Genomic DNA, 57,671 nt, shown 5'->3' on the forward strand with positions numbered 1-57,671 from the left:
CAGTTGGAACATCTGAAGCAGATGCCAAAGAAAAAATCGCCCATATCGAAGCAGAAATCAATGCTTTTGTAGGGTAAAATAAACAAGTAGAGTCATTGGATAGAGCTATCTGGTGGCTCTATTTGTTTGAAACGGGAGTTGGGTCCCCTGATTTTCAATCAAAAAGTGTTTGTTTTAAACAAAAAATGTGGATTTGAAAAGAGAAAAGAGGTATAATAGAAAAAGGAATACAAACAAAACATGTGAAATAGGTACAAAATATGAAAAAACACCAACGCATGGTCGAGATCGAAAAATTAGTGAATCGTAGAGGTGTGATAACGGTTACTGAAATCGTGGAAATGATGAAGGTATCTGATATGACGATCCGCAGAGATTTGGCCGAGTTAGAAGAACAAGGCTTGATTACAAGAATTCACGGAGGTGCTCGCAGTAATCAACAATTAAAATACAGAGAAATCCCTCATGAAGAGAAGTTGTATCAACATATTGCGGCCAAAAGACAGGTTGCCTCAAAAGCTGCAAAGTTGATTCAGGATGGAGAGACGATCTTCCTAGGGCCTGGGACCTCTGTTGAAATTTTGGCAGAAGAAATTCAAAATGAAGAGTTACGTGTCATCACCAATTGTCTCCCTATTTTCAATGAACTCTACAAGAAAAGTTCAGACACCTTTAAAGTGATCCTTTTGGGTGGAGAGATGAGAGACTTGACACAGGCTTTTGTGGGGGAGATCACCAATGCCCTATTAGAACGGATGTATTACAATAAAATGTTCTTTAGTGGAAACGGCATCAAAGATGGTCAAGTGATGACCTCCTCATTCGAAGAAGCCTTCACACAGCGCTTAGCAATTGAAAAGTCTTCTGAAAGTTACCTTTTAATGGACTCATCAAAAATTGGCAAGGAAGATTTTACCTCGATCTGTTCGCTCAGTGATGTGACAGCTGTGATTACAGATGTCTCTACCGACAATGCTCACGAAGAGTTAGAAGTTTATACTCAAGTGATCGTTTAAAAAATAAAATAATCGTAGCTAGAGTACAAGGGTCCCCTTATCCTTGTACTGGTGAGTTGCTTGTAGTGTGGAATTAGAAGCGATTTTTTAAATCGTTCTGTTTCACACTATTTTTGTTCACAAACGAACAAATGAAACCGCTGTCTAAAAACTAAACAATTCGTTTATGACCAATTAAAGATAAAATCAAACAAAAAATGTTGACTTTTTGTTTATAATGGTGTATATTATAGGTGTATGTAAAAAGTAACTTAACATGCTTTGCATCTGAGGTGCTTTTTTAACTGATCGAGCAATCGATCAATCATAAATAAATTTTTGGAGGCATAGTAATGGCTATTGTAATTGGTGCAGATGCATCTGGAAAACGTTTAAAAGAACTTGTAAAAGACTTTTTAAACACTGAAGGATTTGAAGTAGTTGATGTAACTGCAGATGGTCAAGATTTTGTTGACGTCACTTTGGCAGTTGCAAAAGAAGTGAACGCAGCTGATGGCAATTTGGGTATTGTGATCGATGCCTATGGAGCTGGTCCATTCATGGTTGCTACTAAGATCAAAGGAATGGTTGCTGCTGAAGTTTCTGATGAACGTTCTGCATATATGACTCGTGGACACAACAACGCTCGTATGATTACTATGGGTGCTGAAATCGTTGGGGATGAATTAGCAAAAAACATCGTTAAAGGTTTCGTAAATGGTAAATACGATGGTGGTCGTCACCAAATTCGTGTAGATATGCTTAATAAAATGTGCTAGGAAAGAGGAAAGAAAAAAATGAAAATTGCAATTGGTTGTGACCATATCGTTACAAATGAAAAAATGGCTGTTTCAGAATTTTTGAAATCAAAAGGTTATGAAGTACTTGACTTTGGTACATATGACCATGTCCGCACACACTACCCAATCTTTGGTAAAAAAGTTGGTGAAGCTGTAGCTAGCGGTCAAGCAGATCTTGGTGTATGTATCTGTGGTACTGGTGTTGGTATCAACAATGCGGTAAACAAAGTTCCTGGTATCCGTTCTGCATTGGTTCGTGATATGACAACTGCTCTTTACGCTAAAGAACAATTGAACGCGAACGTCATCGGTTTCGGTGGTAAAATCACTGGTGAATTATTGATGTGCGATATCATCGAAGCATTCATCCATGCTGAATACAAACCAACTGAAGAAAACAAAAAATTGATTGCAAAAATCCAACATGTTGAAACCCATAATGCTCACCAAGCAGATGCAGACTTCTTTACTGAATTTCTTGAAAAATGGGATCGCGGTGAATATCACGACTAAGGGGTAGAATATGATTCTAACGGTAACTTTGAATCCATCTATTGATATTTCTTATCCACTAGAAAAATTGAACTTGGATACCGTCAATCGCGTATCTGAAGTTTCTAAAACAGCTGGTGGGAAAGGTCTTAATGTTACACGTGTCCTTTCAGAAAGTGGAGATCAAGTAGTAGCGACAGGTTTTGTCGGTGGTACAAATGGTCTGTTTTTGAAAGAGCATTTGCCAGCAGGAGTTCAGGCAGCATTCTTTGATATCGATGGGGATACACGGAATTGTATCGCGATTCTACATGAAGGGAATCAGACAGAAATCCTGGAAGCAGGACCTGAAATTAGCAACTCTGAGTCAGAAGGATTCTTAAGCCATTTTGAAGAATTGATGAAGGATTCAAATGTTATTGCTATTTCTGGTAGTCTCCCAGCTGGCCTGTCTACAGATTATTATGCAAAACTCATTGAGATCTCTCAAAAGTATCAACGCAAGGTTGTACTGGATTCGTCAGGAAAATCTCTAGAAGCAGTTTTGAAATCTAGCTTCAAACCAACTGTTATCAAGCCAAACAATGAAGAACTTTCTCAACTTTTGGGGAAAGAAGTAACAGAAGATCTTTCAGATTTGAAAGAAGTGTTAACAGATCCATTGTTTGATGGTATTGAATGGATTATCGTCTCACTTGGAGGAGATGGTGCATTTGCCAAGCATCAAAACACCTTCTACAAAGTTGATATTCCTGAGATTGAAGTAGTCAATCCGGTTGGTTCTGGAGATTCTACGGTTGCGGGAATTTCATCAGCTCTCAATAGTCAAAAAAATGACGAAGAATTGTTGAAACACGCAATGGTATTGGGAATGCTCAATGCACAAGAAAAAATGACTGGCCATGTGAATATGGACAACTACGATCAACTATATAAAGAAATTAAAGTAAAAGAGGTATAAAAATGGCACTTACAGCACAAAAACGTAAATCATTAGAAAAACTTTCAGACGAAAATGGAATCATCTCAGCTTTGGCATTCGACCAACGTGGTGCATTGAAACGTTTGATGGGTCAATACCAAGACGCTGAACCAACTGTAGCTCAAATGGAAGAATTGAAAGTTCTTGTAGCAGATGAATTGACAAAATATGCTTCATCTATGCTTCTTGACCCTGAATATGGACTTCCTGCTACTAAAGCTTTGGACAAAAATGCTGGACTTCTTCTTGCCTATGAAAAAACAGGATACGATACTTCAAGCACAAAACGTTTGCCTGACTGCTTGGATGTATGGTCTGCAAAACGTATCAAAGAACAAGGTGCAGATGCCGTTAAATTCTTGCTTTACTATGATGTAGATAGTGCAGATGAATTGAACCAACAAAAACAAGCTTACATCGAACGCGTAGGTTCTGAATGTGTGGCTGAAGATATCCCATTCTTCTTGGAAATCTTGGCTTACGATGAAAAAAATGCTGACACAGGTTCTGTTGAATTTGCTAAAGAAAAACCTCGTAAAGTTATTGAAGCAATGAAAGTATTCTCAAACCCACGCTTCAATATCGATGTATTGAAAGTTGAAGTTCCTGTAAACATGAAATATGTTGAAGGATTTGCTGAAGGTGAAGTGGTTTACAGCCGTGAAGAAGCTGCTGGTTACTTCAAAGCTCAAGACGAAGCTACAAACCTTCCATACATCTACTTGAGTGCTGGTGTATCAGCTAAATTGTTCCAAGAAACTCTTGAATTTGCACACAATTCAGGTGCTAACTTCAACGGTGTACTTTGCGGACGTGCAACTTGGGCTGGTTCAGTTCAATCTTACATTGAAAAAGGTGAAGAAGCAGCGCGCGAATGGTTGCGTACAACAGGATTCCAAAACATTGATGAATTGAACAAAGTTCTTCAAAAAACTGCTACTTCTTGGAAAGAAAGAGTTTAATCAACGAACTTACTGAAACAAGTACCTCCTGATGAAGTCCGATCTCATTAAACTAGATTGGACTTCAATTGAGATGAAATTGAATAGGAACCCTTGGTAGATAGACGTCATCGTCTGTTTTCCAAGGGTTTTTGTTTATTCAAAAAAAGGGACTTATTCCTAGTTTTAGAGGATATTCGTATGCTCTTCTAGATAAAGTATAAAAGAGAGTCGTCCTCGAAATAATTTCTCCCATTTACTTTGGCTAATAGTAGTCGATGGAGAAAACTGAATAGGGGCTGAGGTTGTTCTTGCTATATTTCTATTATTTTTTATCGTGTAGCCCCTTCATTACAAAACCCTGAATGTAGACATGTAAACAAGAATCGTGTTTGAAATAAACAAAATTTTAGAAAAAATAGCAAAAAAAGAATCAGAAAGGGTTTACAAAAACATTTTTAAATGTTATAATGAAAACATAGTTTGAATAGGGTGGATCGTAACTGAGTCATATTAGGCGAGACTGCAAATGAATTCGGGAGTAGTAGTATTCTGTTTTCCCAGCTCGTTTGTGGTCTTTTTGCAGTTTTTTCTGTGTTCTGCCATTCTACCAGTTCGGTTCATAATAAAGTGGAAAGGGGGAGTTGCAGTGTATCGGATCGTAAGCCCGATTAATAATAATATAGCTCTGGTGAAAGATGAAAGTCAAAGAGAGTTAATTGTTACAGGTAAAGGGATTGTCTTCCAAAAGAAAAAAGGGGACATTATTGCTTCAAGCCTGGTGGACAAGGTCTTTCGTTTAAATACGGAAGAGTCCAAAGAAAACTTTTTAGCTCTTTTAAAAGACGTACCACTGGACTTTATTACGGTAACTTATGATGTGATAGACACATTAACCCTGAAGTACAACTATCCGGTGCAGGATTATTTATATGTAACTCTAACTGATCACATTTATTGTACCTACCAGTCTATTCAAACAGGTAACTACCAAAGCAGTAAGTTACCAGATGTTTCAAGAGAGTATCCAATTGAATACAAAATTGGTGCTGAGGCTCTGTCCATTTTCAAATCGAAACTACTCGATCGTTTTCCAGATGAAGAACTTGGAAGGATTGCTATTCACTTTATAAATGCGAGACGTGATGGAGAAGTAGCTCCATCAGTTGAGATTAGCCGAACCAAGCATATTCTTGACTTAGTTAAGCAGGAGTTGGCTCGAAACCATATCGAACGAACGTCCCTAAATAGCAATTTTTATGACCGCTTTATGGTCCATCTAAGTTATTTTTTGGATTATATCGATCGATCCAGAAAGGACAATACCTCTTTACTTGGAATGGAAGAACATCTGAAGATTTCGTATCCTGAGGCTTTTGAAATAGGAAATCGAATCTATGATGTGATTGCAAGAGAAACGGGTGTGGATTTATTCCACAGTGAACGCATTTACATTGTGTTACACATTCAACGTCTCTTGTAAAAATTAGTTTGCTCTATCATTAAATTTATAAGGAGGAAATATTATGAATAGAGAAGAAGTCCAATTGTTGGGTTTTGAGATCGTGGCTTATGCTGGCGACGCTCGCTCAAAATTACTTGAAGCTTTAAAACAAGCTGAAGCTGGCGATTTTGCTAAAGCAGAAGCTCTTGTTGAAGAAGCAGGTGGTTGCATTGCTGAAGCTCACAAAGCGCAAACATCTATGCTTACTCAAGAAGCATCTGGAGCAGAAATTCCTTACAGCATCACCATGATGCATGGACAGGACCACTTGATGACAACCATCTTGTTAAAAGATGTGATTCATCATCTCATCGAATTATATAAAAGGGGAGCTAAATAATGAACAAACTCATTGAGCTTATTGAAAAAGGGAAACCATTCTTTGAGAAGATTTCTCGTAATAAATATTTGCGAGCGATTCGTGATGGTTTCATTGCAGGGATGCCTGTAATCTTATTCTCATCTATCTTCATCCTGATTGCGTATGTACCAAACGCATGGGGATTCCACTGGTCTAAAGATATTGAAACATTCTTGATGACTCCATATAACTATTCTATGGGCATCTTGGCCTTCTTCGTTGGTGGTACAACGGCCAAGGCTTTGACTGATTCAATGAACCGTGACCTCCCAGCAACCAACCAAATCAACTTCATTTCTACAATGTTGGCTTCTATGGTTGGCTTCTTGCTCATGGCTGCAGAACCTGCTAAAGATGGCGGATTCTTAACAGCATTCATGGGAACTAAAGGGTTGCTAACAGCCTTTATTGCTGCATTCGTTACTGTTAATGTTTACAAAGTCTGTGTGAAAAACAATGTGACCATCCGCATGCCGGACGAGGTTCCACCAAATATTTCACAAGTATTTAAAGACTTGATTCCATTTACATTGTCAGTTGTAATCTTGTATGCACTTGAATTAGTTGTGAAAGCAAGCCTTCATGTAACGGTTGCTGAATCAATCGGTACTCTTATTGCTCCACTCTTCTCAGCTGCAGACGGATACCTTGGTATTACCTTTATCTTTGGTGCTTATGCCTTCTTCTGGTTTGTAGGGATCCATGGTCCTTCAATCGTAGAACCAGCGATCGCTGCGATTACTTACGCAAATATTGATAACAACTTACATTTGATTCAAGCTGGACAACATGCCGATAAAGTCATCACATCTGGTACTCAAATGTTTATCGTTACCATGGGTGGTACTGGTGCAACCTTGATTGTTCCATTCCTCTTCATGTGGTTGTGTAAATCAGAACGGAACCGTGCAATCGGACGTGCTTCTGTTGTTCCTACATTCTTTGGTGTAAACGAACCAATCTTGTTTGGTGCTCCAATTGTATTGAACCCAATCTTCTTTGTTCCATTTATCTTTGCTCCAATTGCAAACGTATGGATCTTCAAATTCTTCGTTGATACTTTGGGAATGAACTCATTCTCTGCTAACCTTCCATGGGTAACTCCTGGACCTCTTGGTATTGTTCTTGGTACAAACTTCCAAGTACTTTCCTTCATCCTTGCTGCACTTCTTGTTGTAGTGGACATTGTTATTTACTATCCATTCGTTAAAGTTTACGATGAACAAATTCTTGAAGAAGAACGTTCAGGTAAATCAAACGATAGCTTGAAAGAAAAAGTTGCTGCAAACTTTAACACTGCTAAAGCAGATGCTATTCTTGAAAAAGCTGGTGTTGAAGATGAACCAGCTCAAAACAATATCACAAAAGAAACAAACGTATTGGTTCTTTGTGCAGGTGGTGGAACTAGTGGACTTCTTGCCAATGCTTTGAATAAAGCTGCTGCAGAATACAATGTTCCTGTGAAGGCTGCTGCTGGTGGCTACGGTGCTCACCGTGAAATGTTGCCAGAATTTGACCTTGTTATCCTTGCTCCTCAAGTAGCTTCAAACTATGAAGATATGAAGGCTGAAACAGATAAACTTGGAATCAAATTGGCTAAGACTGAAGGAGCTCAATACATCAAGTTGACTCGTGATGGTAAAGGCGCTCTTGCATTCGTTCAAGAACAATTTCAATAATAATAAGATTTACTGTTGATCGAAGTGAGATGGAGAAGGATTGCTCACTGACTCCTCTCCATCTTGCTTTGTTTTTATTTTATGATTGAGAAGGGGAAACTTATGTCAAAAACATTACCTAAAGATTTTATTTTTGGTGGCGCAACAGCAGCTTATCAAGCAGAAGGTGCAACACATACAGATGGTAAAGGACCAGTTGCATGGGATAAATATTTAGCAGACAACTATTGGTATACTGCTGAACCAGCGAGTGATTTCTACCATAAATATCCAGTAGACTTAAAATTAGCAGAAGAATATGGCGTAAATGGAATCCGTATTTCTATTGCTTGGTCACGTATTTTCCCAACTGGCTATGGTGAAGTCAATCCAAAAGGGGTAGAATTCTATCATAAGTTATTTGCAGAATGTCATAAACGTCATGTAGAACCATTCGTTACACTTCATCACTTCGATACACCAGAAGCGCTTCATTCAAACGGAGACTTCTTGAATCGTGAAAATATCGAACACTTTGTGGACTATGCTGCATTCTGCTTTGAAGAGTTTCCTGAAGTAAATTACTGGACAACTTTCAATGAAATTGGACCAATTGGTGACGGCCAATACTTAGTTGGTAAATTCCCACCAGGAATTAAATACGACCTTGCCAAAGTCTTCCAATCTCACCACAATATGATGGTTTCTCATGCTCGTGCTGTGAAATTGTACAAAGACAAAGGTTATAAAGGTGAAATCGGGGTTGTTCACGCCCTTCCAACTAAGTATCCATTGGATCCTAAAAATCCTGCAGACGTACGTGCTGCTGAGTTGGAAGATATCATCCACAACAAATTTATCTTGGATGCTACTTACCTCGGACACTACTCAGATGCAACCATGGAAGGGGTAAACCACATTCTTTCAGTTAATGGTGGTAGCTTGGATCTTCGTGACGAAGACTTTGCAGCGCTTGAAGCAGCTAAAGATTTGAACGACTTCCTTGGAATTAACTACTACATGAGTGACTGGATGGAAGCCTTTGATGGTGAAACTGAAATCATCCACAACGGTAAAGGTGAAAAAGGAAGCTCTAAGTACCAAATTAAAGGTGTTGGTCGTCGTGTGGCTCCGGACTATGTACCTCGTACTGACTGGGATTGGATTATCTATCCTCAAGGTTTGTATGACCAAATCATGCGTGTTAAGAAAGACTATCCAAACTACAAGAAGATCTACATCACTGAAAACGGACTTGGATACAAAGATGAATTTGTCGATAACACTGTTTACGATGATGGCCGTATTGATTATGTAAAACAACACTTGGAAGTATTGTCTGATGCAATTGCAGATGGTGCAAATGTCAAAGGATACTTCATCTGGTCATTGATGGACGTCTTCTCATGGTCTAATGGTTATGAAAAACGCTATGGTCTCTTCTATGTGGACTTTGAAACACAAGAACGCTATCCTAAGAAATCAGCTCATTGGTACAAGAAATTAGCTGAAACCCAAGTGATTGAATAACCTCACTTGAAGGTATCCTATTTTGTTATCAAATACTCTAGAAAAGGTCAAAGATTTTCATAAAATGGTCTTTGAAAAAGTCTGTATCGTTTGTTTCGATGTAGATTTTTTCCCTTTTCAATAACAAAAAGAAAGGAATTGATTGTGACGATTGAATTAAAAAATGATTACTTAACTGTCCAATTCCAAGAAGTCGGAGGAGCCCTTTCTTCCATTAAGGACAAAGACGGGGTTGAATACCTCTGGCAAGGGGATGCAACTTATTGGAGTGGCCAAGCACCAGTCTTATTCCCGAATTGCGGAAGTGTTCGTGACGATAAGGCTTTGTTTGGTCAAAAACTGGGTCAACTTCCAAGACATGGATTGGTCCGTAAAAAAACATTCCAGGCTCATCCTGTAAACGATCACCAAGTGAAGTTTACGATTGAAGATACTCCAGAGATGTTTGAGCAATATCCTTATCATTTTAAGTTGAGTATTTTATATACTTTGAAAGAAAAATCAATTGTAACGGAATACATTGTTGAAAATCTTTCAGATGAAGTGATGCCTTACTTTATTGGTGGTCACCCAGGTTTCAATTGCCCTCTTCTTGTGGATGAAGCTTATGAAGATTATTATTTGGAATTTGAAAATGAGGAAACTTGTACAGTTCCAAAACAATTTCCTGATACAGGGCTTTTAGATGTACAAGATCGTACGCCGTTCTTGCAAGGTCAAAAAACACTTGATTTGGACTTCAAGATTTTTGAAAAAGATGCGGTAACACTTGATCAATTGTCCTCAAGAAGTATCCGTCTGAAATCGAAAAAGCATGATAAGGGAATTCAGTTGCAATTTAAGGATTTCCCTCATCTGATCCTATGGTCTACAACCAATAAAGGTCCATTCATCGCTTTGGAACCTTGGAGTGGTCTATCTACCTCTTTAGAGGAATCTGACCAGTTTGATCAAAAACGGGATGTTTCATTTGTTGAACCAAAGCAAGCTGATCAAAAGAGCTTTGTCATTGAAGTGCTAGGAATCTAGCCTCTATCATTCTTGTTTATTAGCGATAGTCCAAGATCTCCCTCCTTTAAAATAATGTTCAATTGAGACAATTTTTGACTTGGACTATCGTTGATTGTAGATGATAGCGAGGGAAAGTTTGATTGAAAATAGAAGAACAAGACTGAATGAATGTTATTCAAAGATTTATTCAGTCTTGTTTTTTTATATGGTGATCATAACAAAAAATCAGCCACAGGATCAATAGCATTATCACTGACCCTGTGGCTGATTCGTTTATTGTGGTCGTCTTATTCGACCACTGATTTAATTTGCTCAATGATTTTATCGGCATTCATTGTACCGTAGTCCATCATATTAATGACTTCAACATGGATATTTTTATCTTTTACAAGGTCCAAGATTGTATCTTTTTGGAAAGCTACTTGAGGGCCTAAGAAGATACCGCTGATATCTTCTTTAGCAAGTTCTTCAGGTAATTCACTTGTTGGAACTGCATAAATGTGATAATCATATCCTTTTGTTTCTGCCGATTTGCGTAATTTAGTAACCAGCATACTAGTACTCATTCCAGCTGAACATGCTAATACAATTGTTTTTGTCATGATAGAAATCCTTCTTTCTTTTATAGTGAATAGAAATTATTTTCTTTAAACGAATATTCTTTATGGATATTATTCCAGTCGATCGTAACCGTTGTATCTCTTTCAGCAGAGATGCTTAGTTTAGTGACTGTTGAGTTTTCCCAGTAAATATCTAAGGTTAAACCAGATTTTGTTTTATACCCTTTGAGTGATCCTGTTTCGAAAGCTTTCGGTAAAGCAGGAAGCAAATGAATCGTAGTCCCAAAATCATGGACAATCATTTCTAGGATACCGTTGACAGCCCCAAAGTTCCCATCAATTTGAAATGGTGGGTGATTGTCTAATAAATTATCTAAAGTAGATTTGGCTAGTAACTTTTCAAAATTATTGAATGCTTCAGTAGGACGGTTTAACCGAGCAAAGAAGTTGATAATCCATGCACAGCTCCAGCCGGTATGACCTCCACCGTTAGCTAATCTTTTCTCAAGAGTATTGAAACTTGCTTGGAAGAGCTCTGGATTTTTTAATTCATTGATTTCATTTCCTGGGAATAAACCAAATAGATGAGAAATGTGTCTATGGCCTGGTTCGGATTCTTGATAATCCGTTTGCCATTCCATGATACATCCTTCAGAGTTGATCTTTGTAGCAGGAAGATGGTTCAAAATGTATTGATTTCTTTCCTTGATCTCTGATGGGATAATGGAATCTGGTAAGTGGCCAAACCTGGTGAGGAAGTCTCTGACAATCTGAATATCCATGGTTGGACTAATACAGAGTTGACCAGCTTGTCCATCGTTTGTAATATAGGTATTTTCAGGTGAAACCGAAGGCCCTGTATTGAGTGTACCGTTGTATTCAAATAAATAGGAGTTTAAGAACTTCCAATTTTCTAGCAATACTTCACCGTATTCTGAAAGGAATTGATCATCATGGCTGTACTCAAAGTGTTCGATAATATCGAGAGAAAGCCAGATGCCACCCATCGGCCAAATCGTTGCAGGCATGTAGAAATCAGAAGGCGCAGCATCACCAAAAATATCCGTGTTGTGATGGAGTACGGCCCCATCAGCTCCATACATGGATTGTGCAACTTTTTTCCCATTAGGAAGACTATTCTTTAAAAAGTCAAAGAGCGGGAAATGTAACTCGGAAAGGCCAAGCTTTTCACAAAACCAATAGTTCATCTGAGTATTGATGTTAATGGTGTAGCGACTACCCCAAGGAGGAGTAAAGTCTTTACTCCAAATTCCTTGTAGGTTGGCTGGGAAACTACCTTTTCTGCTTGATGAGATTAGTAAATATTTCCCAAAGTTAAAGTAAGCTAAGCTAAGAGATGGTGTTACATTTCCTTCTTTAGCATCGTTTAATGCATCCGGTAGGACGACCGTATCTTTTGCTTCATTTAGGTTTAATGTCGAACGGTTAAACAGCTGACTAAAATCAGTTATATGCTCAGTCTTTAAGGTATCGTATGGAACCTTCTTAGAGGCACTCAGCTGGTCCAGGCACCATTGCCGTGGGTCTTCTGATCGAATGCTTGTGCGTCCAGTCACTCCCATAACCAATTTTGTTGCATGTTTGATGACGATTCGAGAATCATAATATTCGACTGCTCCGTCACAGGAATGAACGTTCAAGCCCATTGCAAACTCGATGCCCTGAGTTTTATTGCCGTTGTATCCTGAAAGCACTAGTGTATCATCAATCAGTTCCAGTTCATCCAAATAGGATTCACTTTGTCCACTGGTTGGGCTCCGTCTCATCAAGTAAAGCTCGAGATTGAGATCGCTTCCTTCTATCTGATAGAATAATTCATTTGCAGGATAGGAAATGAAGCAGGTCCGACTTTCTTCTTGATTCAAACGGCTGTATGAGATGGAGCAAGTACCGCCATCCAATGTCAATTCTTTTGAATAGTCGGAATAATCCAGTGAATGAATGGCCTCAATATGAACCTGGCCCAGTGGCTCGTAGTGCCTTGGGTGAGGTGATTTTGCAAATAGATACCGTCTTGCCAAGAGATGGGCCTTCTCAATTTCTTGCTGTTGGAGGGCCTCTCTAATAGGAGCGATGGCATCGATAGCATGTTTATTTAAACGATCAATTTCCCAGCCAGAATACAATGAATCTTCATTCATGTAGAGGATATCATGGTTGGGGTTTCCTAAAACCATTGCCCCTAGAAAACCATTCCCCAAGGGAGAAGCGTCTTCCCATGAATTAGCTGGCTTTTTAAAAATAATCTTTGTCATAACCTTATAAACCTTGTTCTTCTTTTAAGAATTGTTTATCCATTGCTTTGACGAAAGGTAAATATCCGAAGAATCCAACAACGATCAACAAGATTTGAATGAGTGATCCCATGATATTGAAGTTAGTTGAAATAAATCCGCTCAAGATAATTGGTGTAGTCCATGGAACTGGAACAACAGGAATTGGTGCAATATGTAATACAGCAAGACCATAAACCAAGAAGAATTGAAGAAGGTATACGAAGATAAATGGAATGAACATGTAAACGTTCATAACGACTGGAAGTCCATACATGAATGGTTCATGTACCAAGAAGATAGACGGGATCCAAGAGAATTTACCCATAGATTTCGCACGTTCTGATTTACATCCAAAGATTAATGTCAATGGAATTGCAAAGTTGAAGACACCAGAGTAGACTTCCCAGAAAGTAAGGGAAACGATGTAAGGAAGTGCATGTCCTGCGTTATAGGCATCCAAGTTTGCAGCCATCATCGTCAATAGAATAGGTCTCCAAACAACTCCGACGACATTGGCGCCATGGATACCGAAGAACCAGAGTAATTGTTGGATCAGGATGAAGATGGCAATTGCCCAAATACTGTCACCCAAGGCAAGTAATGGTTGGGTAAACATTTGATACATGAAGTCAGAGAAATATCCATATGGAGTTAGAGAGAAGCCGAAGCGAACGACCAAGAAGAACAATAATACGACAAACATTGGAATGATAGATGTGAAACTCTTGGTAACATTTTCAGGAATGGCATCTGGTAACTTGATAGTGATATCTCGTTTAATAAAGTAATGATAAATTTTGAGAGAGATAATGGTAGTAATTAAGGCTGGGAAGATCCCTTGTGCACTAAAGAGCGCAGTTGGAATGACATTGGCTACAGAAAGCTTTTCAACAGCTTTTCCAGCGACTTCTCCGGCCCCTTTATAAGAAAAGTTTGAAATTACAAGGAAGGACAAGAAGCTTACAATAATCCCATATAATTTATTGATCTTTAATTGTTCACTATAGGAATTGGCAACAGCAATTAAGATCGTAACGGTCAACATTCCGATAGAAATGGTTCCCAGTTGAGAGAAGAAATTCACCAAAAAGGTATTGACATTTGGTGCAAACTTATCCAAGAATGGAAGATTGGCCATCAAGATTCCGACTGCACCGACGATTGTTACAGGTGTAGTGGCGATCATACCGTCACGAATAGCAACGAATTCTTTGGTGCTATTCAGTTTATTAGCAATTGGATTTGCAATTTTTTGCAATTTATCAATGAATTGATTAAACATAAAATTCCTCCGTTTTTCCATAAATAATATAGAAATTAGAATCCTAAACATACTTTTTACATTTAAGGACCAGTGTTAAACGCTTTGAAAATAAATGAAAAAAATAAGTCCTCCTCCAAAAAAATAAAAATGGTACCATTGCAATTTGCTACCTATATAATATCCTGTAATAGTTCTGAATTCAATAGATGACGAAAAGGTTGGTGTAAATTCAAAAATGATCCGTCATTTCTTCAAGAGTATTCAAAAGATGATCTAAATGGTATAATATAATAAAGGTTTTATAGGTAGAATAAAGAGGATAGTATATGACCAGATTAAGTAGAATAGAAGAAGTTGAAGCCATTATTCGGCGGAAACGCCGCATGGCCATAAAAGAGTTGGAGCAGCTAACCTATTCAAGTGCATCAACACTTAGAAGAGACTTGATTTACCTAGAAGAGCATGGACTCATACGGAGAGCACGTGGAGAAGTTTTTCTAAATTCCTCTAATACTAATGAAGAATCGTATTTTTTGAGGGAAAACAAAAATAAAAATGCCAAAAAAAAATAGCAACCCTATCTAGAGACTTCATAGGTCCAGGGATGTGTATTTATCTAGACGCTAGTACGACAGTTTTTGAACTATGCCCCTACGTATGTGAAGTGAATCATTTAATTATTTTGACCAATGATTTAAAATCAGCCCAATATTTGGCTGAACATACGAATCCGTCTAATAAAATTTTTGAGATTGGAGGCGAAGTGCGTCACCATTCTACCACCTCTATCTGTCAGGATTTTGAACATTCCTTTATTCAACATTTTAATATTGATCTTGCAATCTGTTCGGCCAGTGGCATTGATGATAGATTTGTGTATGAAAAGTCTTTGAATCAAGCTTTGGCGAAGAAAAACATTATCGAAAAGGCTAAAAATACGATTTTATTAGTCGATCAAACAAAATTTTTCCATACTGGATTTTATAAAATTAACCAACTGTCTGCCTACAAAACGATTATTTCAGATGCTGCCCCGGATTCTAAAATGTTAGTTGCAGCAGAGGAATGTGGAACGGAATGGATCTTCTAAACCTCTATGTGCTCGTTAAAAAGCAACATTTGCTAGACGATATTACAAAAAGAGATAGCTCAAAAAGAAAGTGCTTTCAACTTCTCAAAAAATTTGAGTTTCAAATAATATTTTCTTACTTTCGGTGTACAAAAAGGGAATTTCTTGATAAAATAGAATAATATTGAATAACTTCTTCAATATCATCTGTTTGACGCTGAAAACAGATTTTTTAAACTATTAAAAAGTACAGGTTTTGAAGGAAATCTGTCTAGAAATTGTGAGGAGACAAGATGACTGTCGATTATAACAGCAAAGCATACTTGGATAAAGTAGATGCTTGGTGGCGTGCAGCCAACTACATTTCAGCTGCTCAAATGTACTTGAAAGATAACCCATTGTTGAAGCGTGAAGTCGTTGAAAACGACATGAAGGCTCACCCAATCGGACACTGGGGTACAGTACCAGGGCAAAACTTTATCTATGCTCACTTGAACCGGACCATCAATAAATACGACTTGGATATGTTCTACATTGAAGGACCAGGTCATGGTGGGCAAGTAATGGTATCTAATTCTTACTTGGATGGTTCATACACTGAATTGAATCCAGGTATTCCTCAAAATGAAGAAGGTTTCAAACACTTGTGTAAGATCTTCTCATTCCCTGGAGGAATTGCTTCACACGCGGCGCCTGAAACACCAGGATCTATCCACGAAGGTGGAGAACTTGGTTACGCACTTTCACACGCTACTGGAGCTGTATTGGATAATCCAGATGTCATTGCTGCGACAGTAATTGGTGATGGTGAAGGGGAAACTGGACCATTGATGGCTGGTTGGTTGTCAAATACTTTCTTGAACCCTGTCAATGATGGTGCTGTTCTTCCAATCTTCTATCTCAATGGTGGGAAGATCCATAACCCAACAATCTTTGAGCGGAAGACAGATGAAGAATTGACTCTCTTCTTCGAAGGTCTTGGTTGGAAGCCAATCTTTGCCAATGTAACAGCAATCTCAGATGATCATGAGGCATCTCACGCTTTGTTCGCTGAAAAATTGGATGAAGCAATTGAAGAAATTAAAAAAGTCCAAGCAGAAGCTCGTAAGGGATCTGCTGAAGAAGCAACTCAAGCTGTTTATCCTGTCTTGATTGCCCGTATTCCTAAAGGATGGACTGGACCTAAAGCATGGGAAGGAACACCAATCGAGGGTGGTTTCCGTGCACACCAAGTTCCAATCCCAGTAGATGCGCATCATATGGAACATGTGGATGCCCTTCTTTCATGGTTGGAATCTTACCGCCCAGCTGAATTGTTCGATGAAAACGGTACATTACTCCCTGAAATTGCAGAAATCGCACCAAAAGGCGACCGTCGCATGGCGATGAATCCAATCACCAATGCAGGTGTCATTAAACCAATGAACACAGCTGATTGGAAGAAACATGCCTTCAAAATTGGAACACCAGGTGCCATCATGGCGCAGGATATGATCGAATTTGGTAAGTATGCAGCAGATCTTGTGGATGCGAACCCTGATAACTTCCGTATCTTTGGACCGGATGAAACCAAATCAAACCGTCTTCAAGAAGTCTTCACACGGACCAACCGTCAATGGTTAGGACGCATGAAACCAGATTATGATGAAGCATTGAGCCCTGCTGGTCGTGTCATCGACTCTCAATTGTCAGAACACCAAGCAGAAGGAATGCTTGAAGGATATGTCTTGACAGGGCGTCATGGATTCTTCGCTTCTTACGAATCATTCCTTCGTGTTGTTGACTCAATGATTACGCAGCACTTCAAATGGTTGCGTAAATCTAAGACTCACACAACATGGCGTAAAAACTACCCAGCCTTGAACTTGATTGCGACTTCAACCGTCTTCCAACAAGACCACAATGGTTATACTCACCAAGATCCAGGTATCTTGACGCATTTGGCGGAGAAAACACCTGAATATATTCGTGAGTACTTGCCAGCAGATACCAATAGCTTGCTTGCTGTAATGGATAAGGCCCTTAAAGCAGAAGATAAGATCAACTTGATCGTCGCTTCTAAACACCCTCGTCCTCAGTTCTACTCGACAGATGAAGCTGAAGAATTGGTACGCGAAGGTTACAAAGTGATCGATTGGGCTTCAACTGTTTCAGCAGATGAAGAACCAGATCTTGTCATTGCAGCAGCTGGTACAGAACCAAACTTGGAAGCTTTGGCTGCGATTACAATCTTGCACCAAGCCTTCCCAGAATTGAAGATCCGCTTTGTCAATGTTGTGGATATTTTGAAATTGCGTCACCCATCAGTAGATGCACGTGGACTTTCTGACGAAGAGTTCGATAAAGTCTTCACGACTGACAAACCTGTTATCTTTGCCTTCCATGGTTACGAAGGTATAATCCGTGACATCTTCTTCAACCGTCACAACCACAATCTTCGTGTACATGGTTACCGTGAAAACGGAGATATCACAACACCATTTGATATGCGTGTGATGTCTGAGTTGGACCGCTTCCACTTGGCACAAGATGCAGCTAATGCAGCTCTTGGAGAAGCAGCAAGTGAATTTGCTGCTCAAATGGATGAGACAGTAGCCTTCCACAACGCCTATATCCGTGAAAATGGAGACGACATTCCAGAAGTTCAAAACTGGAAATGGGAAAACGTGAATAAATAAGAAAAAAAGCCGGAGCAATCCGGCTTTTTTTCTTATTCAGACCGTCTTTTACATTTCCACTTGCTTTTTTTGAAACAGTTAAGCGCTGTTTCATCAGTTTGTGGAAGTCTTCTATCCACAGAGGGTGAAATCACCTTGTGGATTGCATTGATGATGCCAGCGGTAAAAGAATTTGATATTTTTTTAAAAATATTTGATTAGCCCATCAGTAGCTAGGTGAATGATTTCATAAAATAAAAAAGAATGCTGGAAAGTGGGATTGCTTGAGAAAGAAAATTACAAACGAATTCCAGTTTCTACAGTCAACCTTTTTTATATCTTGGTTGACTATTAAGAAGTTGTTTGTTATAATAGGTTAACCGTATTTGAAAGTGAGGTTAACTAAAAATGAAACAACATCATACTTTTTCAATTGTTCTTCCAGCCTTCGGAGCTGCTATCATTGCTTCCCTATCACAAATCATCATTCCGATAGGAGCGGTGCCCATCACCTTACAGACCTTTGCTGTAGGACTGGTGGCTGCCATTTTTAAACCGAGAGAAGCTACTCTTGCTGCTCTCCTCTATCTTATTCTCGGTGCAATTGGTCTACCCGTTTTCGCAGGAGGTAGCGGTGGTTTTCAAACCTTCTTTAGTCCAATAGCTGGTTATATACTTGCCTATCCCCTTTTCGCCTTTATCACTTCTAAACTGACCAATGCTGATACTCCCATTTGGAAAATCTTTTTGGCTTTTGTTTTAGGAGATGTCCCAGTATTTGTCGGTGGAATTCTCACCCTTCACTTCCTTGGAAATATGGGTTGGTCTACAGCCGTAGCTGTCGGTTTGACACCTTTTATCATTCCTGACCTGTTAAAAGGACTCATCGTCTCTTTGGTGACTAAGCCAGTTTTAAACGCACTAAAAAATCATAGCTACTTTAACTAAAAAAAGATTGAAGGCTCTGTTCACACGAACAATGTCTTCAATCTTTTTATTTTGCAAAATAAATGTCATAGTGCTTTGAACAAGCTGGATTAAACCGACTGTGACAATGAGGGCAAGAGACAGATTTTTGATAGTTTTCAATAGTCATCTCATGTAGACAAACACCACAGATAACTACCTTATCCTGCCTTAAGTGGCAAGGATAAGCCCGATATTTATGATCCTCTATATGATCATGACATTGATAACAGGCATAATATTTTTGACAGTCATAGCATTTTAGAGCAACAATATCTAGTGGAGAATGATAGTGTTGGCACCTACTTTCCTTATCTACCAGGAGGCCATGAATTTGTGCTACTGGTAGACAAGGAGTAGAAGCAATTGTCTTGCCCAGGACATCAGGTTCCTGCTTTCTGAAAGTTTTTCTAGTGATTGTACTTTTACTATTTTCCATTAACCACATTATAGCACAAATGATTTGTATTTTTAGGAGAAAAGTATAGTCATTCACATGATTCATTGTGTCTATCTTATGCTTCTACGTAACAATAGTTTTCAGTTCTTATTTGATGAACCTTTAGGGACTGATTTTTTAACAATTTACAGATCTAGGAACTAAAAAAAAGACAGCTGGATATAAGTTCGGAAATCAAGCGTTTTCTATATAAAAATGAAAGAGTTTATAAAGAAATATTGAAGAAAATCCGAAAAAATAGTAAAATGGAATAGCTGATTGCAGCAAATCAACTGTTCTGCATTCTCCTCTTTGGAGAAGCGTCCGACATTAGAAAATGGAGTATTCAATGAAGAAAAAAGTGATCTTGAAAAGCAGTATCCTAGCGATCGCTGCAGGTCTTAGTGTTTTTGCGATCAATAGCGTTTTCGCAGACGAATTGCCAGTGCAGTTCATGGGAGTCAATGACTTCCACGGTGCCTTGGAACAAACGGGAACAGCCCGCTTGGAAAATGAAACAGTGAAAAATGCTGGGACAGCCCCACTGCTAGCGACGTACATGAATGATTCGCAAAAGGAATTTGAAACAGAAAATGCAGGAACTCCAAATGCCAGCATTCGTGTGCAAGCTGGTGATATGGTTGGTGCTAGTCCTGCCAATTCTGCCCTCCTTCAAGATGAACCAACTGTAAAAGTCTTCAATGAAATGAACTTTGAATACGGAACACTTGGAAACCATGAGTTTGACGAAGGTCTTGGAGAATTCAACCGGATCATGAAAGGGGAAGCCCCAACACCTGGTCAATTCAACAAGATCGTCGATGAGTATCCTCATGAAGCTTCCAAACAAGAAATTGTGATTGCCAACTTGGTTGACAAGGACACCAACAAAATCCCATTTGATTGGAAACCTTATACCATCAAAGAAATTCCAGTTAATGACAAGACTGTTAAAGTCGGATTTATCGGGGTTGTTACGACAGAATTCCCAAATCTTGTTTTGCGTAAAAATCATGAACAATACCGTGTTTTGGATGAAGCAGAATCCATTGCCAAATATGCGCGTGAACTGAATGACCAAGGCGTTCATGCTATCGCTGTCTTGGCCCACGTTGCTGCAACAAGTAAAAATGGGGTAGCAGAAGGTCCTGCTGCAGACATGATCAAAAAATTGAATCAACTTTATCCAGAAAACTCAGTCGATCTTGTCTTTGCAGGTCACAACCACCAATATACAAATGGGATGGTCGGTAATACCTTGATTGTTCAAGGAACATCTCAAGGGAAAGCCTACTCGGATGTTCGAGGTGTCTTAGATACAGATACAGGTGATTTTGTCAAAGCTCCAACTGCTAAAATCATTGCCGTAGATCCTTCTAAAGGCAAAGCTAAAGATGCCAAGGTCCAAGCGATCATCGATGATGCCAATGCGACAGTTAAAAAGGTAACAGAAGCGAAAATTGGTTCAGCAGAAAAAGCAGAAAATATCACCCGTGAATTGAATGAGCAAAAAGAAAGTGCTGTTGGAGATTTGGTCACAGCAGCCCAATTGGATATTGCCAAAAAATCAGGATACCCAGATATTGACTTTGCCTTCACCAATAATGGGGGAATTCGTGCAGACCTCGTGGTGAAACCCGATGGAACTATCACTTGGGGTGCCGCTCAAGCTGTGCAACCATTTGGAAATATCCTTCAAGTAGTAGAAATTACCGGAGACCAAATCTACAAAGCTTTGGACCAACAATATGATGAGAAAGAACTCTACTTCTTGCAAATGGCAGGGATCAAGTACACCTATACCAAACCAGCCGATGCGACGGAAGAAAAACCTTATAAGGTTGTGAAAGCCTACAAGGCAGATGGTACAGAAATCGATCGCAAGAAGACCTACAAGGCGATTATCAACGACTTCTTGTATGGTGGCGGAGATGGCTTCTCAGTCTTCCGCGATACAAAATTGATCGGAGCTATCAATCCGGATACAGAAGTCTTTATCCAATACATCGAAGATGTGAATAAGGCAGGGAAGAAGTTGTCTGCTTCAATCTTGGGTAACAAGACATTTGTGGAAAAAGTGGAAGAAGAAACACCTGCTCCAGCACCACAACCGGAACCTCAGCCAGCACCAGTAGATCCAGTAAGTCCTGTCAATCCTGTAGCTCCAGTGACGCCAGCTAACTCAACAGGTCAACCGACAACTCCAGTGACTCCAGTTCAACCAGCTGCATCAGAAAGTAATGTAACATACAAGGTTAAACCAGTCGCTGTCACTTATCATACAGGTGGTCAAGAAGAAGCAGTTGCTCAACCAGCAACTGGTCTTCCAAAAACAGGTCAAGAAGACTTGGCTTCTACAGTCCTTAGTCTCTTTGGCATGACCTCACTCGCTTTAACAGGCTTTGTAGCAAGCAAAAAACGAGAAGGCTAAGCTATTTATACGTTAACTTCCCCTAAAAAACGTCCGTTCTTTTAAGAAACGGACGTTTTTCATGTATTAGACTGCCTTCTCCACCCAGATACTGCGGACAAAGAAGAGGCTGATCAGAGCCAGTGCTAGAAAGGCAAAGCCAACGTAATAGTAGGGCTGATCCATTGTGGTGGAGCGACCGGAGAGATTGACAATCCCTCGGTAGAGGGCTCCTGCTGTGAGCGTAGCCACTCCGGAATTCCAAAGATTGAGACTCAGGCGAGAGAGGCCTTTCACCATTAACTGTAGAGCCACTAACAGTGCCCCACCGATCAAAGGAATCAAGAAGAGGTAGTGCATGAAGGCAGAGGTTTCGCCAAAACTAAAGTGTTCATAGATGCGACTTCCAGCGAAGAAGAAAACCGTAAGAAGAGTGTAGCAAAGAATCGTTTTTTTCAAGCGTTTTTTAATGGGATTAGTAACCGATATAGACAATGTCACTCACCGCCCTTTCTGAGATAGTACCATTTGTAGTAGGTTTGTTGATGACTTTTCCGTTAAAGTAGAGGGTAGAAGATCCGCCCCCATCCAGGTTGTAGGCTGTTTTGACGCCGTAAGACTTCATTACTTCCGCCAATTGGTAGAGAGATAGACCTTCACTTTCTGAAGTCCGGCCATCTGAGACGACGATGATGTAGTGATTTTCATCGATGATTCCAATGGCTGTTCGTGGATTAGATGCCATGGATTGTCCAACTTCTGAGTTCGTGTCCACAGTGACCTCACCATTTTCGACCAGGGAAGGACCAAAGGCAAGTAGGTTCACAACACCATCTTTGACCAATTGATCCGCAGAGATCTCATCTTCGTAGATAATCTTGAAGGATCCGTCTTTATAAATGGCTAGGTCTCCGTTGCTAGCGTCTTCCCGAACGGTATCGCGATAGACCACTCTGTTTCGGATAACGTATCCGGTACTGTTGGCACCGTAATAGTCCCCGTTGACTGCTAGAATGGCACTGTTATTAGCCGCCGTGACAGAGGTCTTGGCTGTCACGTTAGTCCCATAGGTATTTTGAGCAAAGGCTGTTTTGAGATAATCTGACGAGCTGACGGTAATATCTGCTACGTAAACTTGGGTATTGTTCACCGTTTTTTCTGTTAAGGTCACTTGGACATTGTCGTCTGAGTAGCTGGTGTCTGTCGTTTTTGCAGAGGTAGCCGCTTTTTTAGCTGCCTTGGTGTCCGTCGTTGTCGCTTTTACAGTTTGGATGGCGTCGGATAAGACGAAGGTTTTGAGGACAGAGTAGCTAAAGGTACTGGTCAGGATCAGACCAAAGCAAGCCGCGTAGGTATAGGATTTTTTAAAGAATTTCATTTTGAGTAGCAATCCTTTCTTTGAAGATAACTTTTTTCTGGATAAACCATGAGACCAGAAAGAGAAGGAGACCGACGATGATCTTACTGATGAGGAGATTGAGCCCAAAAGCAGTGAAGAAGAGTCGGATCAAGAGGGTGTCAAGAATGAAGAGGCCAAGAGCAAGGCCAAAGTAGCCACTTCCCGTTCGGGTCACACTGTCTTTGTTTTTAAAGACGAGGCGTTTATTGGTTGAGTAGTTAAAAATGGAACTCGTCACACGAGCGATCCCGTTCGCTAGGAGAATGCGAAGACTAATGGGTACGGCCATCATCACGAAAAGGAAGAAAGCGTAGACCAGATAGTCAACGATAAAACTACTCAGAGAGGAGAGGGCAAACTTAAACATGTCCTTATAGATCATGAGGCCATCTCGAATAGGTCGGAAGTGGGAACCTTCATTGTCATTGATGTAGACTGTCTCGATCGGAACTTCCACGATGGGGAAGGACTTGCTTGCTGAAAGGAGAACATTCATTTCATATTCATAGCGCTGTCCGTCGACCTCCAGCATGAAAGGCAACATATTCGTAGTGAAGGCCCGTAAGCCAGTCTGAGTATCGCTAACTGCCACTCCAGTTTGTTGTTTGAAGAGGAAACGGGTCAATTTATTTCCAAAAGCAGATCGCAAAGGAACTTTGCCAGAGAAGGCGCGGGTGCCTAGAATAAGTGTTCCAGGATGCTCTTGAGATTGGTTAACAACTCTGAAAATATCCCAAATTTTGTGCTGACCGTCTGCATCAGCTGTAACAATGCTTCCATAGGTACCTCTTTCTAGGATGTAGGCATAAGCAGTCTTGAGAGATTGCCCTTTTCCTTGGTTGTGCTCGTGGGTCAGGACTGTCGCAAGACCGTCTAATTTTTCAAAAATCACTTTCTTGTCAGCGTCACTACCATCGTCGACGACGATGATGTGGAGATCACTCTTAGCGTGAACCAGGCGAACCAATTTGACAAGATTCAGATCCGGTTGATAGGCGGGGATGATAAGATAGTTCATAATCGTTCCTCGTTTCTTGAAATTTGTTGAAGCTAGTATAAAGACTCAAGCTTAAAGCTAACTGATATCAGTTTTCTTTAAGGAAAGGAAGGGAAAAGGGGTAGAGGTTCTTCTATAAAATGTCATGATTTCGAACCACACTCCGTTGAGATGATTGGTCTTATCGAAAAGCCTTTTTCAAATCTTACAGATAATCCTTGCCTTTACTAGAAAAGTCTGGTATAATAGTTTCTTGTGAGTAAACCTCACTTACCCCATGCAAAGACTTGGGGTCATTAGTCCAAAAGGAGGAACATTATCAATGGCTAAATACGAAATTCTTTATATTATTCGTCCAAACATTGAAGAAGAAGCTAAAAACGCTTTGGTAGCACGTTTCGACTCTATCTTGACTGACAACGGTGCAACTGTTGTTGAATCAAAAGATTGGGAAAAACGTCGTCTTGCATACGAAATCCAAGATTTCCGTGAAGGACTTTACCACATCGTAAACGTTGAAGCGAACGACGCTGTAGCTCTTAACGAGTTCGACCGTCTTTCAAAAATCAACGGTGACATTCTTCGTCACATGATCGTTAAAGTTGACGCGTAAGAAATCATTTGAGGTGACTTATGATTAACAATGTTGTACTTGTCGGTCGTTTGACCCGTGATGCTGAACTTCGCTACACTTCTAGTAACCAAGCAGTTGCTACTTTCAGCCTAGCTGTAAACCGCAACTTCAAGAGTCAAAATGGAGAACGCGAAACTGATTTCATCAACTGTGTGATCTGGCGTCAGCAAGCAGAAAACCTGGCCAACTGGGCTAAGAAAGGTGCTTTGATTGGGATTACCGGTCGCATTCAAACACGTAATTACGAAAACCAGCAAGGTCAACGTGTTTATGTCACTGAAGTCGTAGCAGACAGCTTCCAACTATTGGAAAGTCGTGCAGCACGCGAAGGGCATGCAGCTGGTAGTTATTCATCAGGCAACGGTGGTTTTGCTGGAAATGCAGCACCAAGCTTTGGTGGATCAGAACCAAGCAATGCAGCACCAAACTTTGGTCGTGAGGAAAATCCATTTGGAGCCAATCCAATGGACATCTCAGACGACGATCTTCCATTCTAAGAATGGGTTTAACGAATTAAAACTATAAAGGAGAATTAAACATGGCTCAACAACGTCGTGGCGGATTCAAACGCCGTAAAAAAGTTGATTATATCGCAGCAAACAAAATCGAATATGTCGATTACAAAGATACTGAGCTTCTTAGCCGTTTCGTTTCAGAACGTGGGAAAATCCTTCCTCGTCGCGTAACTGGAACTTCAGCCAAGAACCAACGTAAAGTAACAACAGCTATCAAACGCGCTCGCGTAATGGCTTTGATGCCTTTCGTAAACGAAGATTAAAGAAAAGACCCTGACGGGTCTTTTTTTCAGGTCCAGTGGACCTCTTTTTCACGAGCTTGAAAATCAGAGAGCGAATTAGATCCGGTAGACCTGCCTCTGGGCAGTTCTTTTGTCTTTTGACAAAATTTGATGTAAAAGTCAATTTTCTAGATTGAGATATCAACTAGAGGCGAAATTTTATTTGATATGAAAATATTTTACTCATTTAAATTAACGCCACATAAAAAATAGTTATAATATCATCAAAAAGTAAACATTTTCGCAAGGAGGTGTCCATTTATGTTAGTTCCTTTCAGACAAATGTGGTGTTTATCTGAGTCTAACATAGATGGCTTTTTCTGTCTAGCTTAATTTTACAAATTGGGAAATAAAATTCTTAATCGAAATTTATCTATAATTTGTATCTTTTTGATTATTGATTTGAATTTTAGATTTAATCATGTTACAATTGACATTGAAATCAAATAGAAAAGGAAGATTCAAACGTGGGCACATTATTAGCAACTAGATTAAAAAATAGACGAAAGGAATTAAAAATGTCTCAGCGAGAATTAGCTGAGGGTATCTGTAAACAAGGGCAAATCAGTCGATTAGAGAGTGGAGAGTTTACCCCTGGAGCAGATTTTTTACATGCTCTTTCTAAGAAATTAAAAGTCAGTATGAACTACTTTTTTGATGAGCAAATCGTAGAAGAGATTGATGAGTTATCAGAGTTTAAAAAATTATCACAGACATTTATAACAAACCGAAATTATGAATCATTGAAGTATATATATGAACTAGAAAATGTAAAAGCTCATCGCTTATCTTTAGCAGATAAGTTTTACATGGAGTGGATAAAGTCTCTTATAGATTTTTATTTTTACGGACAGAAAGATGATGCGATTACACGATTAGAGAAGATGCTATCTCAGTTAAGTGTATCTGATTTGAACTACTTTCAAGTTTCAAATACTCTATTCAATTTTTATTATGATACAGAAGATTTAGAACGTTTTAATGAAATTCGTGAGAAACTAGAGTATCAAGTAAATCAACTTAATTTAAACACAATTGAAGAGCTAGAATTATCTATTAAGTTTAATTATAACGTTTGTCGTTATCTATGGTTACAGAACAATATTGAAGAAGCTATTACTAAAATTTCAGCTACTATAAAGCAGTGTAAGGATTACAGAACAACTTATCTATTAGCTGACTTGTACTTATTGATGGGAAATGTAAGTGAAAATTTTTCTTCTAAAAGTTCAGTGAAAGAATATTTTGAGACAGCTCATTTCCTATACAAACTTGAGGAAAACATGCCAATGACTTTGAAAGTTGAGCATTATATTGCAGATATAACAGAATAATAGATACGATGTTCAAGTGAGCATCGTTTTTTTAATCTATCGCAAAATACAAAAAAATATCAAATGAAAAAAAATAAAAAAAGATTATAGAAGTTCTTGACAAGTTGATTTTGAAGTGATAAAATAAATGCGGGAAAATAAAAGGAGAGATACACGGGAAGTTTGTTTAGGAAAATTGTTGTTTTGTTAGTCATAGGCGTAATTCTATTAGGGATTACTGGAGGAACTCAAGTTCATAAGATCGCTAGAGGGATTGATTCAGGTTCTGAAAATGGAAAAGTTTTATAACTGTTCAGACTAATCTATGATGACAATTATGAGGCTTGATAAGATTTCTCCTCATCGGATAAAAATCTTAAATATATTTATGAAAGGACATACATCGTATGGAAAATACAGAACTTACTTTAAAACAAGAAGATGTTTCTATTGATGTTGGCGACATTGATGTAGCTGCTATCTTGATGGGAAGAAATCAGCCAAGTCAGCGTGCATGTTTAAGTGCATTTTGTTGAGTCAGGGGTGATAATTATTATCGCTCCTGATTTTTATTAGGTTAATTAATTAAAGAAGTTATAAAAGAATCTCGAATGAAAAAATATTTTTATCAAAATCCCTTTTTAGTAGGTCAATTCTTAATAGTAAATATTATTGGAGCAATTTCTGTACTGAGCTTGGCTTTTGTGCTAGAAGGCATTATTGATTCTATTTCAAATGTTAATTCAAAAACATTCATCTTATATGTAGTGTTGTTGCTAGTCTACATAGTTTTTGATTCTGCAATGGAGTACTGTGTTGAAGTTTCAAATCAGAAATTAATTCAAAAAATTTTACATGATATACGAAGTGATTTGACTGATAGTAACGGAAGAAAACCATTGATTGATGTTTATCGTAGTAATCCTGAAATGCATATTTCAACCTATACTAATGAATTAGAAGTCTTAGAAAAACAATATTTAGAGCAAATTATTAGTATAACTAATGATATTTTAGTTTTTATTTTTGCCTCAGTCATATCTTTGTTTATACAACCGTCATATACTATCATAATGGTCGTTTTGAGTTTACTTCCTCTTTTTTATCCTTTGTTAACTCAAAATTCTTTACAAAATGCAAGAGATGTAAGTGTAAAATCAAAAGAAAATTATTTTAATGTGGTATCAGATTTTTACTCTGGTTTAAAGACAGTCAAACTATTTAATGCAGTGCACTCTTTCATTGATATAGTGAATTCAAAAAGTAAGCAGTTAGAACAAACTAATGTAACTTATTACAAAAAGGCAAATTCAATAGAGGCAATATCTTATGCAATAACAATGCTTGTAAATCAGGGAGCTTGGGTAGTAGGAGGATTTTTTGTACTCAAGGGAAGACTTTCTCTAGGAGAATTTATCGGACTTCGTCAATTAGTGATGTATATTACATACCCAATTACTAACATGAAGCATAGCTATACTGATATATTGTCTTCAAAAAAATTGGTTAACGACCTAGTTGAAACTATACATCAAGTATCTGAGGATTCCACCAAGACAGAAAATGTAAAAATTAATACAATTGAACTTGTTGATTTCGGAATATTAGGTGAGAAACAAAATATATTACAAAATATAAATTTAACATTTAAGGTGGGTAAAAAGTATCTTATTGTTGGGAAAAGTGGTAGTGGGAAAAGTACACTTTTGAATGCATTAATAGGTTTGATACCAGATGGTTTTAATACTAATGGTAATATTTTAGTTAATGGACAGGATTTAACTAGCATTAAGTTAGATTACTCATCAGTTGCTTACGTGGAGCAGAAAACATTTATTTTTGATAAACCAGCTATTGATAATTTGACAATGTATAAAGACTATGATAAAAGTCTAATTCATCAAGTGTTACAAAAGGTAAGCTTAGAAAATATTAATTTAGAGGATCCCATCAAAAATAAGTTATCTGGAGGACAAGAGAGGAGACTAGATTTTGCTAGATCTCTGCTTGCGAATAAGGAAATTTTACTTTTGGATGAGGTTACATCGTCTCTAGATAAAGAAAATAGATTGCGTATTGAAAAATTAGTGGACTCATTGCAGGAAAAAATGATTATTTGTATTGCTCACGAACCATCAGATACTTTTATCTCAATGTTTGATGAAGTGATAACTCTTGAAGAAGGAATGCTTACTTAACGGTAAAATATCATAATCACACTAAATTGCTAGGAAAAATTTATGAAAAAAGAAATACTACCTCAATATATTTATAGACAAAAAACAGGTAATAATTGGGCTTTAAAGGAGTATTACTCGCTAAAATTTGATAACATAGACAGCTGCTATGAGTACCTTTGGAAAAACGTTTTACTTCAAGAAGCAATTTTACTTTGTAATCGCACTCTCTTTATGGAGCTATCAAATTTTTATAAAAAACCAGAGAAAAAAAAGAGAAGATTATTACGAACTTTAGAAAATTATTTTATTAGATTTTGTACACGTCCCTCAACATTCTTCACGTTTGGATATGTAGGAGTAGGAGAATTTTCTCATGGTGCGATAGAAGAAAATCTGAAATGTGAATCAAAGAGTGTAGAAAAGATAACAGATATTTCTACAGAGTGGGCTTTTGATTTTTTAAAATTGATTTTGAGAGAACGAGATGTATTAAAAGAACTATTCGTATTTTTAAATCCCAATTTAATAGGAGTCGGAACAAAGCTGTTAAATCAGAAGCTGTATTTTTGCCAATCAGATATACAAAAAATTGTCTTGACGGATTTAAACATTGTTCTTTCAGACATTATCGAGACTTGTAAAACACCTTTAAAAATAAGTTCCCTAGTTAATTTGTTATTAGAGAAGGGATTTGAATTAAATACTATCTATGACTATATACAGCAATTGATAGATAGTGAGATATTATTTTTTGAATGTTTTGAGATATTAACCAGAGACAATAAAATAAATTTGATAGATGATTTTATCAATAGTATAGAATTGATGCCCTCAAAATTTAAAAGGCATATTCTTATATAAAATCACTCTTCTAGGAGAGTTTATGATAAAATTTAATTGTTCCATAAGATTCTTTCTAATGAGGGTTTGGTTACTTTTTCATTATAGATTTTATGGAGCTTTTTTTCTACAACAAAATAGACTCCATAATTCCTACAGTGGTTTTACCCACTACAGAAATTATAGAGCCGTATTTTTTAGCGTCGAGTTGCGGGTGCTGTGCTCGAACTTTTGATATTGTAGCGTTTTTTGAAATAGTAGCGAAGGACAAGGGCCAATGCTCCCAATACGATAGCAAGGACATCTGGAATGGTTGGGTTGAGGAATTTTGGAAGTAGAGAGGTGAGTGATAGAACGATCACCCAAAGGAACATGACTCCAACAAGAATCGGCATGGATTTCCAAAGAGAAGGGCGTTCGCTGCGATCTTTGGTGCCGTCCATATACTGATAGAAGAAGTAGTACATGAGGTACAAGAGCAGAGCCCCTGTCAAACTACCGAGGATCAAAGTAATCAAGCCATAAGCAGAACGGTGCGGTGCAATTAGGTTCATAAAGGCGCTGATTGCAGCAAAGACACCAAAGATAAAGAGGAAGGAATCCAAAATCATCAAGGAAGGAGCATCGTTCAAAGCAGGATGCTCTTTTTCATAGCGTTCTTTCTCGCTGAAGGAATTAGCCCATACGGTTGGAGCTCCAAAAAGAGTCCGTGCCGGAATCCCTTTTCCTTGATTTTCTTGGATGGCTGGAAGGATTTCCTGGATGAGGCTTTCTGCTTCTTCTTCCGTTTTCCCATTTTCAAGCAATTGGTGTTTAGCAATACGGATAAATTCTTGATTTTTCTTACTAAGTTGGTGAAGGTCTGTGTGAGACATAGTTACTCCTTTGATAGACAAGTTTGGTTAGAACCATTTTTTATGGATCAAGTAGACGACGAGGGAGCCGGTCATGGCGAAGGCAATAAAGATGATGAGCCAGAAGGCATTTGGTTCTCCATTGAGCGGTAATTCATTGTCCTTGAAGTTCATCCCGTAGGCTGAGAAAATCATGGTTGGAATGGACATGACAATGGTTACCATGGCCAGGGTTTTCATAATGTTGTTCTGGTTGTTGGAGATGATCGATGCGAAGGTATCAGTCATGGAGTGGAGGATATTTCCATAAATATCTGCCATCTCAATAGCCTGCTGGGTTTCGATCAAGGTGTCTTCCAATAGATCCTCGTCTTCTAGGTATTTCTTGATGTTGCTGGTGGCGCTGGTCAATTTTTTGATCACGCGCTCATTGGTTTTCAGTGAGGCCTTAAAGTAGACGATGGTTTTTTCTAACTCCATCAACTCAATCAGCTCTTCATTACGTGTTGATTTGTGCAATTGGCTTTCAATCTGTTCACTCTTTCGATCCAGGGTACGAAGCGCAGACAAGTAAAGTTCAGCGTTACGATAGAGGATCTGAAAGATAAAGCGCGACCGCATAAAGGTATAGAAATTGCGCAAACGCCGGTGGATAAAGATGTCGAGAAGTGGCAATTTCTCCAAGCAAGTCGTGATAATAGCCTCTTCTGTCAGGATAATTCCAAGTGGAATGGTCACGTAATAGGTCTGGTTGTTGCGCTCTTCCTTGATGGGGACGTCAACGATGATCAAGGTATAGTCGTCCTCAATGGTCATACGGGACATTTCTTCCGCATCGAGCGGTGCCCGTAAGTCTGCAATATCAATATTAAAGGCAGAAGCGATTTCCATTGATTCGCTTTGAGAAGGGTTAACAAGGTTGATCCAGGTACCAGGTTCTAGTGTCTCTACTTCTTTAAATTCAGTCGTTGTCGATAAAAAGACCTGTTTCATGGTACCCTCCCTTGTTTTTGTTACACCTTAACATTATATCAGAAAAAGGACGGTTTTGGATAAAAGAATACTAAAAAATTTGTTATAATGGAGGTTAACAAAAAGGTGATTAGAGTAAGAATATGCAAGATAAAATTGTCATTCATGGGGCCCGTGCCCATAATTTAAAAAATATAGATGTGGAAATTCCACGGGACAAATTAGTCGTGGTGACCGGTTTGTCTGGATCTGGAAAGTCCAGTCTGGCCTTTGATACCCTCTATGCAGAAGGCCAGCGTCGCTACGTGGAAAGCTTATCAGCCTATGCCCGTCAGTTTTTGGGAAATATGGAAAAACCAGATGTGGATTCGATTGACGGATTGAGTCCAGCCATTTCCATTGACCAAAAAACGACCAGTAAGAATCCGCGTTCCACTGTGGGGACAGCAACTGAGATCAATGACTACCTGCGTCTGCTCTATGCGCGTGTCGGTACGCCATATTGTATCAACGGGCATGGAGCGATTACCGCTTCTTCAGTTGAGCAAATTGTCGATCAAGTCTTGGAATTACCAGAGCGCCAACGCCTGCAAATTCTAGCTCCCATTATCCGCAAGAAAAAAGGCCAGCACAAGAATATCATTGAAAAAGTCCAAAAAGACGGCTATGTTCGGGTCCGCATAGACGGTGAGATCTATGATGTAACAGAGGTTCCAGAACTGTCTAAAAGCAAACAGCACACGATTGAAGTGGTGGTGGACCGGATCGTACTCAAAGAGGGAATCCGCTCGCGCCTCTTTGATTCGATTGAGGCAGCTCTTCGGATTGCGGATGGCTATGTGGTCATTGATACCATGGATGGCAAGGAACTGCTCTTTTCTGAGCACTATGCTTGTCCAGTCTGTGGCTTTACCGTCCCTGAATTAGAACCCCGTCTCTTTTCTTTCAATGCGCCTTTCGGCTCCTGCCCAGACTGTGATGGGTTAGGCATTAAGCTGGAGGTGGACTTGGACTTGGTGGTACCAGATGATCGCTTAACCCTTCGTGAAGGAGCTCTTGCCCCTTGGAATCCTATCTCTTCCAACTACTATCCTCAGATGTTGGAGCAGGCCATGATCCATTTTGGCATTGATATGGATCAGCCTTTCTCAGATCTTTCTCAAGAAGAAAAGGACTTGGTTCTCTATGGTTCAAACGGGAAAGAATTCCACTTCCACTATGAAAATGAGTTTGGTGGAGTTCGGGATATTGAGATTCCTTTTGAAGGGGTCGTAAACAATATTCACCGTCGTTTCCGTGAGACTAATAGTGACTTTACCCGCAACCAAATGCGCTCCTATATGAACGAATTGACCTGTGCGACCTGCCATGGCTACCGTCTCAATGACCAGGCTCTTTCTGTTCGTGTCGGTGGGGAGAAAGGGATGCATATCGGGGAGGTGTCAGATCTATCGATTGCGGACCACTTACAAGCCGTGGATCAATTGGTCTTAACGGACAATGAAGCCACGATTGCAAGACCGATCCTAAAAGAGATCAAAGATCGTTTGACCTTCTTAAACAATGTAGGTCTTAATTACTTGACCTTGTCACGCTCAGCAGGAACACTATCAGGTGGAGAAAGCCAACGGATTCGCTTGGCAACCCAGATCGGTTCCAACCTCTCTGGTGTCCTTTATATCTTGGATGAGCCGTCAATCGGCCTCCATCAAAGGGACAATGACCGCCTGATTGCCAGTCTTAAAAAGATGCGTGATTTAGGCAATACCTTGATCGTCGTCGAACACGACGAAGATACCATGAGAGAAGCAGACTACCTGATCGACGTCGGCCCAGGTGCCGGTGTCTTTGGTGGAGAGATCGTTGCCGCGGGAACTCCAAAGCAGGTGGCTCGTAATAGTAAATCCATCACCGGCCAGTATTTGTCCGGCAAGCGCAAGATTCCGGTCCCAACAGAGCGCCGTTCAGGAAATGGTCGTTCTATTGAAATTACAGGGGCCAGTGAGAACAACTTACAAGATATTACAGCACGTTTTCCTCTGGGCAAATTCATCGCAGTCACTGGCGTCTCCGGTTCTGGGAAATCGACCTTGATCAATGGCATCTTGAAAAAAGCCATCGCTCAAAAGCTCAACCGCAATTCGGAAAAACCAGGGAAATACAAGACCATTCAGGGGATTGAGCATATCGATCGATTGATCGACATTGATCAAAGCCCGATCGGCCGGACCCCTCGTTCCAATCCAGCAACTTATACAGGCGTTTTTGACGATATCCGTGACCTTTTTGCTCAAACCAATGAAGCCAAAATTCGGGGCTATAAAAAAGGCCGCTTTAGTTTCAATGTCAAGGGTGGCCGTTGTGAAGCCTGCTCTGGTGACGGTATTATCAAGATTGAGATGCACTTCTTGCCCGATGTATTTGTACCTTGTGAGGTCTGCCATGGACGTCGCTACAATAGTGAGACCCTTGAGGTCCACTACAAGGAAAAAAATATCGCAGAAGTACTGGATATGACGGTCAATAAGGCAGTCGAATTCTTCAAGCATATTCCGAAAATTGAACGCAAACTCAAGACCATCCAAGATGTGGGCTTGGGCTATGTAACGTTGGGTCAACCAGCGACCACCCTTTCAGGTGGGGAAGCACAGCGGATGAAGTTGGCTTCTGAATTGCACAAGCGCTCTACAGGTAAATCCTTCTATATCTTGGATGAACCAACGACAGGACTTCATAGCGAAGACATTTCTCGCTTGATTCAAGTCTTAGAGCGGTTTGTGGATGATGGAAATACCGTCCTTGTAATCGAGCACAATTTGGATGTCATTAAGACGGCAGACCACATCATCGATTTGGGACCTGAAGGCGGTGTCGGTGGCGGAACCATTATTGCGACCGGAACGCCAGAAGAAGTCGCAGCAAATCCTGTTAGCTATACAGGACAATATTTGAAAGGAAAATTACAATGAATCAACAGATCGACAATTTACGAAACAAAATGAAGGCCAAAAACCTTAAAGCGGTACTGATTAACAATTTGAAAAATGTCTATTATTTGACCCATTTCTGGGGTTCAAACGGGACGGCTTTGGTGACAGAAGAACGCGTGGTCCTCTTTACGGATTCGCGCTACACCATTCATGCTCATGCGACTTGTTTCCCCTTTGTGGAGATCGTAGAAACCCGTGATGAGCTGACTGCAGCGGCTGAGATCGTCAAGGATCTTGGAATCAAAGAACTTGGTTTTGAGGACGAAGTGACGGTGGCCTACCATGCCCGTATGGCTTCTGTTTTCAGTGGCATCAACCTTCAATCCCTAACGAACTTTGTGATGGAATTGCGCTTGGTCAAGGATGAAACAGAGATTGCGGCCATTAAAAAAGCTTGTAGTATCTCTGACCAAGCCTTCCGTGATATTTTGGACTATATCAAGGTGGGACAAACGACAGAATTGCAAGCAGCAACTTTCCTCGATTTTAGAATGCGGGAGTTGGGAGCATCAGGTGTATCTTTTGATATCATCTCCGCAGCTGGTGAACGTTCTGCTATGCCACACGCAACTCCAAGTGATCGGGTGATTTCAGCAGGAGATGCCTTGACCCTCGATTTTGGTTGCTTGTATGATCACTATGTCAGCGATATGACACGGACCATCTATGCTGGACATGTCAGCGACAAGGAAAGAGAAATTTACGAAACGGTGTTGAAAGCCAATCAAGCCTTGATTGCTGCGGCCAAAGATGGACTTGGTTTCCGTGATTTCGATAAAATCCCACGTGATGTGATCGAAGCAGCCGGCTATGGCCAATACTTTACTCATGGAATCGGTCACGGAATTGGGCTTGATATCCATGAAGAACCCTACTTTAGCCAAATGTCTAAAGAAGCCATTCAAGCAGGGATGGTCTTGACAGATGAACCAGGGATTTACATTGAAGGTCTCTCTGGTGTGCGCATCGAAGATGACCTCTTGATCACAGAAACTGGCTGTGAAGTCTTGACACTTGCACCTAAAGAATTGATTGTCCTATAAAATAGACAGTATTTTCTTAACCCCTGTGTAACAAACAAAGATAAGAAATGAGGCCTATGAAAAAACGAATTTTAGTATTGGGAATTCTTCTATCAGCTCTCTTATTTGTATGCGTTCCTTCTGCCCATGCTGGTGTTGGAAATACAGATAGCGGTGGTAGTAGCTTGATTGATTCAGGTGGAGGGGGCAGTAGTTGGTCTGGTGGAGGCAGTAGTTGGTCAGACAACGATAGCAGCTGGTCTGGTCGTAGTAGCTGGTCAAGTGATTCAAGTAGTTATAGCTCGTCAGATTCAGTTTCGTCATCTGGGTTTTTGACTGGTCTTACCATCATGATTGTTTTGCTTGCCTTCGTGTTTAATGCCATTAAACAAAATGGTGGCCTTTCAAATGACTCAGAGGATTCAAGTAGTGGCAGTGGTCCAAAACGGACAACCGAGGAACGTGCTGGTCGACCAATTGAAAACAACTATGAAGCCGCCGTATCCGAAAATTGGACCCAATGTTTGATGAAGATCGCTTCTTGTCACAAGTCAAGCTGGTTTACCTTCAATTACAATCTGCTTGGACAGAAAAAGATTGGAATTCCGTGCGGAGCTTAGAAAGTACTAGTCTTTATGAGCAACACTTGACTCAGTTGCAGGAGCATATTCGAGCAAAAACGACCAATGTTCTAGAGCGCGTGCGTGTTGAAAATTCTAAAATCAAAGACTTTATCGAAAATCCAGAAGGCAATGACCGCATCGAAGTTATTTTGTCTTCAACAATGAGAGATTACATCCGAGACGATGAATCGGGTCGTGTGATCGAAGGGGATCCGACCAAAGATCTCTTTACAGTATACCGTATGGTCTTTCTCCGTGAACACGGGGCTCAGACAGAGATCATTAAGAATTCTGAGGTCTTAAGTGATCACTGTCCGAACTGTGGTGCGCCACTGACCATCGATACGATCGACAAGTGTGAGTATTGCCAAGCGTCATTGAAACACAATCCAAAAGATTGGGTCTTGGATGTTTATGAAGTTGTGGATGAAATTGAATTCTACAGATAGGAGAATATATGGGATTTATTAAAGCAGCCCTTTCAGCGGGCATTTCAAGTTTTCAAGATAGTAAATTTAAGGAAGCTATTACCTTGCCAGAAGCTGTTCCAGCAACAGCTTTGGCCATCAAGGGACAACTGTTGACCAAAGATCCGGACGGACGCTCACGCCAGAGCAACCAAAATACTGGTCTGTTGACAGATGGCTCTGTTGTCATTGTTCCTCAAGGCTATGTCGCTCTTTTAGTCAATAATGGAACCTTTTTGGGAGACCTTCTAGAAGCAGGAAGCCACGAATGGCAAGCTGGTGAGAATGCTTGGCTGTTTGAAAAAGGCGGAGTGAAAGGGACTTGGGACCAGTTCAAGAATCGTTTCTCATTTGGTGGGCAAGTGGTGACCCAACAAGAAATTGTTTTTGTACGGATGCAACCTTTTACAGGAAATAAATTTGGAACTCAAAACCCAGTCGAGTACTTTAGCGACCGTTACCAACAGCTTCTGAGCGTTCGCTTTTATGGTCTCTATGATGTGAAAATAGCAGATCCGGTTCTTTTCTATGTCAGTGCAGTCAGTCGCCAAATTACGGCAGATAAACCTTTTACCTTGGAAGATGTAGCTCAGGGAACCTTGCGCCAAAACCTCGCTCCAAAAATTGCCGTCGCCCTTTCAAAATATACAGCTGAAAATAAGGCGGATATTTACAATATCAATGCAGATCAAGACGTTTTCAATGAAGTCGCAAAACGCGAAGTCAACAAAACGTGGTCAGAACTATATGGTATTGAATTAACCAATGTCCTGATCGAAGATCTGAGCTATGATGCTGATAGTATGGCCAAGGTCAATAAACTGGACAGTGAATTGGCAGCGATGAAGTACAATACCATTGAAATTGAAGAGCGTCGCGCCCGCAATGAGGCCTTGGTGGCAGCTGCCAAAAATGAAGGTGGCAATGGCATGAATATGATTATGGGGATGAATCTGGGTCAAGCTCTGGGAAATGATCTGCAACAACAAGCAGCACCAGCTCAAGACAAGCCCAAAACCTTCTACATTGAGGTGGGTGGCAAATATGTCCATGTGACCAAAGATGCTGATGGTAATATTGTCCCTGTTGATGAATAGAAGGAAACTAGGCTCAGAGATGTAGAGTCTCCAATCGCTAGTCTCTGCACTCTTTCCTTCCTAAAAAGAAAAGATTGCTGTTTGAGAAAAATCAAATAGTGTGTTACAATAAAGAGTAATCTATTTTTAAAAAAGAGGTAATAAAACATGATCGAAGCAAGTAAATTAAGAGCTGGTATGACGTTTGTCACAGCAGATGGAAAATTGATTCGCGTTTTGGAAGCAAGTCACCACAAACCAGGTAAAGGAAATACCATCATGCGGATGAAATTACGTGATGTCCGTACTGGTTCTACATTTGACACAAGCTACCGTCCAGAAGAAAAATTTGAACAAGCGATTCTTGAGACTGTCCCAGCCCAATACTTGTACCAAATGGACGACACAGCCTACTTCATGAACACAGAAACTTATGACCAATACGAAATCCCTGTAGTCAATGTTGAAAATGAATTGCTTTACATTCTTGAAAATTCAGAAGTGAAAATTCAATTCTACGGAAGTGAAGTGATTGGGGTAACTGTACCAACTACTGTTGAATTGACAGTCACAGAAACTCAACCATCGATCAAAGGTGCTACAGTGACTGGTTCTGGAAAACCAGCAACAATGGAAACAGGACTTGTTGTAAACGTTCCAGACTTCATCGAAGCAGGACAAAAACTCGTTATCAACACTGCAGAAGGAACTTACGTTTCTCGTGCGTAAGAGACCTCTCAGGGTGTCAAATAGAAAGGAACTTCTATGGCAACTGAACAATTTGGTGACATCGTTATTGCACCACGTGTATTAGAAAAAATTATTGCGATTGCAACGGCAAAAGTAGAGGGAGTTTACTCTCTTGAAAATAAGAGCGTGTCAGATAGCCTTTCAAAACGCTCACTTGGTCGTGGCGTCTACCTTCATACAGAAGAAGACGGTCAGGTCTCAGTGGATATTTATCTCTACCTTGAATATGGAGTGGCGGTACCATCTGTAGCAGTAGCGATCCAAAAGGCTGTGAAATCTGCTGTGTATGATATGGCGGATGTCACCTTGGATGCGGTTAATATCCACGTTGTAGGGATTGCAACAGAAAAATCTCCAAAACCAGACTTGAAAGACTTGTTTAATGAGGACTTCCTCAATGACTGATAAAATTTTATTAGAATCACGTCGAGATTTACGCGAGCGTGCCTTCCAAGCCTTGATGGCCTTGGAGTACGATGGAGACATTGTCGAAGCTTGTCGCTTTGCTTATCTGCATGATAAGGACGTGGCAGAAGATGCAACAGTTGATCTTCCGGCCTTCCTCTTGAATATCGTGACCGGCGTTTATCAGTCAAAAGATCAATTAGACAAACAAATCGGTCAACATTTGAAGCCTGGTTGGACAGTAGAACGCTTGACCTTGGTAGAGAAAAATATTCTGCGCCTTGGAATTTTTGAAATGACAGAGTTTGACACTCCACAGATTGTTGCTGTGAATGAGGCAGTCGAATTGGCTAAGGCCTTTTCAGATGAGACTTCATCACGTTTTGTCAATGGTGTTCTCAGCCAATTTGTGACAGAAGCATAGTATAAAAGAGCCCGCGGGCTCTTTTTTGATTGAAGGAAATATCTATTTTGGACCTAATTTTAATCTAATCTTACGATATAAAGTATAAAAATATGCTATACTAAAGAAAAAAGAAAACAACCACTAGGGGTGCGTAAAGCTGAGATTAACGACTGTTAGACCCTTTGACTCGATCTAGGTAATGCTAGTTGATGGAAGTGGACAAAATAACAATGGTTTATAAGCCACTAATTGACTTCTTGATACAGACTTTATCTTGTTTTACCAAATACAAACTTCAGCTGGTTGGGAGGTTTTAGATGACTTATTTACCCGTTGCTCTAACAATTGCTGGAACTGACCCTAGCGGTGGAGCTGGAATAATGGCTGATTTAAAGTCATTCCAAGCTAGAGGTGTCTATGGAATGGCCGTTGTAACTAGTCTTGTCGCTCAAAATACCAGGGGGGTTCAATTAATAGAGCATGTTTCTCCTCAAATGCTGAAAGCTCAATTGGAAAGTGTTCTTTCAGATATTTCCCCTCAAGCTGTAAAAACTGGTATGCTTGCGACTACGAAAATCATGGAGATGATCCAACCCTACTTAAAGCAACTTGATTGTCCCTATGTGCTTGATCCTGTGATGGTAGCTACTAGTGGAGACGCTTTAATTGATACAAGTGCAAGAGACTATCTCAAAACAAATTTGCTGCCTCTTGCAACGATTATTACACCCAATCTTCCTGAAGCAGAAGAAATTGTCGGCTTTTCTATCAAAGACCAAGAAGATATGCAAAAGGCTGGGCGTTTGATCCTAAAAGAATTTGGGCCTCAATCAGTTGTTATCAAAGGAGGACACCTCGAAGGTGGTGCCAAAGATTTCCTCTTCACAAAGGATGAAGAATTTGTCTGGGAAAGTCCACGAATTCAAACTTGCCATACCCATGGTACTGGCTGTACCTTTGCTGCAGTTATCACTGCTGAGCTTGCAAAAGGGAAAACCCTCTATCAAGCAGTTGATAAGGCCAAGGCTTTTATCACAAGAGCTATCCAAGATGCCCCTGAACTTGGGCATGGTTCTGGTCCTGTTAACCATACAACTTATAAAGATTAAAAAAACTCTCTCATTCCCCATATATTGGGAATGAGAGAGTTTTTATTTAGAGATGATTTGATCTAATTTTGTTAAAAATTCTTGGGTTCTTGCTTCAATATCTCTTGCCTGCATCAAATCACGAACTACTGCGATACCAGCAATACCTGTTCCAGAAAGTTGATGGATATTTTCACAAGTTAAACCGCCAATCGCTACGACTGGAATACCGACTGCTTGGCAGATGTCCTTTAAGGTAGAAATGAGGGTAATAGGGGCGTTTTCCTTGGTTGTTGTGGGGAAAATTGCTCCTGTTCCTAAGTAATCCGCCCCAGATTCTTCTGCTTCGAGTGCTCTTTTCACTGTTTTTGCAGTTACACCTAGTATTTTCTCTGTGCCCAAGACTTGTCTGGCTACTGAAACTGGGAGTTCATCATCTCCTATATGAAGTCCTGCAGCATCGACAGCTAGGCACACATCCAAACGATCATCGATAATCAAAGGAACTTGGTAGGTATCGGTAATTTGTTTCACCATTTTTGCAAGTTCATAATACTGATTGGTCGTGAGCTGTTTTTCTCGTAGCTGGATCATGGTAACACCTGACTGACAAGCTTGCTCAACTTTTTTAAGGAAGGTTTCAAGCGGATCTTGGTAGCGATTCGTAACCAGATACAGTCTAAGCGTTTCTTTAAGCATAATAGCCTCCTTTGATTGCATCTAACCAGTTGGCATCCTTTTTTAAGAGAGACAATTGATTAAGAGTCTGTAAACGGAAGTCTTCTAGCCCCATTTCTCGGTCTATAATTTTCTCTGCAGCGATATTCAGATAAGACACTGCGAGACAAGATGCTTCAAAGGCTGTAGTCCCATGACTAAGGAAGACCGCAGCTAGAGCGCCTACAAGATCTCCCGTTCCTGTGATCCAGTCCAGTTCTAGACAACCATTTGTCAAAATGGCAACTTGATTAGGTGAAACGATGAGATCTTTAGGACCGGTAACTAAGAATGTACTTGTTGGATAGCCTTGACACCAGTCTTTCAGGACCCCCACTAAATCTGCTGTTTCTTGATCTTTCTGGCTGGCGTCCACTCCAACTCCATGGTGCTTCAAACCCACTAGGCTTCGAATTTCAGACATATTTCCCTTAATAATGGTTGGAGAATATGTCAAAATATCCATTGCTAAGGTCTTGCGGATAGGAGAGGCAGAGACGCCAACCACATCTAAAACCATAGGTAGCGAGGATTTAGCTGCAAAGGATGCTACCTTAAGAATCGCTTGTTCTTTGTCAGCTGACAAATGCCCTAAATTCAATAAGATAGCTGCACTTTGCTTGGTAAAATCAAGGACCTCTCTGGAGTCATCTGCCATTACTGGCTTAGAGCCCAGAGCCAAAATTGCATTAGCGACCATCTCACAGGAAATTTCGTTAGTGATACAATGGATTAAATGACTTTCAGATAGAGGAAAGGGATTTTGAAAGGTATACATCAGTTAATCCTTTCTTCAAAGAAATAGCTTTGTACCTTTTTAAAGAATTTCTGGGTAATTAAAAATCGAAATGATACAAAAGCTATGGCTGTCCCGATCAAGGTAGCTCCGATAAATCGTGGTGTGTAAATAAACCAACTGAGTTTTGCAGCTGAGCCTGTGAAAAATACCATAACAGGATAAGAGACAATAGAGCCGATGATTCCTGTACCGATGATTTCTCCTAAGGCAGAAAAGTAGAATTTTCTACCATATTTGTAAAAGAGTCCGGCTAGTAGAGCTCCAAAGGTAGCTCCTGTTAGGGCCAAAGGAGGAATTCCTTGTGTTGTCATACGGATAAAAGCAGTCTCAGTTGCCATGACTAAAGCATAGACTGGTCCCATTATGGTTCCTGCTAAAATATTCACAACACTAGACATAGGTGCCATTCCTTCGACACGGAAGATAGGTGTCAGAACCACATCGAGGGCAATCATCATGGATAAAACGGTTAATTTATGAATTTGTAATTGGTTGGTTTTCATTTTTCATTAATCTCCTTTTTCTAAAGCCTGTAAAGTGCTCTTCCATGTTTGATGCTGGTAGGCCATTTCCCAAAACTGTGCTTCCATATAAACGCTAATTCGGAAGGCTTCGAGCATTTTTTTCTTGTCTAGCTCGTCACTTTCACTGTAGAGTTGATTGACTAGTTCCGTCTCTTCTTTTATTTGCTGTTCGAGTTCATCTGTAATGTAAGTTTCAATCCACTTCTGATAAAGGACTTCTGGTGAAGGATGAAGATTAAGTGCCTTACCTAGGTCATGGTACAACCATGGGCACGGGAGCAAGCTCGCAAAAGCAATGGCTACGTTCTCTTCTTCAAATTGACGATAAATATGCGAAATATAATGGTAGCAGGTTGGAGCAATCGGCTGCTCTGCCATTTCCTTGTCATCAATCCCCAGCTCCTTGAAAAACTGTTGACGGATAAATAACTCACCTTCGACTAAGCTCTGAGCATTTTGTTTCAAAAGTCTCTTCATTTCTTGTTTTGAAGTTTTTTCAGCTAAGTGATCATAGGCTTTTGAAAAGGCATTTAAGTAGTAGGCATCCTGAATCAAGTAATAGCGAAAAATGGAAGGATCTAAATTTCCCTTTTGTAACTGTAAAATAAAAGGGTGCTGAAAGGAAGCCTGCCAGGCCTCCCTGGATAATTCCATAGCAATATCTGTAAATTCCATAATAACTCCTTTATAAAAACAGACTGATTTGAAGGGTTAAATAGATAAGTAGGTAGATGATTTTTGTCTGTCTGGGAATATAAAAGTTCCGATAGGACTTTTCTATCATGGCATCTTCATCATAGCCATGTGCTGATAAGGCTCTTAAGTATAGATGTCGCCATCTAAAGACGCTAATCAAGACCTTGCTATAAATCAAAGGGGACCAAAAATGCAATTTTTGCCCTCGTAACAAACAGGCCTCCTTTATGGATTTAATTTCTTTCTGAATCAGCGGAAAAGCATTGAAAACCACTAACAAGGCATAGGCCCAAGACCGTGACAATCCCATTTGTGCCAAATACAAGAGTAACTCTTTTAGTGAGATGCTTGAGATAAATACAATCCCTATACAAACTGTCACAAAACCCCTGGTTCCAAGTAAAACTGCTTGGGAAACATCTCCATGTAAATGAACTGCCCAGTAATTGGCAAAGCCTGGTAGGATAGCCAAGAAAACCATCCAAATCATCATATGAAACTTGCGATAAAAGCACATATAGACGATGCAAAAGAAGGCAACCGATAGATTGAGAGGAACCGATGGAACAAAGGAGGTTTCCAAGGATAAAAGTAGTAAAAAGAGGATTGTTACCGGAGTTTGAGTGGGGACTTTAACCATTCTATCTCACCTCCGTTTTATCTTCTATACCACGAGATCTTAGTGGCCTTGTGATAGAAACTTCTTTAAGATATTTTAACCCTGTAGATGTCATTTCAATCCAGTAATCAACTAGTGACACAAGCGGATCTAAACGATGGGAAATAATTAAAAAGCTACGTCCTTTTTGACACTCCTCCCTTATCCACCTACAAACATAATCGCAAGCCCTATCATCTAAACCTGCAAACGGTTCATCTAATAAGACAACAGTGGCTTGATTTGTCATGATCGTTAATAATTGAACCATCTTTTGTTGTCCTCCACTTAACTGATAGGGACTCTTATCTAAGGAATTCTCCAAATCAAACAATTGCAGGACTTCCTTGACTCTTTTGTCGTTCTCATTATCTAGGTCATCTAACTGAAGTTCTTTCTTGAGACTGGCTCTGATAAACTGCTTATCCGCCTCTTGTACCACATATGTTATATCATCATATAGACTTTTTTTCTTTTTTAATAGCCTATTCTTCCAACGAATCTTCCCTTTATACTTCTGAAATTGGAGAATGGAACGAAAGAGGGTTGATTTCCCAACACCATTATCCCCTAGGATACAGGAAACCCCTTCATAAAATGTAAAATCAGTAATGGAAAAGAGAGGAGAATCATTTAGGATACAGGTCATTTGTTTCAGATGGAAAAGATCCTGACAATTGCCGACTTCCTTTGAAAAAACTTCTCTAGTTTCAGAGGAAGGGATTTTGAATATTTTTTTGACTTCGTCATTTCTTAGTTCAACCATATGGTCGATATAGGCTTCGTAGTCAGACAAATCATGATCACAGAGGATAATCGTCTTACCTGCTTCAACCAGTTCCTTCAAAATCCCTAGTATCTCAAGCCGACTTTTACGATCAATTGATGCAAAGGGTTCGTCTAAAAGATAGACACTAGGATTCATGGCAAAGAGTACTGCTAGGGCCGCTTTTTGTTTTTCTCCACCTGACAATTGGTGAATCGGACGGTGGAGAATTTTTTGGCTTCTACATTTCTCCACAACTTCCGCTATTTTAGATTCAATTTCCTGAATTGGATAAGCAATATTTTCTAAGGAAAAGACCAATTCCTCAAACAAGGTCTCCATGGTAAATTGATGGTTGGGGTTTTGAAATAGGATACCGACCAATTGGACACGTTCAGCTACAGAAAGTTGTCTCATGTCAATTCCATCGATAAGGATCTGACCACTATATGGCACTGGACTGAGTTGGGCAATAATTTGAAAAAGGGTTGATTTACCCGAACCGCTTTTTCCAACCAATAAAGTAAAGGCTTGGGATTGAAATGTAAAGTCAATCGGCTTTGTGAAAGAGGGATAGACAATCCCCTTTAATTCCACCCCCATCTATACTTCACTCCCAGCAGAAAACTGATGGTAAAGTTTGACCGTAGTCCGAACTAGAATCGCACAGAAGAAAAATACTGATGCAAAACGTACCAAAAGCAAGGATAGTACGAAAGGAAGAGAAAAGGCATAGTAACCTAATTTAATGTATTCATAGACAAAGCTAAAGAGTGTAATTCCAATACTATTAGCGGTCAGTGAAAGCCAACTTTCATAACGATTCTTGGTGATAAGAAAGCCGAATTCACTTCCTAACCCTTGAACCAAACCGGATAATAGAGCTCCTAAACCGAATTGACTACCGTAAAGGACTTCAGCAAGGGCAGCTAAAACTTCTCCAATAGTTGCACTACCGATTCTTGGGATGAAAATAGCCGTAATAGGTGCAGCCATACACCAAAGACCAAATAATATTTCGTTGGCAAAAGCCTGTAAACCTAGAGGTGTTAAGCCAATAGTCAAAATATTATATAGATATCCTGAACCTACAAAAACGCCACCAAAAAAGATAGACAAGAAAGCAAGTAAGATAACATCTTTTAAACGCCATTTTTTAAACATAAAAACTCCTTTTTAAGACAGTCGGGCATTTAAGAAAGACGTACCACAATACTCTACATCTAGTCTATCTGGTAAAAATTAAAAAACTCCAATTACAATCAAGAATTAGAGTTTTGCTTATAAGATTAGACAGTTCTTTTCGACACACGAAAAAAACCTTTTCACATTTCCCTTCGCCAGTATTAACTGTAGCAGGTTCAATGGGTATCATCTCAGCCTAAAGCACCCCAAATGTCTTTATAATATTATTTACTCATCAGTATAACAGAAAATGAAATCTCTAGCAAGATATTTGTTAAAAAATGTATTTATAAAGTTTATGATACCATTTTCCGTGTACACCCTGTTTGCACTCTCTAAAACAAATAGAGAGTGGGACAAGGAACGATTTTTAGTCAATATTCGTTCTGTCCCACTTCCTGTTTTCTTATTAATACAATTTCAGATCACGAGGATCTACTGGGAAAGTTGGATTGTATGGATTGTGACGAAGTTTGAAGTGTTTCACATCGTCAATCGTCTGAGTTCCAGATAGTTGCATCACGGTCTTCAATTCTGCATTCAAGTGTTCAAAGACTTGGCGTACACCTACGCTACCACCTAGAGCTAAGCCATAAATAACGGGGCGTCCAATAGCTACCAAGTCTGCTCCTGAAGCCAAGGCTTTAAAGACATGTTGCCCACGACGAATACCAGAGTCAAAGACAATCGGTACACGTTTGTCAACTGCTTCAGCAACTTCTTGAAGTGAGTCAAAGGCAGCTGGGCCACCATCGATTTGACGTCCACCGTGGTTGGTTACCCAGATACCAGATGCACCTGCAGCAAGAGAACGTTCAACATCTTCACGGCATTGAGGACCTTTAACGTAAACAGGTAAGCCTGAGTATTCAGCGATGAATTCTACATCTCGTGGAGACAGGCGTTGTTTAGCTGATTTGTAGACAAAGTCCATTGACTTACCAGCACCTTCAGGTAGGTATTCTTCTACGATTGGCATCCCAACTGGGAAGACAAAGCCGTTTCGTTTATCAACCTCACGATTCCCCCCAACAGTCGCATCTGCTGTTAAGACGATCGCTTTATAGCCTTCTGCCTTCACGCGATCCATAATGTGGCGGTTAATCCCATCATCTTTACTAAAGTAGAACTGGAACCAATGAGGAGTCCCTTGAAGGGCTTGCGTAATTTCTGGAAGATCAACTGTAGAGTAGGAGCTTGTAGTATAGAGGGAACCAAACTCATGTACACCACGAGCAGTAGCCACTTCCCCTTGTTCATTGGCTAATTTATGAGCTGCAACTGGAGCCATAATGATGGGTGAAGATAGCTTTTCACCTGCAAATTCAATCTTTGTACTTGGATTTTCCACATCACAAAGCGTATGAGGGACAATCAGCTTATGGTTAAAAGCTCGGATGTTTTCACGCAATGTAAAGGTATCTTCTGCTCCGCTAGCGATATAGCCAAAAGCAGCTTTTGGAATGACTTGTTGAGCCATAGGCTCCAAATCATAAGTGTTAATAAAATCTACAGGTCCTTCTGCATTGCTTGTTTTATATGGCATAAAATGTCCTCCTTCATAAGTAAGCGGTTACTCTTTTCTTACCCACCTATCTTAACTTATTTGCAAACGATTTTCAAAAAATTTGTCTGTCATTTTCAATCTAAACATAGATTATGAAATAAAAGAATGACATATGTTCCAAAAGAAAGTGCAGGTTAACACTGATCCATTACACAAAATAGAGAGTGGGACAGAAATCGGTCATTCGTTAGAATTCGATTTCGTCGTCCCACCTCCGCACAGTTGTGTAGGGCTGTAAAAGCTGATGAAATCAGCCTAGTAGAGCCCACTCAACCACTGCGTCTTGCTCGACACTCCAAAAACAAGAAGAGACTAGGACTTTTGTCCCAGCCTCATTTTCCTAAAAATTGTATCAATCTTAATTTGAAAATTTACGATGAAAAATAAAAGACTGGGCAAACGCGTGTCCAGCCTTTGAAAATTGTGAGAAGGAACTATATAGCAAGGGATTAGATGCTGTTGCCGGAATGAAGACTAACCGGCAAGAAATAGCCTGTCGTTGCAACGGTTTGGCCGTCGATTTTTTGAAGCAAGAGGTCTACTGTCAAGACTGCGATCTCTTTGATCGGTTGTTGGATGGTTGTAAGCTCTGGAATATAGGTTTGGACGAACTGGGTGCCATCATAACCAATCACTTTAAGTTGTTGAGGAACTGGAATTTCCAGCTCTTTTGCAACTTTCATGATCAAAATAGCTGTCAAATCATCCGAAGCAAAAATGGCATCGGGTTTTTGCTGGCTTAGAATCTGTTTGATTTCCATTTCCTTGCGAATGGGTGAAAAATCACTGGAAACATTGATGATAGAAGCATTTGGCAAGACTGAAGCAAAACCGGCATGGCGAAGACCTGTTGGGGAGTTGGAATTGTCATTTCCTGTGATCATGATGATGTTTTGAGCCCCGGTCTTGACGAGGGTTTCAGCTGCGAGGATCCCTCCAGCATAGTTGTCTGAGGATACGACTGGAATCTCAGGAGAAAGGTTACGGTCAAAGGCAATGATCGGAGCCGTTACACGATTGTAATCCTCAATTCCAAGATTGTGACTTCCTGAAATGATACCATCCACCTGGTTGGCCTCCAACATCTCAATATATTCCCGTTCTTTTTCGGAATCATGCTCACTATTACAAATAATGGTCTTGTAGCCATGCTTGAAGAGTTGGTGTTCTAGGTGATCAATCAACTCCGCATAGAAAACATTGCTGATATTGGGAAAGATCAAACCAACTAATTTGGCTGATTTTCCTTGCAGGCTACGAGCAACTGTATTGGGCTTGTAGCCCAACTCTCGCATGGCATCTTGGACCTTTTGGATGGTCTTTTCAGACAGGTAGCCTTTTTTATTGATGACCCGAGAAACAGTTGTCGGGCTGACGCCAGCAAGTTTGGCGACATCAGTTAGCTTTGCGACCATAATCAAGTTCGTAGTAGCTTCCAGTAGGGTTTCCAGCTTTGATCAAGATACCAGTTTGATCTGCGTGTGGGTAGACCCGACCAGAAAATACTTTTTCTCCTTTGTTGATAAAGATTTCAAAAATCGAATTGTCGATAAAAATAGTAGCAGTTGTGGCTTGGTTATCGATTGGGCAGCTACGGCTGGTTCCAAATTCTTGAGCAAATTGCTCACCTGCTTGGCTACGGTCCACTGTGACCAATCCATTTGCAAGGTCAAATGAGAGAGCTAACCCTTTCCCTTCTTGATCGGCGAAGAGGACGATTTCATTTTGGCTATCTTTTTCAAACTGCAGTTCCAGTTCATAGCAGTTTTGGGTTTGTGCCTTGTTGGCAAATGACTCACGCTCAGCGCGCAGGTCTTTGATGGCTTCAACTGGGTATTGGTAGAGCTTTCCGTCTTTGATGGTTAATTCTTTGACTAGTGAAAGAGCTCCTTGATAGTCATAGGAATCCGTTGGATAAGAAATATCAGGAAGAGCTAGCCAGCTGACAACATAGGCACGTCCATCTGGAGCGTTGAATCCTTGTGTAGCATAGGCTTCAAAACCATAGTCTAGGTTGTGCAATTCAGATACATCAACCAGCTTGGCTTGTTCTGGATCAAAACTCTCCCCGATCTTGTACATGTTTGGATAGATGTTATCGTAATCGAGGACCGATTTATCCAATCCTTGTGGACAATAAAGAAGGACAGATTGGTCTCCAACAAAGACAAGGTTAGGACATTCCATCATATAAGCTGTCCGGTCATTTGCAAAATCCAAGTCACCGACTTCAACCCAGTTGGTGTAGTCGTTATCGATAGCCTTGTAAAGACGAATGAATCCTTTCTTCTCAAGGTCTTGGCCCCCAACGATAGCGTAGTATTGGCCTTTGAAATTAAAAATCTGTGGATCGCGGAAGTGATCGGTCGAATCAGCCGGTTGGTCAATCAAGATTTGATCAATTTTTTCAATCTTTCCATCCTTATCCATCAACGCTCCGACTTGGTAGGGATGGCGAACCCATTCTGCATCACGAACATTTCCAGTATAGAATAAGAATAGTTTATCACCAAACTGCATGGCAGATCCGGAATAAGCTCCGTGGCTATCGAGTCTTGTATCTGGAAGAAGCGTTACACCGGTTTCTTTAAAATGAACCAAGTCTTCACTTTCTGTTTGAACCCATGACTTTAACCCATGGGCTGCCCCAAATGGGAAGTTTTGGTAAAACAAAATCCACTTTCCATCAAAGTAAGAAAAACCGTTTGGGTCATTTAGGAGACCGGACTTTGGCTCTACATGATAGTGTGTATGCCAAGGAGATGTAGCCATATTCTTAGAGACAGCTTGCTTTTCTTCTTCTGTCCAGTCTTCATAGCGTCGATAACGACGTTCCGTTGTCCATTCCATTTCGTTCCTCCGAATTTTTTCTTACCTCCATAGTACCGATTTCTAATCAAAAAAGCAAGCGATAAATGAAAAAAAACAGCAAAAATGTCAAACGTTTGACAGCTCTTTTTAAACTTTTTTAAATTAGGAGAAATTGAAAATAAATGAAAAAATGAAAATTTTTGAAAAGAACGATGCCTTTAAAACAAGGGAAAACAAGAATTTTAAGGGGGTTTCAACTTTGTAAGTTTTTCAGTATCCTAAAAGGGAACAAAAATGGCAAAAAAGTTATAAAAAAAATCTGCAAAACGGTTGACATATTCCAAATACATGGTACAATAAAAAGCGTAGAGACGGTTGAACCGTTTACATTACAAAAAATAAGGAGATTTACTTTATGGATTACAATAAAGTAGCCAAAGAGGTTATCGCAGCAGTCGGTAAAGATAACCTCATTGCGGCAGCACACTGTGCGACTCGTTTACGTTTGGTACTGAAAGACGATAGCAAAATTGATCAAGCTGCACTGGATAACAATGCAGATGTCAAAGGAACTTTTAAATCAGATGGTCAATACCAAGTCATCATCGGACCTGGTGACGTAAACTTTGTTTATGAAGAATTGATCAAAGCAACTGGTTTGAAAGAAGTATCAACGGATGATTTAAAACAAATCGCCGCAAAAGATAAGAAATTCAACCCATTGATGGCCTTGATCAAACTCTTGTCTGATATTTTCGTTCCGATCATTCCTGCCTTGGTTGCAGGCGGTCTTTTGATGGCTCTTCGAAACTTTTTGACTTCAGCTGGTTTGTTTGGACCAAAATCATTGGAAGAAATGTACCCAGCTATCAAGGGTCTTTCAGCAATGATCCAATTGATGTCAGCTGCGCCATTTATGTTCTTGCCAATTTTGGTTGGTATTTCTGCAGCGAAGCGCTTTGGAGCTAACATCTTCTTGGGTGCTGCGATTGGTATGATCATGACGACCCCAGATCTTGGTGGTGCCACTAAATTTTGGGATATTTTTGGCTTAGCTGTCAAGCAAACAAACTACGCCTACCAAGTTATTCCTGTCCTAGCGGCAATTTGGATTTTGGCACATTTGGAAAAATTCTTCCACAAGAAATTGCCATCAGCAGTTGACTTCACCTTTACTCCGTTGCTTTCTGTGATGATTACTGGATTCCTTACCTTTACGGTTGTTGGGCCAGTGATGCTTTTGGTGTCAAACGGAATCACTGATGCGATTGTATGGTTGTATAATACAACAAGCTTTATCGGTATGACGGTCTTTGGTGGAACCTACTCATTGATCGTTATGACAGGCCTTCACCAATCATTCCCAGCCATTGAAACACAATTGCTTTCAGCATGGCGAAATGGTAGTGGACATGGCGATTTCATCTTTGTCGTAGCATCAATGGCTAACGTAGCGCAAGGTGCTGCAACATTTGCTATCTTGTTCTTGACGAAGAGTGAAAAAACAAAAGGTCTTGCATCATCTGCAGGGGTATCAGCCCTTCTTGGTATTACAGAGCCAGCCCTCTTTGGGGTTAACTTGAAATACAAATTCCCATTCTTCTGTGCCCTTATTGGTTCAGCTGTGGGGGCCCTCTTTGCGGGTCTTCTCCAAGTAGTTGCTGTTTCACTCGGATCAGCAGGTTTCCTTGGATTCCTTTCAATCAATGCAACGTCAATCCCATTCTATCTCTTGTGTGAAGTGATTGCCTTTGCGGTAGCCTTTGCATTGACTTACTTCTATGGTAAAACAAAAGCAGCAGCTGTGTTTGCAGCAGAAGGAACTGTAGTAGCAGAAACTTCTGAAGAAGCAGAAGCAAAAGAAGTTCTAGCAACTTCTGAAAATGTAGAAACAACACTTTCTGATGAAACAATTATCTCTCCTATCGTTGGGACTGCTGTGGAACTTTCAAGAGTAGATGATCCTGTCTTTTCAAGTGGAGCGATGGGGCAAGGAATTGCCATCAAACCTTCTGAAGGAGTCGTTTATGCTCCGGCAGATGCGGAAGTTACGATTGCTTTTGCAACTGGTCACGCCTACGGCTTGAAGACGGCCAATGGAGCTGAAATCTTGATCCACGTCGGAATTGATACCGTATCAATGAATGGTGAAGGATTTGACCAAAAAGTTGCTCAAGGCGATAAAGTCAAAGCTGGCGATGTTCTTGGAACATTTGATTCTGAAAAAATTGCAGCAGCAGGTCTTCAAGACACTACTATGGTGATTGTGACCAACACTGCTGACTTCGCATCGGTAACTCCAGTAGCAACTGGAACTGTTGCTAAAGGGGATGCGATTATCGAAGTGAAAGCTTAATAGGATTTAGAATAACTCAAGGACTGGTCCAATCTTCTCCAGTCCTTGAATTTTAGCCGTCTAAGCAGGAAGTTTTTCTTAAAAAGAAGAGAAGAAACTGCTAAAAGTATGTTATAATGAGCACAATAAATCTGGAAAGAACAGAAAGGAGACAAGATGACAACATTATACGGAAGTTTGGAAGCTGGTGGGACAAAATTTGTTTGTGCAGTTGGTGATGAAAACTACAATGTGCTTGAAAAAGTGCAATTTCCTACCACAACACCTATCGAAACCTTGGATAAGACGATTGCATTTTTCTCGAAATTTGAAAAATTGGCAGGTCTTGCTGTTGGGTCATTTGGTCCGATTGATATCGATCCAAATTCGAAAACGTATGGGTTCATTACCACGACTCCGAAGCCTCACTGGGCAAATGTGGATCTTGTAGGTGCGCTTCGTCGAGCTTTGAATGTCCCTATTTACTTCACAACGGATGTGAATAGTTCGGCATATGGAGAAGTAGTTGCGCGCAACAATGCGGGTGGAAGGGTTGAAAACCTTGTCTACTACACGATTGGTACAGGAATTGGTGCAGGTGTGATTCAGCGTGGTGAATTCATTGGTGGTACTGGACATCCTGAGATGGGGCATTATTATGTAGCTCAGCACCCGATGGATCAAGAAAAAGGGTTCAAGGGGGTTTGCCCCTTCCATAATGGCTGTTTGGAGGGCTTTGCGGCAGGTCCTAGTCTGGAAGCTCGTACAGGCATTCGTGGGGAAAATATTGAACTCAATAGCAATGTCTGGGATATTCAGGCTTATTATATAGCGCAAGCAGCGGTTCAAGCTACTGTTACCTTCCGACCAGATGTGATCGTTTTTGGGGGTGGTGTGATGGCCCAACAACATATGTTAGACCGTGTTCGTGCGAAATTTACCACTCTTTTAAATGGCTATCTTCCAGTCCCGAATGTAAAAGAATACATTGTGACACCAGCTGTTGCTGGCAATGGGTCTGCGACCTTGGGGAATTTTGTTCTTGCTAAAGAAGTAAGCGAGCAGCTTAAAAAATAAGTAGCAATTGTCTCTTAGAGGCTAGAAACAAGAGCGAGACCGAGACAGATTTGTCTCGGTTTCTTTCGTCTATCTATAAAGAAGAGAGGGAAGGAATGAAAAAGAATATTGTAAAGGATGTCTTATTTTTGGGTCAAAAGTCAGAAGAAGCGACACCTGAGGATCGCACCTTGGCTTTGGATTTGCAGGATACCTTAAATGCTCATCTCCTTGAGTGTGTCGGTTTAGCGGCCAATATGATCGGAGTGAAAAAGCGGGCCATTATCATTCGAATGGGAAATGAAAATCTGGTCATGTTTAATCCTGTTCTCCTTGAAAAGAAAGAGCCTTATCAAACAGAGGAAGGATGTTTATCTCTAGTGGGGAGTCGGCCAACAACTCGTTATGAGGAGACGACAGTGGCCTATCGAGATGTGAATTGGAAAGCAAAAACGATTCATTTGTCAGGTTTTCCAGCCCAGATCTGTCAGCACGAAATGGATCATCTAGAAGGTATTATTATCTAAAAGTGGACAGAGGCTGGGACAAAAGTCCTAGCCTCTTTTTGATGTTGGATTGTCGAGCAAGACGCAGTGGTTGAGTGGGCTCTACTACGCTGATTTCATCAGGTTTTCCAGCCCTACTCAACTGTGCGGAGGTGGGACGACGAAATCGAATTCTAACGAATGACCGATTTCTGTCCCACTCTCTTTTTAGTTCCTATAGAAACTTTTTTCTTGACAGGGATCTTTTTTGTGCTAAAATAGTTCCCATAGTAACTTTAAAGTTCTCTTAAGAACTATTTGGAGGAATGATGGAAAAACCATTACAAGAATTTAAAAAAATCGGTCATCTCATTCATCTCATGGTAGAAAGAGAGGCCAAAAAGCGTGGCCTTGAATTTATTGCAGGACCACAAGGTCAGGTATTGATCTTTTTATCCCATCGTGAGAAAGAGGGAAAAGTGACCTTGATTCGGGATGTTGAGCAGGAACTTCATATCTCAAAATCCGTGACCAGTAACTTGATCAAGCGGATGGAGAAAAATGGCTTTATTTATCTAGATCCGAGTCCAACCGATAAACGGGCCAAGTATGTCTACCTGACAGACAGTGTGAAAGATAAGTTGAATGACATGAAACAATTCTTTGAAGAAGTAGATCGAGATATGATGGCTGGTGTATCAGAAGAAGAATTGACCATCTTTTTCAAAGTCATGCAGCAATTTTATGAGAATATGAAAAAAAGGAGCAAGGAATGATCAATATATTTCGGCGCTTAACGGCCAAAGAATGGGGCATGATTGCCCTTAGTACAGTCTTTATCTGTCTGGCTGTTTGGATGGATTTAAAGACCCCTGAATACCTATCCGATATCACGACTCTCTTAGCAAAGAAGGGGACAAAAGTTTCTGACATCATGGAGCCGGGGAGTAAGATGTTGCTCTTCTCCTTTGGAAGTTTTTTGATGGCGGTTTTTGTGGGCTTTCTAGCTTCACGAGTCGCTGCCAGCTTCACAACACGACTGCGAGGAGAGATTTTCCACCAAGTGATGGATTACTCTGATGCAGAGATCAAGAGATTCTCTGTGCCTTCTCTCTTGACACGGACGACCAATGATTTGACCCAGTTACAAATCATGATTGTCATGGGGATGCAGGTGGTGACGCGTGGCCCCATTATGGCCGTTTGGGCTCTCACAAAGATTTGGGGCAAGAGCAGTGCCTGGACAACTTCTGTTGGGATCGCAGTCTTGATGGTCTTGCTTCTTCTTTCTGTTCTAGTTCTGATTGCCTTTCCTCGTCAGCAAAAAGTGCAAGGCTTGACAGATGCTTTGAATGCGACGACTCGAGAAAGTTTGACAGGGGTGCGGGTGGTTCGCGCATACAATGCGGAAGCTTATCAAAATGAAAAATTCCAAGCTGAAAACAAGGGATTAACCCGTCTCAATCTCTTTGTTTATCGCTTAATGTCCCTGATGAACCCGGTTATGACAGTGGTTTCAAGTGGCTTGACCCTAGCTATCTACTGGATCGGAGCCCACTTGATCAATGATATCGCTATGCCAAAAGATCCTACCAAGATCCTTACTAGTCCAGCTTTAGCGGATCGGACCAAGGTCTTCTCAGATATGATCACCTTCTCCTCTTATGCTATGCAGGTTGTCATTGGCTTCATGATGATGGTGGCCATCTTGATTATCCTTCCACGCGCCTTGGTATCTGCCAAACGGATTAACCAGGTGCTGGCATTGGATCCCACTGTAGACTTCCCAAGTGAGTCAAAAGCAAAAACAGACCAACATGGTACAGTAGAATTTCAAGATGTTTCCTTCCGATACGGACGGACTTCTCGTGCAGTGATTGAACATGTGACCTTCTCGGCTCAGAAGGGACAAACCGTCGCTTTCATCGGATCAACCGGTTCTGGGAAGTCCACTTTGGTCAACTTGATTCCGCGCTTTTACGATGCGACAGAAGGAAAGATCCTTGTGGATGGCCTCAATGTCAAGGCCTATAGCCACCAAGATTTGAACAATAAAGTCGGCTACATTCCACAAAAAGCAGTGCTCTTTAGCGGTACGATTCGCTCCAATATGGAATTTGGAGAAAGTAGTCAAGGAAAATTAGAGGATGAAGCTATCTGGAAAGCCCTTGAATTGGCTCAAGCCAAAGAGTTTGTTGCCGCAAAAGAAAAGGGCTTGGATACAGAAGTGGCGCAAGGAGGAACCAACTTCTCTGGAGGTCAACGGCAACGTTTGGCGATTGCACGCGCTCTGGCACGTAAGCCCAAGATTCTTATCTTTGATGATTCCTTCTCGGCCCTGGATTATAAAACGGATCGTACCCTTCGCCAAGTTTTGAAAGAAGAGCTGGCAGATACGACAAAATTGATCGTCGCCCAACGGATTTCAACTATTATGGATGCGGATTTGATCTTGGTCTTGGATCAAGGGAAGGTCGTCGGTCAAGGGACCCACAAGGAATTGCTTGAGACCAATGAAGTTTACCAAGAAATTGCCTATTCTCAATTGTCTAAGGAGGAGTTGGAACATGCATAAGAAAAAACAAACATCGTCCCTTTGGAGCCGACTTTCTCCTTATTTGAAGGGCTTCCACCTATTTTTTGGAATTGCAATTCTCTTTTCGATCGTATCGAGTGTAATCACGGTTATTGGACCAGATAAATTAAAAGAAATCACGGATGCCATCACAAAAGGGATGGGAGGCGCCATTGATATTGACAAGATCACTTCGATTGCTCTAACCTTAGCCGTCCTTTATGGAGTAGGGGCCTTGGTCTCATACAGCAGTAGTTTTATTATCTCCACCATGATTCAGCGTTTCGCAGAACGCTTGCGCAATGCCATCGCTGAGAAGATCAATCGGGTACCCCTCCAATATTTTGATAGCCATGAACAAGGAGATACCTTGTCTCGTGTGACCAATGACGTGGATTTGATGACCCAATCCTTTAACCAAAGCTTGGTGCAAATGGTTTCTTCCATCGTTTTATTGGTTGGATCGATCTTTATGATGTTTAAGACGGATTGGCATCTTGCCCTGACAGCCATCCTCTCTGTTTTTGGAGGTTTTGGCTTATCTAGTATCATTATGGTCAAGAGCCAGCCTCTCTTTAAGCAACAACAAGCCAACCTTGCTAAAGTTTCAGGCTATGTAGAAGAAATCTATAGTGGCCACAATGTCGTCATTTCCTATAATGGTCGTCATCAAGCCAAAGAGCAATTTGATGCCATCAACCAAGAGTTGTACCATAGCATGTGGAAATCCCAATTCTTCTCTGGGATCA

52 protein-coding genes, 2 pseudogenes and 2 riboswitches (1 of these 56 running past the window's edge) are annotated in these 57,671 nt (G+C 40.3%); of the genes and pseudogenes, 35 read left to right on the forward strand and 19 right to left on the reverse strand.

The window, feature by feature from the left end:
* Positions 1-260 precede the first annotated feature (260 nt).
* The 10 genes from HA044_RS05630 (at position 261) to HA044_RS05675 (ending at position 10,292) form a co-directional block, all read left to right on the forward strand.
* Complete coding sequence (locus tag HA044_RS05630; RefSeq protein WP_187540021.1) at positions 261-1,016, forward strand: DeoR/GlpR family DNA-binding transcription regulator; 756 nt, start codon at positions 261-263, stop codon at positions 1,014-1,016.
* A 332-nt stretch (positions 1,017-1,348) separates the two neighbouring features.
* Positions 1,349-1,774 (forward strand): galactose-6-phosphate isomerase subunit LacA, encoded by a 426-nt coding sequence (lacA, locus tag HA044_RS05635; protein WP_187540023.1) that lies wholly within the window; start codon positions 1,349-1,351, stop codon positions 1,772-1,774.
* Positions 1,775-1,792: 18 nt separating this feature from the next.
* Complete coding sequence (gene lacB / locus HA044_RS05640; protein ID WP_187540025.1) at positions 1,793-2,308, forward strand: galactose-6-phosphate isomerase subunit LacB; 516 nt, start codon at positions 1,793-1,795, stop codon at positions 2,306-2,308.
* A gap of 10 nt (positions 2,309-2,318) precedes the next feature.
* Positions 2,319-3,248 carry a tagatose-6-phosphate kinase gene (locus HA044_RS05645; protein ID WP_187540027.1) on the forward strand — a complete coding sequence of 310 codons (930 nt, stop codon included), beginning with the start codon at positions 2,319-2,321 and terminating at the stop codon, positions 3,246-3,248.
* Between the two features lie 2 nt (positions 3,249-3,250).
* Positions 3,251-4,231 carry a tagatose-bisphosphate aldolase gene (gene lacD, locus HA044_RS05650; RefSeq protein ID WP_187540029.1) on the forward strand — a complete coding sequence of 327 codons (981 nt, stop codon included), beginning with the start codon at positions 3,251-3,253 and terminating at the stop codon, positions 4,229-4,231.
* Positions 4,232-4,859: 628 nt separating this feature from the next.
* The gene (locus tag HA044_RS05655) at positions 4,860-5,693 is read left to right on the forward strand and encodes a PRD domain-containing protein (RefSeq protein ID WP_187540031.1); all 834 of its coding nucleotides are present in this window, start codon (positions 4,860-4,862) and stop codon (positions 5,691-5,693) included.
* Positions 5,694-5,736: 43 nt separating this feature from the next.
* Entirely contained in the window at positions 5,737-6,054 is a 318-nt protein-coding gene (locus HA044_RS05660) for a PTS lactose/cellobiose transporter subunit IIA (protein WP_187540033.1), read from the forward strand.
* A complete protein-coding gene (locus HA044_RS05665) occupies positions 6,054-7,754 on the forward strand; it encodes a lactose-specific PTS transporter subunit EIIC (RefSeq protein ID WP_187540035.1) in 1,701 nt (566 codons plus the stop codon). The genes HA044_RS05660 and HA044_RS05665 overlap by 1 nt, the downstream gene beginning before the upstream one ends.
* A gap of 102 nt (positions 7,755-7,856) precedes the next feature.
* A complete protein-coding gene (gene lacG, locus HA044_RS05670) occupies positions 7,857-9,263 on the forward strand; it encodes a 6-phospho-beta-galactosidase (protein ID WP_187540037.1) in 1,407 nt (468 codons plus the stop codon).
* A 144-nt stretch (positions 9,264-9,407) separates the two neighbouring features.
* Positions 9,408-10,292 carry an aldose 1-epimerase family protein gene (locus HA044_RS05675; RefSeq protein WP_187540038.1) on the forward strand — a complete coding sequence of 295 codons (885 nt, stop codon included), beginning with the start codon at positions 9,408-9,410 and terminating at the stop codon, positions 10,290-10,292.
* 269 nt (positions 10,293-10,561) lie between these two features.
* On the opposite strand, the gene HA044_RS05680 is transcribed toward HA044_RS05675, so the two are convergent.
* The 3 genes from HA044_RS05680 to HA044_RS05690 are packed head-to-tail and all read right to left on the reverse strand — an operon-like array spanning position 10,562 to position 14,413.
* On the reverse strand, positions 10,562-10,876 hold the full coding sequence (locus tag HA044_RS05680) for a PTS sugar transporter subunit IIB (RefSeq protein ID WP_222935344.1): 315 nt from the start codon (positions 10,874-10,876) through the stop codon (positions 10,562-10,564).
* Positions 10,877-10,896: 20 nt separating this feature from the next.
* Positions 10,897-13,110 carry a glycosyl hydrolase family 95 catalytic domain-containing protein gene (locus tag HA044_RS05685; RefSeq protein WP_187540040.1) on the reverse strand — a complete coding sequence of 738 codons (2,214 nt, stop codon included), beginning with the start codon at positions 13,108-13,110 and terminating at the stop codon, positions 10,897-10,899.
* 4 nt (positions 13,111-13,114) lie between these two features.
* Positions 13,115-14,413 (reverse strand): PTS sugar transporter subunit IIC, encoded by a 1,299-nt coding sequence (locus HA044_RS05690; RefSeq protein WP_187540042.1) that lies wholly within the window; start codon positions 14,411-14,413, stop codon positions 13,115-13,117.
* 308 nt (positions 14,414-14,721) lie between these two features.
* Here HA044_RS05690 and HA044_RS05695 point away from each other — a divergent pair.
* From HA044_RS05695 to HA044_RS05705, 3 genes and pseudogenes are all read left to right on the forward strand, one after another.
* Positions 14,722-15,485, forward strand: a pseudogene (locus tag HA044_RS05695) (DeoR/GlpR family DNA-binding transcription regulator).
* A 272-nt stretch (positions 15,486-15,757) separates the two neighbouring features.
* Positions 15,758-18,142 (forward strand): phosphoketolase, encoded by a 2,385-nt coding sequence (locus HA044_RS05700; protein WP_187540044.1) that lies wholly within the window; start codon positions 15,758-15,760, stop codon positions 18,140-18,142.
* A gap of 387 nt (positions 18,143-18,529) precedes the next feature.
* The gene (locus HA044_RS05705) at positions 18,530-19,069 is read left to right on the forward strand and encodes a biotin transporter BioY (protein ID WP_187540046.1); all 540 of its coding nucleotides are present in this window, start codon (positions 18,530-18,532) and stop codon (positions 19,067-19,069) included.
* Positions 19,070-19,115: 46 nt separating this feature from the next.
* Here the strand turns inward: HA044_RS05705 and HA044_RS05710 are convergent, their stop codons facing one another.
* Complete coding sequence (locus HA044_RS05710; protein WP_187540680.1) at positions 19,116-19,454, reverse strand: CHY zinc finger protein; 339 nt, start codon at positions 19,452-19,454, stop codon at positions 19,116-19,118.
* Positions 19,455-19,875: 421 nt separating this feature from the next.
* On the opposite strand from HA044_RS05710, the gene HA044_RS05715 reads away from it, so the two are divergent.
* The gene (locus HA044_RS05715; protein WP_187540048.1) at positions 19,876-21,957 is read left to right on the forward strand and encodes a bifunctional metallophosphatase/5'-nucleotidase; all 2,082 of its coding nucleotides are present in this window, start codon (positions 19,876-19,878) and stop codon (positions 21,955-21,957) included.
* A 66-nt stretch (positions 21,958-22,023) separates the two neighbouring features.
* Here HA044_RS05715 and HA044_RS05720 read toward each other — a convergent pair whose 3' ends face one another.
* From HA044_RS05720 to HA044_RS05730, 3 genes are read right to left on the reverse strand one after another with little or no spacing between them, the layout of a single operon-like run.
* Entirely contained in the window at positions 22,024-22,431 is a 408-nt protein-coding gene (locus tag HA044_RS05720) for a hypothetical protein (protein ID WP_187540681.1), read from the reverse strand.
* On the reverse strand, positions 22,412-23,314 hold the full coding sequence (locus tag HA044_RS05725) for a phosphodiester glycosidase family protein (protein ID WP_187540050.1): 903 nt from the start codon (positions 23,312-23,314) through the stop codon (positions 22,412-22,414). The genes HA044_RS05720 and HA044_RS05725 overlap by 20 nt, the downstream gene beginning before the upstream one ends.
* Entirely contained in the window at positions 23,301-24,353 is a 1,053-nt protein-coding gene (locus HA044_RS05730) for a bifunctional glycosyltransferase family 2/GtrA family protein (RefSeq protein WP_187540052.1), read from the reverse strand. The genes HA044_RS05725 and HA044_RS05730 overlap by 14 nt, the downstream gene beginning before the upstream one ends.
* Positions 24,354-24,654: 301 nt before the next feature.
* On the opposite strand from HA044_RS05730, the gene rpsF reads away from it, so the two are divergent.
* The 7 genes from rpsF (at position 24,655) to HA044_RS05760 (ending at position 30,116) form a co-directional block, all read left to right on the forward strand.
* Positions 24,655-24,945, forward strand: a complete 291-nt coding sequence (gene rpsF / locus HA044_RS05735; protein WP_003005040.1) for a 30S ribosomal protein S6 — start codon at positions 24,655-24,657, stop codon at positions 24,943-24,945.
* A 20-nt stretch (positions 24,946-24,965) separates the two neighbouring features.
* The gene (locus HA044_RS05740; RefSeq protein ID WP_187540054.1) at positions 24,966-25,463 is read left to right on the forward strand and encodes a single-stranded DNA-binding protein; all 498 of its coding nucleotides are present in this window, start codon (positions 24,966-24,968) and stop codon (positions 25,461-25,463) included.
* 41 nt (positions 25,464-25,504) lie between these two features.
* A complete protein-coding gene (gene rpsR, locus HA044_RS05745) occupies positions 25,505-25,744 on the forward strand; it encodes a 30S ribosomal protein S18 (protein ID WP_000068664.1) in 240 nt (79 codons plus the stop codon).
* 485 nt (positions 25,745-26,229) lie between these two features.
* Positions 26,230-27,096 (forward strand): helix-turn-helix domain-containing protein, encoded by an 867-nt coding sequence (locus HA044_RS05750; protein ID WP_187540055.1) that lies wholly within the window; start codon positions 26,230-26,232, stop codon positions 27,094-27,096.
* A 386-nt stretch (positions 27,097-27,482) separates the two neighbouring features.
* Entirely contained in the window at positions 27,483-27,611 is a 129-nt protein-coding gene (locus tag HA044_RS10005; RefSeq protein ID WP_262407545.1) for a hypothetical protein, read from the forward strand.
* A 75-nt stretch (positions 27,612-27,686) separates the two neighbouring features.
* Complete coding sequence (locus tag HA044_RS05755; RefSeq protein WP_187540057.1) at positions 27,687-29,273, forward strand: ABC transporter ATP-binding protein; 1,587 nt, start codon at positions 27,687-27,689, stop codon at positions 29,271-29,273.
* 42 nt (positions 29,274-29,315) lie between these two features.
* On the forward strand, positions 29,316-30,116 hold the full coding sequence (locus HA044_RS05760; RefSeq protein WP_187540059.1) for a lantibiotic dehydratase: 801 nt from the start codon (positions 29,316-29,318) through the stop codon (positions 30,114-30,116).
* Between the two features lie 176 nt (positions 30,117-30,292).
* On the opposite strand, the gene HA044_RS05765 is transcribed toward HA044_RS05760, so the two are convergent.
* Positions 30,293-30,970, reverse strand: coding sequence for a DUF1129 domain-containing protein (locus HA044_RS05765; RefSeq protein WP_187540061.1), 678 nt, complete (start codon positions 30,968-30,970; stop codon positions 30,293-30,295).
* Between the two features lie 27 nt (positions 30,971-30,997).
* A complete protein-coding gene (locus HA044_RS05770; protein ID WP_187540063.1) occupies positions 30,998-31,942 on the reverse strand; it encodes a magnesium transporter CorA family protein in 945 nt (314 codons plus the stop codon).
* A 122-nt stretch (positions 31,943-32,064) separates the two neighbouring features.
* Here HA044_RS05770 and uvrA point away from each other — a divergent pair, with 122 nt between their 5' ends.
* From uvrA to thiD, 8 genes and pseudogenes are all read left to right on the forward strand, one after another.
* Positions 32,065-34,890, forward strand: coding sequence for an excinuclease ABC subunit UvrA (uvrA, locus tag HA044_RS05775; RefSeq protein WP_187540065.1), 2,826 nt, complete (start codon positions 32,065-32,067; stop codon positions 34,888-34,890).
* Positions 34,887-35,954, forward strand: a complete 1,068-nt coding sequence (locus HA044_RS05780; protein ID WP_187540068.1) for a Xaa-Pro peptidase family protein — start codon at positions 34,887-34,889, stop codon at positions 35,952-35,954. The genes uvrA and HA044_RS05780 overlap by 4 nt, the downstream gene beginning before the upstream one ends.
* 56 nt (positions 35,955-36,010) lie before the next feature.
* Positions 36,011-37,005: pseudogene (locus HA044_RS10160) on the forward strand (TIM44-like domain-containing protein).
* An 8-nt stretch (positions 37,006-37,013) separates the two neighbouring features.
* Positions 37,014-38,120 carry an SPFH domain-containing protein gene (locus tag HA044_RS05790; RefSeq protein ID WP_187540070.1) on the forward strand — a complete coding sequence of 369 codons (1,107 nt, stop codon included), beginning with the start codon at positions 37,014-37,016 and terminating at the stop codon, positions 38,118-38,120.
* A 147-nt stretch (positions 38,121-38,267) separates the two neighbouring features.
* Positions 38,268-38,828, forward strand: coding sequence for an elongation factor P (efp, locus tag HA044_RS05795; protein WP_187540072.1), 561 nt, complete (start codon positions 38,268-38,270; stop codon positions 38,826-38,828).
* 36 nt (positions 38,829-38,864) lie between these two features.
* Positions 38,865-39,254 (forward strand): Asp23/Gls24 family envelope stress response protein, encoded by a 390-nt coding sequence (locus HA044_RS05800; RefSeq protein ID WP_003005404.1) that lies wholly within the window; start codon positions 38,865-38,867, stop codon positions 39,252-39,254.
* Positions 39,247-39,678: a transcription antitermination factor NusB gene (gene nusB / locus HA044_RS05805; protein ID WP_187540074.1), complete on the forward strand. Its 432-nt coding sequence runs from the start codon at positions 39,247-39,249 to the stop codon at positions 39,676-39,678. The genes HA044_RS05800 and nusB overlap by 8 nt, the downstream gene beginning before the upstream one ends.
* Positions 39,679-39,793: 115 nt before the next feature.
* Positions 39,794-39,891: riboswitch (TPP riboswitch) on the forward strand.
* An 86-nt stretch (positions 39,892-39,977) separates the two neighbouring features.
* On the forward strand, positions 39,978-40,769 hold the full coding sequence (gene thiD, locus HA044_RS05810; protein WP_187540076.1) for a bifunctional hydroxymethylpyrimidine kinase/phosphomethylpyrimidine kinase: 792 nt from the start codon (positions 39,978-39,980) through the stop codon (positions 40,767-40,769).
* 42 nt (positions 40,770-40,811) lie between these two features.
* On the opposite strand, the gene thiE is transcribed toward thiD, so the two are convergent.
* The 10 genes from thiE to HA044_RS05860 form a co-directional block, all read right to left on the reverse strand.
* Entirely contained in the window at positions 40,812-41,447 is a 636-nt protein-coding gene (thiE, locus tag HA044_RS05815) for a thiamine phosphate synthase (protein WP_049474077.1), read from the reverse strand.
* On the reverse strand, positions 41,440-42,243 hold the full coding sequence (locus HA044_RS05820; RefSeq protein WP_187540079.1) for a hydroxyethylthiazole kinase: 804 nt from the start codon (positions 42,241-42,243) through the stop codon (positions 41,440-41,442). Before HA044_RS05820 ends, thiE begins: the two co-directional genes overlap by 8 nt.
* Positions 42,243-42,767, reverse strand: a complete 525-nt coding sequence (gene thiW / locus HA044_RS05825) for an energy coupling factor transporter S component ThiW (RefSeq protein WP_187540081.1) — start codon at positions 42,765-42,767, stop codon at positions 42,243-42,245. Before thiW ends, HA044_RS05820 begins: the two co-directional genes overlap by 1 nt.
* A gap of 6 nt (positions 42,768-42,773) precedes the next feature.
* Complete coding sequence (gene tenA, locus HA044_RS05830; protein ID WP_187540083.1) at positions 42,774-43,463, reverse strand: thiaminase II; 690 nt, start codon at positions 43,461-43,463, stop codon at positions 42,774-42,776.
* A 10-nt stretch (positions 43,464-43,473) separates the two neighbouring features.
* Positions 43,474-44,124, reverse strand: coding sequence for an energy-coupling factor transporter transmembrane component T (locus tag HA044_RS05835; RefSeq protein ID WP_049474073.1), 651 nt, complete (start codon positions 44,122-44,124; stop codon positions 43,474-43,476).
* Position 44,125: 1 nt separating this feature from the next.
* The gene (locus HA044_RS05840; protein WP_187540085.1) at positions 44,126-45,511 is read right to left on the reverse strand and encodes an ATP-binding cassette domain-containing protein; all 1,386 of its coding nucleotides are present in this window, start codon (positions 45,509-45,511) and stop codon (positions 44,126-44,128) included.
* Positions 45,512-46,072 (reverse strand): ECF transporter S component, encoded by a 561-nt coding sequence (locus HA044_RS05845; protein WP_049486253.1) that lies wholly within the window; start codon positions 46,070-46,072, stop codon positions 45,512-45,514. It lies immediately after the preceding gene.
* A gap of 151 nt (positions 46,073-46,223) precedes the next feature.
* Positions 46,224-46,312, reverse strand: a riboswitch (TPP riboswitch).
* A gap of 190 nt (positions 46,313-46,502) precedes the next feature.
* The gene (gene lctO / locus HA044_RS05850) at positions 46,503-47,639 is read right to left on the reverse strand and encodes an L-lactate oxidase (RefSeq protein ID WP_187540087.1); all 1,137 of its coding nucleotides are present in this window, start codon (positions 47,637-47,639) and stop codon (positions 46,503-46,505) included.
* A 470-nt stretch (positions 47,640-48,109) separates the two neighbouring features.
* Complete coding sequence (locus HA044_RS05855; RefSeq protein WP_187540097.1) at positions 48,110-49,075, reverse strand: LacI family DNA-binding transcriptional regulator; 966 nt, start codon at positions 49,073-49,075, stop codon at positions 48,110-48,112.
* Complete coding sequence (locus HA044_RS05860) at positions 49,056-50,510, reverse strand: sucrose-6-phosphate hydrolase (protein ID WP_187540099.1); 1,455 nt, start codon at positions 50,508-50,510, stop codon at positions 49,056-49,058. The genes HA044_RS05855 and HA044_RS05860 overlap by 20 nt, the downstream gene beginning before the upstream one ends.
* Before the next feature lie 376 nt (positions 50,511-50,886).
* Here HA044_RS05860 and HA044_RS05865 point away from each other — a divergent pair, with 376 nt between their 5' ends.
* From HA044_RS05865 to HA044_RS05890, 6 genes are all read left to right on the forward strand, one after another.
* Entirely contained in the window at positions 50,887-52,827 is a 1,941-nt protein-coding gene (locus HA044_RS05865; protein ID WP_187540101.1) for a sucrose-specific PTS transporter subunit IIBC, read from the forward strand.
* Positions 52,828-52,983: 156 nt separating this feature from the next.
* On the forward strand, positions 52,984-53,883 hold the full coding sequence (gene scrK / locus HA044_RS05870; protein ID WP_187540103.1) for a fructokinase ScrK: 900 nt from the start codon (positions 52,984-52,986) through the stop codon (positions 53,881-53,883).
* 95 nt (positions 53,884-53,978) lie between these two features.
* Positions 53,979-54,389, forward strand: coding sequence for a peptide deformylase (locus HA044_RS05875; protein ID WP_187540105.1), 411 nt, complete (start codon positions 53,979-53,981; stop codon positions 54,387-54,389).
* A gap of 287 nt (positions 54,390-54,676) precedes the next feature.
* Positions 54,677-55,123 carry a MarR family winged helix-turn-helix transcriptional regulator gene (locus tag HA044_RS05880; protein WP_187540107.1) on the forward strand — a complete coding sequence of 149 codons (447 nt, stop codon included), beginning with the start codon at positions 54,677-54,679 and terminating at the stop codon, positions 55,121-55,123.
* The gene (locus HA044_RS05885; protein WP_187540109.1) at positions 55,120-56,922 is read left to right on the forward strand and encodes an ABC transporter ATP-binding protein; all 1,803 of its coding nucleotides are present in this window, start codon (positions 55,120-55,122) and stop codon (positions 56,920-56,922) included. Before HA044_RS05880 ends, HA044_RS05885 begins: the two co-directional genes overlap by 4 nt.
* Positions 56,915-57,671 carry the beginning of an ABC transporter ATP-binding protein gene (locus HA044_RS05890; RefSeq protein WP_187540112.1) on the forward strand. It continues 1,004 nt past the right edge of the window, so only the first 757 of its 1,761 coding nucleotides appear in the window; the start codon lies at positions 56,915-56,917; the stop codon falls past the right edge of the window. Before HA044_RS05885 ends, HA044_RS05890 begins: the two co-directional genes overlap by 8 nt.

The organism is Streptococcus sp. IMAU 99161 (assembly GCF_014435245.1).
Classification (GTDB): Bacteria; Bacillota; Bacilli; order Lactobacillales; family Streptococcaceae; genus Streptococcus; species Streptococcus lactarius.

Excerpts from the sequence above, each read along its gene's own strand:
- HA044_RS05630 (WP_187540021.1), top strand. The coding sequence starts at position 261 with ATGAAAAAACACCAACGCATGGTCGAGATCGAAAAATTAGTGAATCGT.
- lacA (WP_187540023.1), top strand. The coding sequence starts at position 1,349 with ATGGCTATTGTAATTGGTGCAGATGCATCTGGAAAACGTTTAAAAGAA.
- lacB (WP_187540025.1), top strand. The coding sequence starts at position 1,793 with ATGAAAATTGCAATTGGTTGTGACCATATCGTTACAAATGAAAAAATG.
- HA044_RS05645 (WP_187540027.1), top strand. The coding sequence starts at position 2,319 with ATGATTCTAACGGTAACTTTGAATCCATCTATTGATATTTCTTATCCA.
- lacD (WP_187540029.1), top strand. The coding sequence starts at position 3,251 with ATGGCACTTACAGCACAAAAACGTAAATCATTAGAAAAACTTTCAGAC.
- HA044_RS05660 (WP_187540033.1), top strand. The coding sequence starts at position 5,737 with ATGAATAGAGAAGAAGTCCAATTGTTGGGTTTTGAGATCGTGGCTTAT.
- HA044_RS05665 (WP_187540035.1), top strand. The coding sequence starts at position 6,054 with ATGAACAAACTCATTGAGCTTATTGAAAAAGGGAAACCATTCTTTGAG.
- lacG (WP_187540037.1), top strand. The coding sequence starts at position 7,857 with ATGTCAAAAACATTACCTAAAGATTTTATTTTTGGTGGCGCAACAGCA.
- HA044_RS05680 (WP_222935344.1), bottom strand. The coding sequence starts at position 10,876 with ATGACAAAAACAATTGTATTAGCATGTTCAGCTGGAATGAGTACTAGT.
- HA044_RS05685 (WP_187540040.1), bottom strand. The coding sequence starts at position 13,110 with ATGACAAAGATTATTTTTAAAAAGCCAGCTAATTCATGGGAAGACGCT.
- HA044_RS05690 (WP_187540042.1), bottom strand. The coding sequence starts at position 14,413 with ATGTTTAATCAATTCATTGATAAATTGCAAAAAATTGCAAATCCAATT.
- HA044_RS05700 (WP_187540044.1), top strand. The coding sequence starts at position 15,758 with ATGACTGTCGATTATAACAGCAAAGCATACTTGGATAAAGTAGATGCT.
- HA044_RS05705 (WP_187540046.1), top strand. The coding sequence starts at position 18,530 with ATGAAACAACATCATACTTTTTCAATTGTTCTTCCAGCCTTCGGAGCT.
- HA044_RS05715 (WP_187540048.1), top strand. The coding sequence starts at position 19,876 with ATGAAGAAAAAAGTGATCTTGAAAAGCAGTATCCTAGCGATCGCTGCA.
- HA044_RS05725 (WP_187540050.1), bottom strand. The coding sequence starts at position 23,314 with ATGAAATTCTTTAAAAAATCCTATACCTACGCGGCTTGCTTTGGTCTG.
- HA044_RS05730 (WP_187540052.1), bottom strand. The coding sequence starts at position 24,353 with ATGAACTATCTTATCATCCCCGCCTATCAACCGGATCTGAATCTTGTC.
- rpsF (WP_003005040.1), top strand. The coding sequence starts at position 24,655 with ATGGCTAAATACGAAATTCTTTATATTATTCGTCCAAACATTGAAGAA.
- HA044_RS05740 (WP_187540054.1), top strand. The coding sequence starts at position 24,966 with ATGATTAACAATGTTGTACTTGTCGGTCGTTTGACCCGTGATGCTGAA.
- rpsR (WP_000068664.1), top strand. The coding sequence starts at position 25,505 with ATGGCTCAACAACGTCGTGGCGGATTCAAACGCCGTAAAAAAGTTGAT.
- HA044_RS10005 (WP_262407545.1), top strand. The coding sequence starts at position 27,483 with ATGGAAAATACAGAACTTACTTTAAAACAAGAAGATGTTTCTATTGAT.
- HA044_RS05755 (WP_187540057.1), top strand. The coding sequence starts at position 27,687 with ATGAAAAAATATTTTTATCAAAATCCCTTTTTAGTAGGTCAATTCTTA.
- HA044_RS05760 (WP_187540059.1), top strand. The coding sequence starts at position 29,316 with ATGAAAAAAGAAATACTACCTCAATATATTTATAGACAAAAAACAGGT.
- HA044_RS05765 (WP_187540061.1), bottom strand. The coding sequence starts at position 30,970 with ATGTCTCACACAGACCTTCACCAACTTAGTAAGAAAAATCAAGAATTT.
- HA044_RS05770 (WP_187540063.1), bottom strand. The coding sequence starts at position 31,942 with ATGAAACAGGTCTTTTTATCGACAACGACTGAATTTAAAGAAGTAGAG.
- uvrA (WP_187540065.1), top strand. The coding sequence starts at position 32,065 with ATGCAAGATAAAATTGTCATTCATGGGGCCCGTGCCCATAATTTAAAA.
- HA044_RS05780 (WP_187540068.1), top strand. The coding sequence starts at position 34,887 with ATGAATCAACAGATCGACAATTTACGAAACAAAATGAAGGCCAAAAAC.
- HA044_RS05790 (WP_187540070.1), top strand. The coding sequence starts at position 37,014 with ATGGGATTTATTAAAGCAGCCCTTTCAGCGGGCATTTCAAGTTTTCAA.
- efp (WP_187540072.1), top strand. The coding sequence starts at position 38,268 with ATGATCGAAGCAAGTAAATTAAGAGCTGGTATGACGTTTGTCACAGCA.
- HA044_RS05800 (WP_003005404.1), top strand. The coding sequence starts at position 38,865 with ATGGCAACTGAACAATTTGGTGACATCGTTATTGCACCACGTGTATTA.
- nusB (WP_187540074.1), top strand. The coding sequence starts at position 39,247 with ATGACTGATAAAATTTTATTAGAATCACGTCGAGATTTACGCGAGCGT.
- thiD (WP_187540076.1), top strand. The coding sequence starts at position 39,978 with ATGACTTATTTACCCGTTGCTCTAACAATTGCTGGAACTGACCCTAGC.
- thiE (WP_049474077.1), bottom strand. The coding sequence starts at position 41,447 with ATGCTTAAAGAAACGCTTAGACTGTATCTGGTTACGAATCGCTACCAA.
- HA044_RS05820 (WP_187540079.1), bottom strand. The coding sequence starts at position 42,243 with ATGTATACCTTTCAAAATCCCTTTCCTCTATCTGAAAGTCATTTAATC.
- thiW (WP_187540081.1), bottom strand. The coding sequence starts at position 42,767 with ATGAAAACCAACCAATTACAAATTCATAAATTAACCGTTTTATCCATG.
- tenA (WP_187540083.1), bottom strand. The coding sequence starts at position 43,463 with ATGGAATTTACAGATATTGCTATGGAATTATCCAGGGAGGCCTGGCAG.
- HA044_RS05835 (WP_049474073.1), bottom strand. The coding sequence starts at position 44,124 with ATGGTTAAAGTCCCCACTCAAACTCCGGTAACAATCCTCTTTTTACTA.
- HA044_RS05840 (WP_187540085.1), bottom strand. The coding sequence starts at position 45,511 with ATGGGGGTGGAATTAAAGGGGATTGTCTATCCCTCTTTCACAAAGCCG.
- HA044_RS05845 (WP_049486253.1), bottom strand. The coding sequence starts at position 46,072 with ATGTTTAAAAAATGGCGTTTAAAAGATGTTATCTTACTTGCTTTCTTG.
- lctO (WP_187540087.1), bottom strand. The coding sequence starts at position 47,639 with ATGCCATATAAAACAAGCAATGCAGAAGGACCTGTAGATTTTATTAAC.
- HA044_RS05855 (WP_187540097.1), bottom strand. The coding sequence starts at position 49,075 with ATGGTCGCAAAGCTAACTGATGTCGCCAAACTTGCTGGCGTCAGCCCG.
- HA044_RS05860 (WP_187540099.1), bottom strand. The coding sequence starts at position 50,510 with ATGGAATGGACAACGGAACGTCGTTATCGACGCTATGAAGACTGGACA.
- HA044_RS05865 (WP_187540101.1), top strand. The coding sequence starts at position 50,887 with ATGGATTACAATAAAGTAGCCAAAGAGGTTATCGCAGCAGTCGGTAAA.
- scrK (WP_187540103.1), top strand. The coding sequence starts at position 52,984 with ATGACAACATTATACGGAAGTTTGGAAGCTGGTGGGACAAAATTTGTT.
- HA044_RS05875 (WP_187540105.1), top strand. The coding sequence starts at position 53,979 with ATGAAAAAGAATATTGTAAAGGATGTCTTATTTTTGGGTCAAAAGTCA.
- HA044_RS05880 (WP_187540107.1), top strand. The coding sequence starts at position 54,677 with ATGGAAAAACCATTACAAGAATTTAAAAAAATCGGTCATCTCATTCAT.
- HA044_RS05885 (WP_187540109.1), top strand. The coding sequence starts at position 55,120 with ATGATCAATATATTTCGGCGCTTAACGGCCAAAGAATGGGGCATGATT.